The organism is Stutzerimonas sp. R40042 (genome assembly GCF_026642215.1).
GTDB classification, from domain to species: domain Bacteria; phylum Pseudomonadota; class Gammaproteobacteria; order Pseudomonadales; family Pseudomonadaceae; genus Stutzerimonas; species Stutzerimonas frequens.
In genome coordinates this window covers 1,927,421-1,983,975 of the sequence record NZ_CP113258.1, presented here as the reverse complement: position 1 = coordinate 1,983,975, position 56,555 = coordinate 1,927,421, and the positions used below count along the sequence as shown (strand labels likewise).

Sequence of the window (56,555 nt, the reverse complement as noted above, 5' to 3'; positions counted from 1 at the left end):
CGATGCAGTGGATGGCACTGAGCAACCCGGGCAGCTATCTGCTGGCACTGACCGGCAATCAGGGTGACGACCGCCGTACCGGTGCCGTACTGCGTTTGAAGGCGCGGCAGATGGCGGAGGATTACCAGGCAATCTTCGGCGGCCTTGCCCGGGAATTCGGCATCACCCTGGTGGCGGGCTCGATCGTGCTGCCAGAGCCCTATCTGGAAAATGATCGTCTGAGGATCGGCGATGGCCCGCTACGCCAGGTCAGTCTGACATTCGACGGCCGCGGCAAGCCCCTGGGAACGCTGCAGTACAAACATGCACTCAGTCGCTACGAACGCCGCTACAGCGTCGCCCCGATACCCGAACCCAGGCGCCCGATCGCCACGCCAGCAGGTCCGATGGCGGTAATGCTCGGGTGCGATGCCTACCTGCACCGCCCACCTGCCGAAGCGAGGCTGCTCGCGTTACCCGGCGCCCTGGCGGATCCGCACTCCGCTTGCCAGGGCGCGCTCGACAACGGCTTCGATGACCGGCCGCACATGGCCGTGCACACACTCGCCGTGCCCTGGAACCTGCTCGGCTCGCCGCGTCGCCCGGCGCCGCCGGGACATGGCGTGCCGGTGCAGGTCAAGAATCTCTGGCTCGACAGCGGCCGATGACAGTGCAGCGCATACGCCTGGGCGACCTGTCGGTCGGCTTCCTGCACAGCCTGAGCGAAGCATTGCAGCTGCATGGCCACGACCCGCGACCCCTGTTGCTCGCCTATGGGCTAGACGCCGAGCGCCTGGCCGAACCCCATGCACGGCTGTCGATTCCACGCTACATGCGCCTGGGTCATGCCGCCATCCAGTTGGCGGGCGACCCCGCGCTAGGTTTGGAGATGGGCCGTCTGCGCAAGCCCAGCCACCTCGGGCTTGCCGGCCTGACCGCCGCGCAAGCGCCAACCGTACGTGAAGCGGCACGCGCGCTGATCCGCTACGAACCGCTGTACGCATCCAACTATCGTGGCAGCTCGAGCTTCCACGAGGACGCCACCGGCGCCTGGCTGCGCTTCTATTCGATCAGCCCCTACAACGCCTACAACCGGTTCGTCGTCGATACCGTGCTCGCCAGCTGGGTCACCCAGCTGCAGCGGCTATGCGGCCAACCGCTGCTGCCGACGGCGATCCATATCGAATTCGATGCGCCGGATTACGCCTTCCGCTACGAAGCGCTATTCGGCCGCCCGGTGACATTCAGCGCCGAGGCTAATCAGCTGCAGCTGGATCAGCGCACGCTGGCCCTGCGCAACCCAGAACACTGTCCCGGCACCTGGCGGCATCTGCTGGAACTATGCGAGATCGAGCTGGAGCGGCGTACCCGCACCCGCAGCCTGCGCGAGCGCGTCACGCAAATTCTCGGGCCCATGCTCAAGGGGCAGGAGCCGGACCTGCAGCAGATCGCGGCACGCCTGCAGATGCCGGCCTGGACGCTGCGTCGCAAGCTGGCCGATGAAGGCAGCAGCTACCGCGCCATTCTCAACGACACCCGGCGCGACCTGGCGATGGCATACATACGCGATACCGAATCGGCCTTCGGCGAGATCGCCTGGCTGCTCGGCTTCTCGTCCGCGGAGGCGTTTCAACGCGCCTTCAAGCGCTGGAGCGGACAGACACCCGGTGACTATCGTCGCACCCAGCGTCGGGGCGGCTGACCGGCACGCACGCGTTTCGGGCGAGCCCTCAGAGCTCGACGGCATCCTCGGCAGAATCGGGATGGTCCTGTTCGGCCGCATGCCATTCCAGTAGCTCGTCCTGATAATCGTCCATCGGTAGACTCCTGATCGTCTGCATTGTCTGAGCGGTTGCCGGATGAACCATCAAGGTTCATGCCAGCCACGCTACAGCCAGCCGATGAAGTAGATATGACAGCGCTCTAAGCGCGTCCACTGCCCTCATGCCTCCAAGTCGCGCCCTATAGCGCGCCATGCGCGGTGGGAGCTGCCCAGCGTGGCGCAGCTCAGGGCGTCGCCAGCCCCGCTGCACTCATCGCCAGCCGCAGCAAACACGCGACCACCCCAAGCGCCAGCACACTGGCGCTCCAGATCACCACCAGCCAGGCCATGCGCTGCCACAGCGGCTTCTGCTCGCCGGCGCGCGGCGACTCCTCTGGGCGACGGGCCATCAGTGATACCCGTCCTCGGCGCTGACCTTGCCGCGAAACACGTAGTAGCTCCAGGCCGTGTACATCAGGATCAACGGCAGGATCAGCAGCGCGCCGACCAGCGTGAAGCCCTGGCTTTCGGCAGGCGCGGCGGCCTCCCAGATACTCACCGAAGGCGGGATGATGTTCGGCCACAGGCTGATGCCCAGCCCGCTGTACCCGAGGAAGATCAAGGCCAGCGTGAGCAGGAACGGCGTGTAGTTGGCATAGCGCTGGATCGAACGCAACAGCCCGAAAGCGCACAGCAGCACCAGAATCGGCACCGGCATGAAGATCAGCAGATTGGGCATGCTGAACCAGCGCTCGGCGATGTCGGGATGGGTCAGCGGCGTCCACAGGCTGACAATGCCGGTCACGGCCAGCACCGCCCAAACGAGTGGAATACCGATGTCATGCATGCGCCTCTGCAGATCACCGGCCGTGCGCATCATCAGCCAGGTGCAGCCAAGCAGCGCATAGGCGACGATCAGCGCCAGGCCGCAGAACAGCGAGAACGGCGTCAGCCAATCGAGCGCGCCACCGGCATAGGCGCGCCCCTCCACCGGCAGGCCGCTGATGAACGCACCCAGCACGACGCCCTGAAAGAAGGTCGCCGCCAGTGACCCACCGATGAACGCCCGGTCCCAGATGTGTTGGCGCTCGCGCGTGACCTTGAAGCGGAACTCGAAGGCCACGCCGCGGAAGATCAGCCCCATCAGCATGAAGATGATCGGCAGGTAGAGCGCTGACAGCACCACCGAATAGGCCAGTGGAAAGGCGGCGAACAGCCCTGCGCCGCCGAGTACCAGCCAGGTCTCGTTGCCGTCCCAGATCGGCGCAACGGTGTTCATCATCACGTCACGCTCGGAGCTGTCCCGCACGAACGGAAAGAGGATGCCGACGCCGAGATCGAAGCCGTCCATCACCACGTACATCATGATCCCGAAGATGATGATCACTGCCCAGATCAATGAAAGATCGATACCCATGGCTCAGTTCCTCTCGCCCAGTTGATCGCCCTGTTCGTGGTTTATCGCCTCGTCCGCGGCGGACAGCGGGCGCATCGGCGTGCGCGCCTCGCCCGGCCCGCCCGCTCCTTTCTCGCGCCCTTCGCTGATCACCGGGCCTTTTGTCACCAACCGCAGGACATACACCATGCCCACACCGAACACTGCGAAATAAACGACCACGAACATCGCCAGGGTAAGCCCCAGCTGCCCGGCGCCATGGTTGGATACGGCGTCCGCGGTGCGCATCACGCCGTAGATCACCCAGGGCTGGCGGCCGATCTCGGTGGTGTACCAGCCGGCGAGAATGGCGATCAGCCCGGACGGCCCCATCAACAGCGCCATCCGCAGGAACGCTCGCGAGCGGTAGAGCCGGTCACCGCGACGCAGCAACAGACTCCAGATGCCGGTGACGATCATCAGCAGCCCCAGCGCGACCATGATGCGGAACGTCCAGAACACGATGGTCGAGTTCGGCCGATCCTCGGGCGCGAAGTCCTTCAGCGCCGGGATCGGCTCGGTCAGGCTGTGATTGAGGATCAGGCTGGCGAGATAGGGAATTTCGATCTTGTAGCGGGTTTCTTCGGCTTCCATGTCCGGCCAGCCGAACAGCAGCAGCGGCGTCGGTCCGCCTTCGGAGTTGTCCCAATGCCCTTCCATCGCGGCGATCTTCGCCGGCTGGTATTCGAGGGTATTCAAGCCATGGAAGTCGCCGATCACCGCCTGCACCGGGGCCACCAGCAGCGCCATCCACATCGCCATCGAAAGCATCTTGCGGATCGCCGGGTTGTCATTGCCGCGCAGCAGGTGCCAGGCCGCCGAAGCGCCGACGATGAACGCCGTGGCGAGAAAGGCGGCGACGGCCATGTGCGCAAGACGATACGGGAACGACGGGTTGAAGATGATGGCCAGCCAGTCCACCGGCACCACCACGCCATCGATGATTTCGTGCCCCTGCGGGGTATGCATCCAGCTGTTGGAGGCAAGGATCCAGAAGGTCGAAATCAAAGTGCCGACCGCGACCATGACGGTGGAGAAGAAGTGCAGCAGCGGGCCGACACGGTTCCAGCCGAACAGCATCACGCCCAGGAAGCCTGCTTCGAGGAAGAACGCCGTCAGCACCTCATAGGTCAGCAGCGGCCCGGTCACGCTGCCGGCGAACTCCGAGTAAGCGCTCCAGTTTGTGCCGAACTGGTAGGCCATGACGATGCCGGAAACCACGCCCATGCCGAAGTTAACGGCGAAGATCTTCAGCCAGAAGTGGTAGAGGTCGCGGTAGACCTCCTGTTTGGTCTTCAGCCAGAGGCCCTCGAGCACCGCGAGATAGCTGGCAAGCCCGATGGTGATCGCGGGAAAGATGATGTGAAAGGTGATGGTGAAAGCGAACTGAACACGCGCCAGCTCGAGCGCTTCCAATCCGAACATGGGCAACTCCTCGTCAGATGACCGCCCGCGTCGTCTGTGACGGCGATTACGGGATCCAGCACAAGTGACAGCAGATCGCGCCAAGGGTGCAGCCTGATCGCCGCGGCATGTCGCTACGACCGCATGATCGACGGTCGAGCCGGGCGCACAGGCCGAAGCTATGCTGTGCGTAGCCGCGTCAGCCAGGAGTTCCGCCGGTGCAGATCCGCTCGTTCATTCCGCCCTACATCCTCGATCGCATCATCGAGCACGGTTCGCCCTATCTGCGCGGCTGTGCCCGCGAAACGCTCGGTCATGTGCTGAGCCTGCTGCCCAATCCCGGGCCGCCTCGTCCCACCGCCATCGCCGAGCTGGGCGAGCTACGCACGCCCGGCCATCCGCAACGCCGCATCCACGATGCCGAGCAGCAGATGCGGCTCCCCGGCACACTGCGGCGTCGTGAAGGCCAGCCGGCGACCGGCGACCCCGCCGTGGACGAGGCCTATGCGGCGCTTGGCCAGACCTATGCATTCTTCTGGCAGGTGTACCAGCGTGACTCGATCGATGACCTGGGCATGCCGCTGATCGGCAGCGTGCATTACGGCCAGGGCTATGAGAACGCCTTCTGGAACGGCGAGCAGATGGTCTTCGGCGATGGCGATGGCGAGCTGTTCCAGCGTTTCACCCGTTCGCTGGATGTGGTCGCTCACGAGCTGGCCCACGGTCTGATCGAGAGCGAAGCGGCGCTGTTCTACTTCAACCAGTCGGGGGCGCTCAACGAATCGGTGTCGGATGTGTTCGGCGTACTGACCAAACAGCATGCGCTCGGCCAGACGGCCGCCGAAGCCGACTGGCTGGTCGGCGCCGAACTCTTGACCGACAAGGTCAACGGCGTGGCGCTGCGCTCGATGGCCAATCCCGGCACGGCCTACGACGACCCGCTGCTCGGCCGCGATCCGCAACCGGCACATATGCGCGACTACGTTGAAACCCGCCAGGACAACGGTGGCGTGCATCTGAACTCGGGCATTCCCAACCGCGCCTTCTACCTGGCCGCCACTGCGCTTGGCGGATACGCCTGGGAACAGGCCGGACGCATCTGGTACGACACCATCTGCGACAAGCAATTGCCGAACGATGCCGACTTCGTGACGTTCGCCAATGCAACGCTGAGCCACGCCGCCCGCTCGTTCGGCCGGCAGTCCAGGCAGGTCGACGCGCTGCAGCAGGCCTGGTTCGAGGTCGGTGTGCTGCAACGGTGAGGAGACGAGATGAAGATGCCGCCGCTGGGACCCGATACCTCACTGCGCTTGAGCCGCGAAGGAGGCCTTGTCGCCGCCCCAGGACTTGCCCGGCCGCGCCGGATCGCCTTTACCGGCTGTGATCCCGCGCAGCGCCAGGCGCTCTGTGCGGTACTGGAGCGCTGCCTGCCGATAGCCAGCAAGACGGTTGGCGCTGGTGACCAGCGCTTCTTTCGGGTCGAACTGCACTACCGCCGCGAAGATGCCGACGCCGAGCTTGTTCTGCAGATCCCCGAGGATCGCGCGCCGCAGGAACTGGTGCAGCTATGGCGCGATGGTGCCATTCCCGGCGAGTCGGACTGACAGCCGCGCGCTCACAGCTCGATGGTTCCGCCGCCCTCGAGCAAGGCGGTCAGCTGCTCGGCCGGCAGCGGGCGCGACAGGAGGTAGCCCTGGAACTCGTCGCAGCCGTAACGACGCAGGTAGTCGAACTGCGGCAGGTTCTCCACACCCTCTGCCACCACCGTCTTGTGCAGGCTCTTGCCCAGCGAAATGGCAGCACGGGCGATCATTGCCACTTCCTCCTCCTGCTCAAGCCCGGTGACCAGCGAGCGATCGATCTTGATGATGTCCAGCGGAAAACGCCGCAGGTAGCTGAGCGACGAATAGCCGGTGCCGAAATCGTCCATGGCCAGACGAAAGCCGAGCGCCTTGAACTCGGCGAGTATCGAGACCGCGCGTGTGCCGTCGCCGAGAAAAACGGTCTCGGTGATCTCCAGCTCGACCTGGCTTGCCGGTAGCCCCGCGTCGTCGAGCACCGCGGCAACCCGCTCGACCACGTCGTCACCGAGAAACAGCAGCGGCGACAGGTTCACCGCAATCAGCAAGGGTACTGCGCGCCCCTCGTTCCAGGCCCGCGCGGCATTGAAGGCCTGGCGCAGTATGGCCAGGGTCAGCGGCATGATCAGCCCGCTCTCCTCGGCCACGGCGATGAAGCGATCAGGGCCGATCACGCCCAGCTCGTGATGGGTCCAGCGTGCCAGCGCCTCGACGCCAACGATGCGGCACGAGGCATCCACCTTCGGCTGGTAGTGCACGGAGAATTCGTCTCGCTCCAGTGCGATGCGCATCGCCGCTTCCAGATTCAAGCGCTCATCCGCGACCCGATTAAGGTCGTGAATGAAGAACTGGAACGTGTTACGGCCACGCTTCTTCGCCGCATACATGGCGATATCGGCGTGCTTGAGCAGCGTTTGCGCATCCTCGCCGTCATCCGGGAACATCGCCACGCCCAGGCTGGCACCGATCTGGAACTCGCGACCGGCAAGCGTGACCGGGCGACGAATCTCGTTCAGCACGCGTTCGAGCAGCGAAATCACCGTGCTGACGCGATAGTGGTCGCTGAGCACCAGGACGAACTCGTCACCGCCAACGCGCGCCACCGTATCGGAACTCCGCAGGCACCCGGACAGACGCCTGGCAATGCTCTTGAGCAACTCGTCCCCGGCGACGTGACCAAGACCGTCGTTGATGAACTTGAAATTGTCCAGGTCGATGAATACCAGCGTCAGGTAGTAGCCCAGTCGCGCCGCACGGGCCAGCCCCTGATCGATGCGGTCATTGAGCAGGATGCGGTTGGGCAGCCCCGTCAGCAGGTCATGGTTGGCCTGGCGCTCCAGCTGCTGCTGGTAATGCTTGCGCTCGGAAATGTCCTGCACCGTCCCTTCATAACAGATGAATTCGCCGTTGGCGCCGCGCACCACATGGGCGTTCTCGGATATCCAGATCCGCACGCCATCACGCCGATAGACCTCGGACTCGAAATTGAGCACCTCACCGTGCTGTTCCATCAGCTGGCAGAACACCTCGCGGCGCCCACCCTGGACATACAGGCGACGCTCGATGTCAGCCAGGTCGGCGACCAGCTCGGTGGCGCTTTCATAGCCGTAGATGCGCGCCAGCGCCGGATTGGCGGCCAGGTAACGGCCATCGCGCGTCGACTGGAAAATACCTTCGGAGGCGTTCTCGAAAATGCTTCGGTAGCGCAGCTCCGCCTGCTCCAGCGCCTCGAGCACCGCGCGCTGGGCACTGATGTCCTCGATGAACCCCTCAATGACGATTTCGCCCTGCTCGTTCGGCACGGCCACACCACGTTCGAGGACCCACTTCAGGTTGCCCGCGGCGGTGCGTATCCGGTACTGCGTCGAAAAACGCCCCTGGCGGATGATTGCCGCATCGACAGCCCGCCGCACCCGTGCGCGGTCGTCCGGGTGGGTGATCTGCTCCCAGCTGATGCAGGCGTCGTCGACCAAATCGGCTGCACGGTAGCCACACAGCCCCAACGCGCCCTGGCTGACGAAGATCATGGTCCAGGCCGCATCGTTGCGGCAGCGATAGGCCATGCCTTCGAGGTTGTTGACCAGCGTGTCGAGAACACGAGGGCGATCGAGCACCTCGCAACTGAGCAGGCTGCCTGGACGGTTGGTTGCGGCTGAAGATTCTTGGGTCATTGCGTGTCTTGACGAAGGTCCTGCCGCCAGGCCACAGCGCGCATGCGACAGGCTCGCAAAGCCGGTCGGCAGGAAAAGGCAGAAAGCCCACGCACAGCAAGAAACGCTCCACCACAGGGCACTTGGCCATCACTCGGAATCCGAGCCCGCCGTTTGCCTGGCCCTGTGCACCAGCAAGATGCATCACAGCAGGCAATCGCACCGATTTCAGGCACAAGGAAGACAGCCACGACCTGTGCCACTCGCCGCTTCGGAAACCCAAGTGGCTGCGGGCTGTGTCATGCCTAGGGCCACCAGACTGACGAGCAGTGACACCAGCCGCGGCTCAGATGTGATCGCAGGGCCGTTGCCGATATGCGGCGTGGGCGGTCAGCAGCTGCTGCCAGTCCTGTTCCACCATGACTGCGCAATGACGCCGGAGCTGGCGCAGGTCATGCCGGGCCGCGGCATGGCGGCGCAGCCGACGCCGGCTCTTTTCCAGATCGAGCAGGGCCACCTCCACCCGCGCCGCATCGCCTTCACCATGGACCTTCAGGAAGATGTGCTTGGGATAGCAGCACCCATGCTGCCAGTGCGCCTGATGGATGCGCGCGAGGGTCATCCCGACCGCCGCGAGCATGCGCGCCTGGACCGCCGGACCGAAGCGTTGTCCCAGATCCTGTAGATACCAGTCCTCCAGGCTGACGAAGCCCTGCAGTTCTGCCGTCACCAGCAGCGCCTGCCACTGGCCGGCCTGCTGTCGCGTGCCGCAGTAGACCAGCTCCGGTACCCGCACGCCGAGCCGGGTAAAGGCCAGCAGCGCCTGCAGTTCGCGCAGCACCGTGGGCCGGCCGAACGGATGCAGCAGCGAGCGATACAAGTGGCCGATCTGACGTTTGCAGTAGAGCAGCGGCTGCTCTGGATCGCGCCGCCGTATCCGTTGCACGCCGCTTTCGCCGTCGCGACGCTGGTTGGGTTCCTCGACCCATTCGCCCTGGGTGTTCCACCAGCGCTGGAAGGTACTGGTTCGCGCCTCGCGGGCCGGCAGTACGAGTGGTCGGCTCATGTTCAACCCCGCTTGCGCAGCACGTAGACGCGCCACATGGCATAGCCCGGGAGGAAGTCATTGCGGTCAAGGATGTCGAAACCGGCCGCGGCGAACTCCGCCTCGATCACCGAGCGCGCAACGACGAAGCGGTTCTGGTTGTCCTTGGCCGGCCGGCGGCGCTCCAGGCGCTTGCGCTTCCAGGCCTTGTAGTTGCCATCGACCCACAGTGAGACGATCAGCGTGTCTCGGGTGACCCGATGGAATTCGCGCAGCATCGCCAGCCGATGCGCCGGGTCAGCGATGTGGTGCAGCAGGCGCATGCAGAAGATGTTGTCCACCGCGTTGTCGCCCATGTCGATGGCGAAGGCCGAGGTCTGGAAGCTTTCGACCCGGTAAAGAAGCTCCTGCGGCTGCGCCGACTCGGCGATCGCCAGCATGTCGGCGGAGTTGTCGGCGGCGAAGATCATCCGGCTTGGATGCTCGGCCAGCAGCGGCCAGAAGCGCCCGGCACCGCAGGGCAGATCGAGCACCAGATCGGGGTCGCCGGCGATTCGCAGCGCACGGCGCGCCATCTGCTCGTCACGCCAGTGCGACAGCCGCCGGGCAAGACCATCCTGATGCTTGTGCAGGTATTCGTAGGCGTGCTGGCGGTCGTACTTGCGCGAGAACTCCAGTTCGATGGGGCTCGATGTGGTCATGGCGGGCATTCCGGTTGGAAACGGAACGCCAAACTAACCAGACAGACATCAAGGCTCCGTCAACGGGATGTGAAAAAAACGTCAAACCGCGCCGTCATGAAAGCGCACCTGAAAGCAGCTGCCCTGCGGTTGCCGCGGCACCACGCCAACCTGCCAGCCCTGGTGCGCGCAGATCCGCTTGACCAGCGACAGTCCCAGTCCCAGCCCTTCGCCGCGCCCCTCGGCGCCCCGCACGAACGGCTGGAACATGCGCTCCTGCTCCGCCAGCGGAATGCCCACGCCGCTGTCCTCGACGCGAAAGCCACCTTCGTCGAGGACCAGCCGCACCGTGCCGCGGTCGGTGTAATGCAGTGCGTTGCGCAGCAGGTTGGACATCACCGTGCCGAGCAGGGTGTGGTTGTAGACGCCGCGGTCCTCGCCCTCCTCCAACAGCTCGAAAGCCAGGCCCTTTTCCGCCAGCAACGGTGCCCAGCGCTCGCTCTGCTCGGTCGCCACGCTCCGCAAGCTGGCGTCACCGGCCAAGGACGTCTGTTGCGGACGCGCCCGTGCCAGCATCAGGAAGGTTTCCACCAGCTCGTGCATTTCCTGCGCGGCGCGCTGGATGCGCGCCAGCGGTCGCTGCGCGGCTGGCGACAGCTCGGCCTGCTGCTCGAGCAGCTCGCAGGCGCCGAGCACCACCATCAGCGGCGTGCGCAGTTCATGGCTGACATCGGCGGTGAACAGCCGCTCACGCTCCAGGGTCTGGCGCAGCTGGCCGAGGGTGCTGTCGAACGCCGCGGCCAGATGGCCGACCTCGTCATCGGGATACTGCAGGGCCAGCGGCGGCGCCAGCGGATGCAGCTGGTCGCGGTGGCGCACCTGGTTGGCCAGGCGACTGACCGGTGCCAATACCCGGTCGGCCATCAGCCGCCCCAGCGCCCAGGCACCCAGCACGCTGAGCAGAAAGCCGGCCAGCACGACGTTGAACAGCGCATCCTCACGGGCCTCGAACTCGTGCTGCTCCTGCACCAGCACGTAGCGCTCAGCGCCGACCTTGCGCACATAGACATAGTAGGCATCGTCCCCGCGAACCAGCTCGGTGAACCCCTCGCCGAGCCCGGCAAACGCCTTTGGCATCGGGTGCTCGGGCAGATGCGAGGCGAAGAAGTGGGTGCTGGTATCCAGCTGCGGTGTCCGCCCGTTTGGCAGGTCCTCGTTGAGCACGATGTCCAGGTCGCGACTCAGCTCCTCGGTGACCAGCTGCTCCTCGATGAAGTGCACCACACCGACGATGCCGAGGGCGAACGCCCCACTTACCACCAGCGTCATCAGCGTGAAGGCGATGACGATCCGCCGCGCCAGCGGCTGCTTAGCGAGCATCGCAGTCCTCCGCCAGGCGAAAGCCGAGGCCATGCACGGTATGCAGCAGCGGCTTGGCGAAGGGTTTGTCGAGCACCTGGCGCAGCTGGTGGATATGGCTGCGCAACGCATCGCTGTCCGGCACGTGATCACCCCAGACGGCTTCCTCCAGCGCTTCGCGGCGCACCACCGCCGGGCTGCGCTGCATGAGGATCGCCAGCAGCTTGTGGCCGATGGGGTTGAGGCGGATCGGCTGGCCGTCACGGCTGGCTTCCAGGGTATCCAGGTCGTAGCAGAGATCGGCCACCTGCAGCTGCCGCCGGCGCGGTCCCTGGCAGCGCCGCAGGATCGCCTCGATACGAGCGACCAGCTCGGACAGCGCGAAGGGTTTGATCAGATAGTCGTCGGCACCGGCCTGCAGCCCCTTGATACGGTCAGGCAGGGCATCGCGGGCGGTGAGCATGATGATCGGCGTATCGCGCCCGGCATCGTCACGCAGGCGCTTGCACACCTGCAGTCCGTCGATGCCCGGCAGCATCAGGTCCAGCACGATCAAGTCGTAGTCCTGCGTGGCGGCCAGGTGCAGGCCGCTGAGGCCGTCCTGCGCGCAGTCGACCACGTAGCCCTTGAGCTCCAGGTAATCGAGCACGTTGGCGAGGATGTCACGGTTGTCTTCGATGACCAGGATGCGCATCGCTGGGGTACTCGCTAGAAGTTTCGGAACGGCAGACGCTGCTTATTACGCCTGCGCGCGGCGCAGAACATAGCCGAGACGATGTGAAAAAAACGTCGCCTCGCCAGCCGCGCATTTAGCCCCGCGCGGCTTAAGACTGCCTTAAGTTTGCCCACCAACAATCGGCCCAGGCTTCTAACCGAGGTTCCCCGATGGAACTGCCCTGGGTTGATCACACTGACATACTGGCCCGCATCGGCCGCGAGCCATCGCTCTGCCTGCAACTGACGCAGGCCGGCGAGGACCCGCGACGGCTGGCCCTGGAAGACTTCATTCGCCAGCGTTTCGCCGAGCACTACGGGGCGCGGGTGCGCCACTTCATGCCCTGCCTGCTCGGCCTGCATGGCGACGGCGGCCAGGTGCAGGGCGCGGTCGGCCTGCGCAGCGCGCAACGCCGCCCGCTGTTTCTCGAACGCTATCTGGACGAACCGATCGAGCAGGCCGTTGCCCGCCGCAGCGGCCGCCCGGTGCCGCGCGAGGAGATTGTCGAGGTCGGCAACCTGGCGGCCTTTGGCAATGCCTCGGCGCGGCTCTTGATCGTCGCGCTGACCGATCTGCTGGTCGCTCAGGGCTTTCGTTGGGTGGTGTTCACCGGCACGCCGGCCTTGCTCAACAGCTTCCAGCGCCTGGCCCTGGAGCCGCTGCCACTGGGGCCGGCCGACGCGACGCGAATGGGCGACGAGCTGGCCGACTGGGGCAGCTACTACGCCAGCCGCCCGCAATTGATGGCCGGCGAGATCCTGCCAGGGCACCAGCGCCTGCTGCAGCTGGGCATCTACGCGCGGCTCGGCTACCAGCCGCTGTTCACCGGCGAGGTGCCCCATGCAGCCTGCAGCTGAACGTTTCTGGGCGACGCTTGAACGGCACAGCGGCATCGCCCTGGTCGAAGGCCCGCGCCAACTGAGCTACGCCGAATTGCGCCACGAGGTGGCCGCACGCGCCAGCCAGCTGCAACAACTCGGTGTGCAGCGCGTCGCCCTGGCGCTGGACAACGGCCTGGACTGGGCGCTGTGGGATCTGGCGCTGCTGCGCGCCGGACTGGTCTGCGTGCCGCTGCCGGGGTTCTTTTCCCCGGCGCAGCAGGAGCATGTGCTGAACCACGCCGGCATCGACTGCCTGATCGGCGCCAGCAGCCCGCTCAGCGAGCGCTGCGGCTTCCAGCCGGGTGACGCCGGCTTGCAACTGCGCCAGCCGGACACCGTCACGCCGGTGCCCGACGGCACGCTGAAGATCACCTACACCTCCGGCACCACCGGGCAGCCCAAGGGCGTCTGCCTGGATGCCGAGGCACAGCTGGCGGTGGCCGAAAGCCTGTGGCAGGCCAGCCTGCCGTGTGAAGTGCGGCAACACCTGTGCGTGCTGCCGCTGGCGACACTGCTGGAAAACATCGCCGGGCTCTACGCGCCGCTGCTGGCCGGTGCGCGGATCGAGCTGCACCCGCTGGCCGAAATCGGTTTCAGCGGCGCCGCAGGTTTCGATCTGCCGCGCTTTCTCGCGACGCTGAACGATAACCGGCCGCACAGCCTGATCCTGCTGCCGCAGCTGCTGCTGGCGCTGGTCAGCGCCGCCGAACAGGGCGTACCGCTGCCGACGTCGCTGCGCTTTATCGCCGTCGGTGGCGGTCGCGTGGCGCCGCAACTCCTGGAACGCGCCGGGCACCTCGGGCTGCCGGTGTACGAAGGCTACGGGCTGTCCGAATGCGCCTCGGTGGTCTGCCTGAACACGCCGGAGGCACGGCGCATCGGCACGGTCGGCCGGTCCTTGCCGCACGTCGAGCTGCGCCTGGCCGACGACGGCGAGGTACTGGTGCGCGGCCCGCACATGCTCGGCTACCTCGGCGAGCCGCCGCTCACCGGCGAGTGGCTGGCGACCGGTGACCTCGGCCATTTCGAGGACGGTTTCCTGACCCTGCACGGACGCAAGAAGCACCAGTTCGTCACCGCCTACGGGCGCAACGTCAACCCGGAATGGGTGGAGGCCGAACTGGTTCAGCAGGCGCCGATCGCCCAGGCCTGGCTGCATGGCGAGGCGCTGGCGCAGAACGTCGCGGTGCTGGTGCCACGCCGCCCCGACCTGAGGGACGCCGAGCTGCGAGCGGCAGTGGAGCGGGTCAATGCCGGCCTGCCTGACTACGCCCGCGTACACCGGTGGCTGCGTGCCGATGCGCCGTTCAGCGCCAGCAACGGCCTGGCCACCGCCAACGGCCGCCTGCGTCGCAATGCCCTCTTCAACCATTACCAATCGGCGATCAACGCCCTTCAGTCCTGACTTTCGAGGTTCACCATGAATTTCTTCGACCAGTTGCAACACCAGACCAGCGCCGAACGCGAATACCTGCTGGCCGCGCCGATCATCCATTCGGCGCTCGACGGCAGCGCCACCCTTGAGCAGTACATCGCTTTCCTCACCCAGGCCTACCACCACGTCAAGCACACCGTACCGCTGCTGATGGCCTGTGGCGCTCGCCTGCCGGAGCGACTGGAATGGCTGCGCGAAGCGATCGCCGAGTACATCGAGGAGGAAATCGGCCACCAGGAGTGGATCCTCAACGACATCCGCGCTTGCGGCGGCGATGCCGAGGCGGTGCGCCACGGTCAGCCGGCGCTGCCTACCGAGTTGATGGTCGCCTATGTCTACGACCGCATCGCCCGGCACAACCCGGCGAGTTTCTTCGGCATGGTCAACGTGCTGGAAGGCACCAGCATCGCCCTTGCCACCCAGGCCGCCGGCGTGCTGCAGGACAAACTCCAGCTGCCGGCCAAGGCGTTCAGCTACCTGACCTCCCACGGCAGCCTGGACATGGAGCACATCGAGTTCTTCAAGAAGCTGATGAACCGCCTCGACAACGAGGACGACAAGGCCGCGGTGGTGCACACCGCCCGCGTGGTCTATCGCCTCTACGGCGACATCTTCCGCAGCCTGACCGCAGCGGAGCACGACCATGCAACTGCGTGACGCGCGCATCCTGCTCACCGGCGCCAGCGGCGGTATCGGCCAGCTGCTGGTCGAACAGCTCTGTGCCCAGGGTGCGCAATTGCTGCTGGTGGGGCGCGGCAGCATTGCCCTGGAAACCCTGGCCCGCCGTTATCCCGCGCAGATCAGCCTGGTCACGGCCGACCTCAGCCAGCGCAACGGACGACAGCTGGTGCTGGACGCCGCGCGGCGCTTCGGCGGGCTCAATTGCCTGGTCAATGCCGCCGGGATCAACCAGTTCAGCCTGCTGGAGAGCCAGAGCGAGGACGCCATCGCCCGGCTGATCGAACTCAACGTCACCGCCACCCTACAGCTGACCCACCTGCTGCTGCCGCTGCTGCGCCAGCAACCACAGGCGCTGCTGGTCAACCTCGGTTCGACCTTTGGTTCGATCGGCTTTCCCGGCTTCGCCGCCTACTGCGCGAGCAAGTTCGCCCTGCGCGGTTTCTCCGAGGCGTTGCGCCGCGAGTTGGCCGACAGCCAGATCAAGGTGCTCTACATCGCTCCGCGCGCCACCCGCACGGCCATGAACAGCGCCCAGGTGGTGGCGATGAACGACGAGCTGAAGGTGGAAATGGACGACCCCCGCGAGGTCGCCGAGCAGATCCTGCGCGCCATCGTCAGCGAGCGCGAAGAGCTCTACCTCGGCTGGCCGGAAAAACTCTTCGTGCGCTTCAACGGCCTGCTGCCGCGACTGGTCGACCTGGCGCTGCGCAAGCAGCTGCCGGTGGTCAAGCGCTTCGCCCGCGCAGAACAACCACAGCCACCCGCATCACAACCCACCTCCACCGGAGAACACCCATGAAGCCTCTGCTCGGCCTCTGCGCCCTGATGCTGGCCCTCGCCAGCCAACTCTCCTTCGCCCTCAGTCCGGCCGGTGAATCGTCACTGCGCCAGATCCAGACGCACTGGGCGGAGATCAACTACCAGACGCCAGAGGCAAAGCGCGAAGCCGCCTTCGCCAAACTGGCCGACGAGGCGAAACAGGTCGTGGCCTCCGAGCCGAACGCCGCCGAGCTGCATGTCTGGCACGGCATCGTGCTCAGTACCTGGGCCGGCGCCAAGGGCGGTCTCGGCGCGCTGGCACTGGTCAAACAGGCCAAGGCCGAATTCGAAAAGGCCATCGAGCTCGACGCCACGGCGCTGGATGGTTCGGCCTATACCAGCCTGGCCAGCCTCTACTATCAGGTGCCCGGCTGGCCGATCGGCTTCGGCGACGAGGACAAGGCCGAGGCGCTGTTCCAGCAGGCACTGGCGCTGAACCCGAACGGTATCGACCCGAACTATTTCCACGGCGATTTCCTGCTGCGCCAGAAGCGCTACGGCGAAGCGCGCACGGCGCTGGAAAAAGCGCTCGCCGCGCCGGCCCGCCCCGGTCGTGAAGTCGCCGATGCCGGGCGCCGCGACGAAGCTCGTGCGCTGCTCGCGCAGGTCAAGGAAAAGCTGGAATAACCGGCTGCGGCGGCGTTGAATGCACAGCAATGCCGCGACCCCTTCAAGACGACAGGAACGACATGCGCATTCTGCTGGTGGAAGACGATCGCGCCCTTGGCGAGGGCATCCGCACCGCGCTCAGGCCCGAGGGCTACACGGTCGACTGGCTGCAGGACGGGGCCAGCGCGCTGCATGCACTGAGCCACGAGAGCTTTGAGCTGGCCATCCTCGATCTCGGTCTGCCGCGGCTGGACGGGCTTGAGCTACTCAAGCGCCTGCGCGCCGCCGGCAATCCGCTGCCGGTGCTGGTGCTCACCGCCCGCGATGCCACGGACGACCGCATCGCCGGGCTGGATGCCGGCGCCGATGATTACCTGGTCAAACCCTTCGATGTCGCCGAGCTCAAGGCACGCCTGCGCGCTCTGCTGCGGCGCAGCTTCAACCGGCCGGAGCCGGTGCTGGATTACCGCGGGATTCGCCTCGATCCGGTCAATCAGCAGGTCAGCTACCAGGGCACGCCGATCAACCTGCCGCGCAAGGAGTTCGTCCTGTTGCACGAGCTGATCGCCCAGCCCGGTCGCGTGCTGACCCGTGATCGCCTGCAGCAGGTGCTCTACGGCTGGGACGAGGAAGTCGAGAGCAACGCGCTGGAGGTGCACATCCATCACCTGCGCAAGAAGTTCTTTCCCGAGCTGATCCGCACCGTACGCGGCGTCGGCTATCTGGTGGACAAATGCTGAAGCGCTCGATCCGCCAGCGCACCCTGGCCCTGCTGCTCGGCACTCTGCTGATCTCGCTGAGCCTGATTTCCTGGCGCAGCTACCGCGACGCCCGTCATGAGATCGAGGAGCTGTTCGACGCCCAGCTGGCGCAGAGTGCGCGGCTGGTGCAGGGGCTGGTCGGCCGCGAGATGGACCCGCAGGCCCGCGGTGCGCTGCAGGCGGCACTCAATGCCGCGGTGAACGCACGCCGCGACCAGGGCGTACCCGGCCACGACTACGAGACCAAGCTGGGCTTTCAGGTGTATGCCACCGACGGCAGCACCCTGCTGCAGTCAGCCGGCGCTCCGGATGGCGCACTGCAGCAGCTGCTCGCCGGGCTTGGCGATGCGCCGAACTTCGCACGACTGCCCGCCGGCTACCACGACGTGCTGCTGGGCGGTCACGCCTGGCGCCTGTTCCTGCTGGAGGACCGCGAGGATGGGTTGTGGATTCTGCTCAGCGAACGCGGCGATGTGCGCGGCGAACTGGTCGGCAAGATCGCCCGCCGCAGCCTGCTGCCCGACCTGATTGGCCTGCCGCTGCTGGCGCTGCTGATCTGGCTGGCGGTGGGCTGGGGCCTGCGCCCACTGGCACGCATGGCGCAGCTGCTCAAGAGCCGCGACCCACACAACCTCGCGCCCTTGCTGCTCGCACCGCTGCCACAGGAACTGGAGCCGGTGGCCGCCTCATTGAACCGCCTGTTGCAGCAGGTCAACCAGTTGCTGGAACGCGAGAAACGCTTCATCGCCGATGCCGCCCATGAATTGCGCACGCCGCTGGCGGTGCTGCGCATCCATGCGCAGAACGCCCAACAGGCTGCCAGCGAGGGCGAACGCGAGCAGGCCCTCGAACAGCTGATCGCCGGCGTCGACCGCACCACCCGGGTGGTCACCCAACTGCTGACCCTGGCGCGCCTGGAGCCGAGCGCCCAGCGCCTGAGCCTGGCAGACATCGATCTGCTGCCGCTGTGTCGTGAAACCTTGGCCGAGCTGACGCCTTTAGCGCTGGCACGCGGCCAGGAGCTGACGCTGGAGGCCGACGAGCAGGCCGACTCCCACCTCAGCGGCGATGCGGCGAGCCTGGCCACGCTGCTGCAGAACCTGGTCGGCAACGCCCTGCAGTACACACCGGAAGGCGGCCAGATCCAGGTAGGTCTCCAGACCAACGCGACCACTGTCACGCTGCGGGTGGATGACACCGGCCCGGGCGTGCCAGCGACACAACGGGACAAGCTGTTCGAGCGCTTCTACCGCCAGAGCGACGGCGAGGGCGCAGGGCTGGGTCTGGCCATCGTCGCGCGTATCGCCGAGCTGCATGGTGCCAGCATCGAACTGGCCGACTCGCCCCTGGGCGGCCTGCAGGTCAGCGTGCACCTGCCCCGCCAGCCGCAGCCAGTGGCGGAATAGGTGCCGCGCGTCGGCGCCGGAGTCGCGTAGCCCGCAGCAGGCACCGTCCGTAGGGTGGAGGGCCGAAGCGATCCACCGCCCCTGCCCGCAGCTCCGCAGATACCGCGACAGCCTGCCGCAGCTGGCGCGGCCGCTCGCTAAGGTTCGCTTAAGCCAGGCGTCCTAGACTGCCGACATATCCCCACACGGAGTGCGTGAAAATGGCTGCTTCCACCCCACTGGCGCGCTACGGCCGACTGAGCATCGCCCTGCACTGGCTAATGCTGCTGTTGATTGCCGCGGTCTACGCCACCATCGAACTCAAGGGCAACTTCGCCAAGGGCAGCGAACCCCGCGAACTGCTCAAGCACTGGCACTTCATGCTCGGCATGACGGTATTCGTGCTGGTCTGGCTGCGGCTGATTGCCCGCTGGCTGCATCCGGCACCCAGGGCGCTTGCCGGCGCAGCTTGGGAACACGCCCTGGCCAAACTGATGCACTCGGGGCTGTACGCGCTGATGATCGGCCTGCCGCTGCTGGGCTGGCTGACACTGAGCGCGGCGGGCAAGCCGATTCCCTTCTTCGGCCTCGAGCTGCCTGCACTGATCGGTGCGGACAAGAAGCTGGCCGGCGATTTCAAGGAACTGCATGAAACGTTGGCGGTAGCCGGCTATTGGCTGATCGGGCTGCATGCCGCGGCCGCGCTGTTCCATCAGTACGTACGCCGCGACGGTACGTTACAGCGGATGCTGCCGTCTTCGCCGCGATCCTGACCTGCCCATCAGAACGCCCAGAAACTGTAGCTGCCTGGGCGTTCTCATCCGGCCCACAAATCATCGAGCAAACAGGAAATTCCCATCGCGCACCGGCGTGACCGGCGTAAGACACGCAGTCCTCGTTTGCGACTAGACAGCAGCACCAGAGCGGGTGAGCAGATCGGACAGCGACAGGGTAAACATCAACACCAGCCAGAAGCCTGCCCCTAGCGCGAAGAAGCGCACCAACGGCGAGTGTGTGCCGAGTTGAGCGAGGCCGAAAAGCACGAGCGCGGCCTGTCCGGCAGCACAAGCCAGCGCGACATATGCCCATTGTGGATACCGGATGGCTATCGTCGCGCCAATGGCCAGCAGCACCAGCAAACCGGCATAGATCAGCACTAGCTTGCCTGTTCTCATATCGCCCTCCCGACCAGATAGAGCGAGGGGTAGAGAAAGATCCAGACCATGTCTACCAGATGCCAGTACAGACCGACCATTTCCAGCGTGATGGCCCGCTGTGGCAGCTTCATGTGAGTGAAATGAATGCGCAACACCATCCCCAGCACGATCAGCACGGCAACGCTCACGTGCACTGCATGCAAGGCCGTGCTGAAGAAGTAGATGTTCATGAACAGCCGCGCAGCCTCTGACCTGAGTGGCGATGCCTCACCCGCCCCTGGCAGCAGCCCTTCGCGATATTCCCAGCCGTACTCGAATGCCTTAACCCCCAGAAAAGACAGACCGAAGAACGCCGTCAACAACAGCAACTGCTGTACCCGGCGGTAATGGCCCAACCGCGAAGCCTGCACCATCAGGCTCATGCACAGACTGCCGGTCAGCAGCAGCACACTGTTGAAACCGGCCAGAACGGCATGCAGGTGCTGCACCGCCTCGCCAACCGCGGCGGGATGTTGCAGCCGGTAATAGGTGATGACCAGGAACAACACGCCAAACATCATGATTTCGGTGGCGAGGAACAACCACATGCCGAGGAAGCTCGCCTCCCGCTGCTGGGCAGCGGTCTGGTAGGGCTCGGCCAGGTACTGCTCACGCACGTCCATGAGTCGCCTCGGGCGGATAGTCGTAGGCTTCGAAATCGACGATCGGCGTCTGCAGGAAATTGTGCTTCGGCGGCGGCGAGGAAGTGCGCCATTCCAGCCCGGCGGCTTCCCAGGGATCATCCGACGCCTTTGGCCCATAGCGTAGCGACCAAAGCAGATAGAAGAACGGCATGACGTAGCCAACCGCCAGTAGCGCCGCCCCCGTCGAGGACAGCACATGGAGGAACTGGAAGTCCTCGGGATAGCCGTGATAGCGCCGCGGCATGCCGAGATAGCCGAGCAGGAACTGCGGGAAGAAGGTCAGGTTGAAGCCGCAGAAGATCATCACCGCGGCGATCTTGCCCCACAGCTGCGAGTACATCCGCCCGGTCATCTTCGGCCACCAGAAGTGCAGCCCGCCGAAGAAGCCGGCGACCGCCGCGCCGACCATGATGTAGTGGAAATGGGCGACCACGAAGTAGGTGTCGTGCACATGCACGTCCGCTGCCAGCAGTGCGAGAAACAGGCCGGTGATGCCGCCGATGACGAACAGGCCGATGAAGGTCAGCGCATAGAGGAAATGCGCATCGATGGTCAGGTTGCTCTTGTAGAGCGTGGCAGTCCAGTTGTAGACCTTTATCGCCGAGGGGATCGCGACCAGGAAGCTGAGCAGCGAGAACACCATGCTGGCGTACATCGACTGCCCGGCGACGAACATGTGGTGGCCCCAGACCATGAAGCCGATCACCGCGATCGCCAGGCTCGAATAGGCAACGAAGCTGTAGCCGAAGATGCGCTTGTGCGCCGCCGCGGTGATCAGCTCGCTCATCACGCCCATCGCCGGCAGGATCATGATGTACACCGCCGGGTGGCTGTAGAACCAGAACAGGTGCTGAAACAGCAGCGGATCGCCGCCCAGGCGAGGGTCGAACACTCCGATGCCGAACAGGTGTTCACCCGCCACCAGCAGCAGCGTGATCGCCAGCACCGGCGTAGCCAGTACCAGAATCACCGACGTGGCGTACAGCGACCAGCAGAACAGTGGCAGGCGGAACCAGGTCATCCCCGGCGCGCGCAGGGTGTGGATGGTAACGATGATGTTCAAGCCGGTGAGGATCGACGAGAAGCCGACGATGAACACACCGAGGATCACCGCCACCACATGACCGTTGCTGAACATCGTCGACAGCGGGGTGTAGAAGGTCCAACCGGTATCGACGCCGCCAGCCAGCAGCGCGTACAGGGTGAATATCCCGCCGCCGACCAGCAGGTACCAGCTGAACAGGTTGAGCTTGGGAAAAGCCATGTCCTTCGCGCCGATCATGATCGGGATGAGGAAATTGCCGAACACCGCCGGGATCGACGGGATCAGGAAGAACCAGACCATCACCACGCCATGCAGGGTGAAGGCGCGGTTGTAACCATCGGGGCTGAGCAGGTCGCCCTCGGGTGTGACCAGCTCGATACGCACCAGGCTGGCGGCGAGACTGCCGAGAAAGAAGAACGCGGTGACGCCGATCAGGTAGAGAATCGCGATGCGTTTGTGGTCGGTGGTCAGCAGCCAGGTACGCAACCCGTGCTCGTCGGCGAGGTAACTGGGCGCGCGGTCGGCGGCGGGGTTCTTCTGGCTCAAGGCTGCATCTCCTCTGAAGTCGAACTGCGCGGGCTGTCAGCATGCGGTTCGCCCTGCCCGCCTTCACCGACCTGCCCGAGCGACCGGATGTATGCGGTCAGGCGCAGTACACCCTCCTCGTCGATCACGTTGGCAAAGCTCGGCATGATCGGCTCGTAACCGGCAACGATGTGCTTGTGCGGCAACAGGATGCTGTCGCGGATGTAGGCCTGATCGGCGAGTACCGAGCTGCCGTCGTCCAGCGCTACCCGGCGGCCGTAGAGTCCCTGCAGATTCGGCGTCTTGGCCACCGAGGCCGGACCGTGGCAGCCGCTGCAGCCGAACTGGCGGAACAATACTGCGCCCTGCTCGGCCAACGACTCGCTGGCACCGGCCTGCGACAGCCAGCGCTCGTACTCCTGCGGCGGCTGCACGATCAGCGTGGCGAGCATCTTCGAATGGTCGGTACCACAGTACTCGGCGCAGAACGCCTCATAGCGGCCAGCCTCGGTAGCGTTGAACCACAGCTGCGTGTAGCGCCCGGGCAGCAGGTCCTGCTTGATGCGCAGGGCCGGGAAATACAGGCTGTGGATGGCGTCCTGGGAGATCATGTTCAGCCGCACGGGGCGCCCCACCGGCACATGCAGCGTATTGATCTCGCGCTGCCCGCCGGGGTGCTGGAACTTCCACATCCACTGCTTGGCGACTACCTGGATCTCGATCGCATCGGCCGGTGGCGTGCGTACCTCGTAGTACAGCTTGGCCGAGACCAGGTAGATGATCATCGAACCGATGAAGGGCAGCACGATCCAAGTCATCTCCACCTTCATGCTGCCGCGCGGGCGGTGGTCGCGCGGCACCCTGGTGCCTTTGCGATAGCGGATGGCGAACAGGATGGTGAGCACGAACACCGGCACCACGAAGATCGTCATCATTCCGGTGAACGACCAGACCAGCGCATCGATGCTTTGCGCATGCTCCGAGGCCGTCTGCGGCCACAAGCGCACGAACTCATTCATCGCCGGCCTCCCGCTTGCGCCGTTCGCGCCATAGCGACAACCCGATGAAACCGAGCAACAGCGCCGCCGTGCCGGTACCGGCAACCTGCAGCGCCCCGATTACCCAGTTGTCATAGCCACCGGTGCGCGGGTTGTAGTGGTAGCAGAGCAGCAGGAGCTGATCGCTGAAATCACCCACCTGCCCTTCCCCTGCCTCGGTCAGCGCCAGGCGCAGGTCGTTGGGTTGATAGCCGAGCCCGTAGAGCCACTGCACCAGGACGCCGGCCGGGCTCAGCGCGGCCACCGCCGAGGCATGGGCGTACTCGTCAATCTGCGCGTCCCAGCGGTAACGAAAACCCAGCGCCTCGCTGACGCGGCCGCTCGATGTCTCCGGCCCGGTCAGCAGATGGACCGCATCCGACCTGGCAAGCCGCGGCCAGCGCCTGGCCAGCCTGTCACGCTCAGCGCGGGCGTCAGCCGGCGTCTCGCGCGGGTCGAAGCTGTAGACGATCAGCACATAATCCCTGCCAAGCTCGAAGGGTACCGCGCTGAGCAGATTGAACAGGCTAGCCAGCTGCGTGCCACAGACGTTCGGACAGTTGTAATAGACCGGCACCAGCACCGCCGGCCGACCGTCGAGCAAATCGCCGAGGGTCACCGGGGTGCCGCTGTCGTCGGTAAAACGCATGTCCAGCGGCACTTGCGCGCCGGGGCGAGCATCGATGCCGGCGGCGGCGAAGGGATCGAAGGGCTCGTCGGCGTGAGCGATCAGACCCAGCATCAGCAGCCAGGCGGCGAGCAGCAGGCGGATCGTCATGGCTCGGCCCTCCGCTTGGCCTGTTGCAGACGAACGCCTTCGTCGCCGCGAGCCTCCACCGGCGCCGGCCAGCCGCGCTCGAGTAGCAGCGCACGCGCGCGTTCCAGCGGAATGCGCGCAATGCCGGCCTCGCGGTCGGCCCAGGCGTAGTGGCGCAGGCGCTCCTCCGCCTCGCCAATGACCCGCTTGGCGTTGCGGTGCGCGTCGCTTTCCAGGCGCGGCCGAGGCGGGATGATCGTGTCGCGCTCCAGCGCCGTCACCCGTACCTCGGGTTCTGAGTTGTAGTAGCCAATCAGCATGCCGACACCCAGCAGCCCGGCCACCAGTGTCGCCAGCAGACCAAAACCGATCACCAGCAGCACCTTGACGTTGGCATCCTGATGCTCGAAACCGTCTTCGCGCGAACGTGGATCGACCGGCACGCTCATGCGGACCTCCTCGGCAGGACCTGGAGGGCCATCGCCCCTGCGCCCGCTGCCACCGCGGCGGCCATGGCCAGCCCAACCCAGAGCGCGTTCAGCCCGGCCAGACTGGCCAGGCTGAGCCAGGCACCTTCGGCCAGCCCCAGCAGCAGCGTGGCGGCAGCGAGCACGGTCAGCGGTCGGTGCCGTCCGGAAAATGGCCACCAGGTCGCGAAGAAGACCAGGCTCTGCAGCGACACCAGCCAGGTCAACAGCGGCCATTCGCGCCCGCGCGCCTCGTACCAGTGCACCTCCTCCGGCAGGTTGCCGTACCAGACGATCAGGTACTGCATGAAATGCAGGTAGATCCACGCCAGCGTCGCGGCGCAAAGCAGCCCGCGCAGCACGCCCGGGCGCGACGCGCCAGCCATCAGGCACAGCAGGATGCAGGCGGCGATGCCCGACAGCAGCAGCCGACCGAGCCAGAGCAGGCCGAAGATGCTCGAGGCGAAGTGCGGCGCCATCGATTGCGCCCAATCCATCGCGGCCAAGGACACACTCAACACCACCGCGATCAGCCCCAGCCCGGCGCCGGCGGGGTTACGCAAGGTGGTCGGCAACAGCCAGCGCGCCAGCGCCCACCAGAGCGCAACGTACAGCAGGCCACGCACGACGAAACTCGGCCACCACAACCAGAGCGCGCGAAAGCCGTTGCTGTACTGGTGCATCCATTCGTAAATCAACCCGGCGCCGAGCAGGCCGGGCAGCACCATCAGCACTAGCGCCGGCATGGCCCGGCTCGCCACCAGTGCCCAGGGCCAGAGCTGGTCGCGCGCGCTGCCGCTGACAGGCGCCAGCGCCAGGCCTAGCGCCAACCCGCCGAGCGGAAGGCCGGCAAGCCCGAGCACACTGGCGACGCAGGCCGCCAGGGTGTCGCGCGGAGCCCACAGTAGCCCGACGCCAACGCCCAGCACGCCCAGGGCGAACGCGGACCAGGCCAGCGAGCGCGGATCTCGACCGCTCATGGCTGCGTCTCCAGCGCCTGGCGGTCGGCCAGGGGCAACGCCGCGGCTACAGCGTGCCGGGCCAGCTGCAGGCTGCGGATATGCGCGACGATCGCCCAGCGATCGGCCGGTGCGACCCGCGCGGCATAGCTGTACATCACGCCGTAGCCGTGCTCGATCACCTCGAGGAAATGCCGATCCGGCGCCTGCCGCAAGCGCGCCTCGGCAAAATCCGGCGGCTGCGGGAAGCCGCGGTTGACCACGGTGCCGAGGCCATCGCCGGCCAGCCCATGGCAGGGCATGCAGTTGACGCGGTAGCGCTCCTCGCCACGTGCCAGCAGCGCAGCCGTCAGCGGCGGGCGCCTGGCCAGCACCGCCTCCCGGGCCAGCTCGCCGCGGGCGACCGTGCCCGGCGGCGGCGCCTGGTTGACCTTGCCGTCCGGGAAGAACTGGCTCGCCTCCTGCGCATCGGCGCGCGGCTGCCGGGCCATCTGGTCGCAACCGGCGAGCGCGAGGATTGAAGCGGTCAGACACAGGCCGACCCAGTAGCGGACATCGTGGCGCCAGCGGTACGTGATCATGCAGGCACCTCGCTCACCGACACCGCGCGCTCAGCGAGCCACAGGGCAGTCCCGACCGGGTCGAACAGCGGATCGTCGGCGCGGATGCAGAGCAGGAAGCGATCGTCCGTGGCGCGCTGAAACGCCTCCATCTCGAATAACGGATGGTGCAGCAGGGGCAACCGGCAGAGCACCAGCAACCCCAGCAGCGCACCGATTGCCCCGCCGGTGATCGTTAGCAGGAAGGTGATCACCGCGAAGCCCTGCAGCGCGATCAACGGCCGGCCGCCGATATCGAGCGGGTAGCTCCAGTTGGCGTAGAGCTGCATGGCCAGTCCCAGCCCGCCGCCAACCAGCGCGCCGAGGATGCCGGCCCAGTAGGCGCGGTTGTTGCGCTGGCCGAGTATCGGCTCGAGCTCGGGTAGCTGGAACGGGCTGTACGCCTCCAGCCGGGTATAGCCGGCTTCGCGGGCCGCGCGGGCGGCCTCCAGCAGCCGCTCGGGATAGGCGTAGTCGGCGAGCAGGCCGTAGCAGCGCTCAGTCATCGCCGTCTCCCCGATAGCGGTGCAGCGCCTCCTTCACCTCGAACGTCGAGATCATGGGCAACAGGCGGATGAACAGGCAGAACGGCACCAGGAACAGGCCGAAGGTACCGATGAACAGCGACCAGTCCCAGAACGTCGGGCTATAGCTCTGCCAGGACGAGGTCAGGTAGTCGCGGGTCGCCGGCACGACGATCAGCATCCAGCGCTCGCACCACATGCCAATGAGCACGCCGACGGCGATCGCCAGCAAGGCCTTGCCATTGCGCCGCACCTGCGGCCACCAGAGCGCCTGCAGGCAGATCAGGTTGAAGAAGATCGCCGTCCACCAGCTCCAGGCCATCGGCCCGCTGAGCCGCTCCATCGTCACGGTGATCTCATGCTCCTTCCCCGAATAGAAGGCGATGAAGGTGTCGGCGAAATAGCCGTAGGCGGTCATCCAGCCACTGGTCAGCAACAGCACACCGAGCACGTCGAGGTGCTTGCGCGTGATCAGCAGGTGCCAGCCGAAGAAGCGTCGCAGGCCCAGCGCGATCACGATCACCAGGGCGAAGCCGGAGAAGATCGCACCGGCGACGAAATACGGCGGGAACACCGTCGAGTGCCACCCGGTTTCCGGCGCCAGATCGAGCAGGAAGGAGTAGCCGCTGGACACTGCGAACACCAGCGGAATCGCCAGGAGCGCGACGAAACGGTAGGCCCGGCGCCAGTGTGCCCAGTGCGATGAGGCGCCACGCCAGCCGAACGCCAGCAGGCCGTAGAACACCTTGTAGCGGCGCTTGCGGGCGTGGTCGCGGGCCGAAGCGAAATCCGGAATGGCACCGATGTAGATGAATATCAGCGAGACGAATAGGTAACCGAGCACGGCGAAGAAGTCCCAGGCCGTCGGGCTCTTGAACTGTGGCCACAGCTCCATGGTGTTCGGGTAGGGAGCGCTCCAGTAGAACAGCCACGGCCGGCCTAGGTGCAGGATCGGGTAGATGCCGGCGCAGACCACCGCCATGATCGTCATCAGCTCGGCCAGGCGGTTGAGCGAATTGCGCCACGGGCGGTTGAGCAGCAGCAGCATCGCCGAAATGAAGGTGCCGGCATGACCAATCCCCAGCCACCACATGTAGTTGAGGATGGGAAAGCCCCAATTGACCGGGATGTTGTTGCCGAACACGCCGACGCCACGCCAGAGCACCACCACTGCCGAGGCGACGAACAACCCCAGCAGCAGGCAGCTGACGATGAACAGCGCCCACCAGGCGCGGCGATAGCGGGCGAAATCCACCGGAATGGTCAGCACACGGTCAGACACCTCGCCGAGCGGCAGCTGACGCGGCAGGAAGTGCGGCGTGTCGGCACCCGGGTAGCGCGGGTCGAGCTCGGCGTGGCTCATGAGTTGTCCTCCACGACCTTCGGCAGCTCGACCAGCCCCAGGTAGGTGGTCTTCGGTCGCGTGCCGACCTCTTCCAGCAAGGCGTAGTGACGCTGGGTGTCGCGGCCCTCGCGCACCCGCGCGACGGGGTCCGACAGGTCGCCGAAGACGATCGCCTGAGTCGGGCAGGCCTGCTGGCAGGCGGTCTGTACCTCACCGTCAGCCACAGGCCGGTCTTCGATGCGCGCGGCGATCCCGGCCTCGCTGATGCGCTGCACGCAGTAAGTGCACTTCTCCATGACACCGCGCGAGCGCACGGTGACGTTGGGGTTGCGCTGATGCTGGATCGACGGCTCGTCGTCGCCGGTCCAGTCGAACCAGTTGAAGCGGCGCACCTTGTACGGGCAGTAGCTCGAACAGGTGCGAGTGCCGATGCAGCGGTTGTAGATCTGCTCGTTCAGCCCGTCCGGGCCGTGCACGGTGGCGTTGACCGGGCAGCCGACCTCGCAGGGCGCTTGCTCGCAGTGCATGCAGGGCACCGGCTGGAAGGCCGAGGACTCCGGCTCGGCCGGGTCGCCCTGGTAGTAGTGGTCGACCCGCAGCCAGTGCATGTTGCGGCCGATGGCGACCTGCTCCTTGCCCACCACCGGGACGTTGTTCTCGGCCTGGCAGGCAACCACGCAGGCGTTGCAACCGATGCACTGGTCCAGATCGATGGTCATGCCCCACACCGGTTCGCTCGGCGGCGTCGGCGGGTAGAGCATCTTGCGCGGCTCGGCCGAGTACGTCGGTTTTGCCGCAACCTTGCGGTAGGCCGCCTCGCGTGGCTCGCTCTTGATGATTTGCTTGCCGTGCGGAATGTGCTGCGGCTGGGTGGTCGCCAGCGGCAGGTACTCACCGGTACTCTCCAGCGTTGCGCCGCGGCGCAGCCAGGGTTCGTCAGCCGTGCGCAGCGGCGCGATGTCGTAACCCTGGTCATCGCCTACCCGCCCGGCACGGGAGCGGCCGTAGCCGGCGTACAGACTCAGCGTGCGCTCGGCGTGGCCGGGCATGATCCACACAGGGCCGACAATCACCTGCTGGCCCAGCGTGACCCGTATCACGTCGCCGTTGGAAAGCCGCTGCTCCTCGGCGAGCTTTGGCGCAACACCGATGACGTTGTCCCAGGTCAGCTTGGTGATCGGCTTGGGCAGCTCCTGCAGCCAGCCGAGGTTGGCCAGCCGACCGTCCCACACGCAGGGGTCCGGCAGGAAGCGCAGGGACAGGCCTTCGGCCGCGGCGGGCGGCGCGCCCCAAGCCAGCGGTCGTGCATCGACCTTCACCGGCGGCAGTTCCGAGTCGGGCAGAAAGCCGCGTTCCAGGGCTTGGCGCCAGGCGCTTTCGTCGAGCGATTGCCAGGTCTTGCGCAGCTCGGCACGGCCGCTCGGGTCGAGATCGCCCTGCAGCAGCGCGAGGATCTCCGACAGCGTGCGGCTGCTGTAGAAGGTGCGCACCAGCGGCTGGCCGAGGCAGACGCTGCCATCCGCGGCGCGGCCGTCGTGCCAGCCGTCGAGGTCGTGGGTCAACGGCAGGTGCCAGTGGCTGAAGGCAGCGGTCTCGTCGTAATAGAGCCCGGCATGGATGCGCAACGGGACACGGTCGAGCGCCTCGGCGAACGCGAGATCGGCCGGCGCCGTGTTCACCGGGTTGCAGTCGAGCATCAGCAGCGTCTCGACCTGGCCGGCATGCATCGCCTCGACCAGCGCCGGCAGCTCGGCCAGACGTTGCCCGCCGGCCTCCAGCCAGAGCACCGGCTCACTGTAATCGAGCGTATGGCCTACATTGCCGAGCCGCGCGTTGAGCCGGTGCACGGCGGCCTGCACGTTCAGCGGGGTCCGCTCGCCAGCGGTGATCAAGCAACGGCCGCGCCGCGCCTCAAGCCCGCGGGCGACGGCCTCGATCCAGCGCTGACGTTCGGCCGGCAATGGCTCGGCGGGACCGCGCCCCTCGCCGAGCGCGGCCGCCAGTGCCTGCAGGTAACGCGGCAGCTCGTCGGGTTCGATGCGCTTGCGCTCGCTGGCCCTGGCGCCGGTCAGCGTCGGCACCGATTCGACGATCAGCAGCCGCGCCTCGCCCTCTCCCTTCGCTGCGGCGCGCTTGCGTTCACCCCAGCGCACGGCGTGCGGCAGCTCGCGCGGCCCCGTGCCGAGCCAGTCGTGCTCGAAGCTCAGCACCCACTCGGCCGCATCGAAGCGGTAATGGGTTTCCAGCGCTCGGCCGAAGGCACGCTCGGCGGCACGGTAGCCGTCGCCTTCAAAGGGCTCGAAGCGATACAGACGGGCCTCGGGCCAGCGCTGCAACAGGTCGCCGAGCTGGCGTTGCAAGGTCGGTGAACTGCTGGCGCCGAGCAGCAGGTGCAGGCCACGGCCGCGCTGCTGATCGAGGCGCTCGGCGACGCCGCTGGCCTCGTGCTGAAAGCTGTCCCAAGTGGTGTCGACACCCTTGAAGCGTGGCACCTGCGAGCGGTCCGGGTCATACAGCTGAAGAATCATCGCCTGGATGATGGCGGTACTGGCGCCGCCGCTGACCGGGTGCTGCGGGTTGCCTTCGAGCTTGGTCGGACGGCCGACGTGGGTACGCCCGAGCACCGGCTGTGCGTAGCCGGCGAAGGCTACCGAACTGGCATACCACTGCGCCTCGCCGGGGATGAGTTTTTCCGGTTGGCGGACATAGGGCACACCCTTCTCCGGCTTGCCACAGCCGGCCAGGCCGGCCATTGCCAGCGAGGCGCCCATCACCTGGAGGAAGCGGCGACGGTCCATCTGCGGCGCAACCGAGGGAAACTCGGTCTCGACGAATTCGGCGAACGACGGCTCGTCGGCCAACTGTTCGAGGCTGCGCCAGTAGCGCGGGCCGCGCTCGTTTTCCAGACGCGCACGGATGGCCGTCCAATCGAGTGGTGTGCGGTGCTGCGGATTGACGTCGTCTCGAATGTCCATGGCTTACCGGTGGCAGGTGTAGCAGTGGGTCAGGTCGCCTTCGGCGATGCGTTGCTTGCGCATCAGCGCCTCACCGAGGGCGCGCCGGTCACCGGCGTAGTGCCAGCTCATGTCGGTCACTGCGGCGCGCGGTCGTAGCCGCGGCGCCGGGTCCTGATGACAGTCCAAGCACCAGCTCATGCTGAACGGCTCGGCCTTGCGCATCAGCGGCATGCTGTCGACCTGCCCATGGCATTCGGCGCAGCCGACGCCGGCGTTCACGTGCACACCGTGGTGGAAGAACACGTAGTCCGGCAGCTCGTTGACCCGGTTCCAGTGCAGCGGCTCGCCCTGCGCGAGGCTCTGGCGCACCGGCGCGAGCATCTCGGCGCCGGTCCACAACTGCGAATGACAGCTCATGCAGGTGTGCGTCGGTGGCAGGCCGGCCACGGCGCTCGTCTCGACATTGTCGTGGCAGTAGCGGCAATCGATCTGTAGCGCGCCGGCGTGGTGTTCGTGGCTGAAGGGCACAGGCTGATCCACCGTCAGCCCCACGCCGGTGACATAGGACGAACGCGACAGTATGACGAACGCGACGAAACCCCCTACCTGCCCCAGGAACAGCAGGAGCAGGACCAGGCGCAGCCACATGTCGGCAGAACGCGGGAAGAGCTGGGCCATCAGACGAACGGGATCCGGGTCGTTTGGTTTTTGTATCCGTCTGTTTCTGGCCCGTGCGCACGGCATGAGTTCAACGCCACGGCCAAATCCATACAATCGGCGGGGAACGTTTCCGGAGGCCGGTCAGTCAGCTATGGACAACAGCTAGCCTCGACCGCCGCACCCACGGCGGAACGAGCGCCGACAGGACCCGCCGGACCGTGCCGGCACCAGGCCAGGGAACGCCGGCCCGCCCCACCACCGCGACAAGACGGAGGCCTGATGAGCGACTGCACGATCCATTACGACGGCAAAGCCCTGGTCGGTAAGGCCGAGACCCCGCTGATCGACTTTCTCGCCAAGCATGGCATCGACCTGCCGCACGTCTGCTACCACCGGGCGCTCGGCTCACCGCAGACCTGCGACGTGTGCTGGGTCCAGGTCGACGGCGAACTGGTGCGCGGCTGCACGCTCAAGGCACGCGACGGCCTGCAGGTGACCAGCGAGATCGCCGAGGCGAAGGCCGCACGCGAGGAAGGCATGGACCGGCTAGTGGCCAAGCACGAGCTGTACTGCACGCTGTGCGAGCACAACACGGGCGACTGCACGCTGCACAACACCTACGCGCAGATCAATCCTCCGATCCAGCGCTACGAATTCAAGCGCAAGCCGTACGAGAAGGACCACTCCAACCCCTTCTACACCTACGATCCGGACCAATGCATCCTCTGCGGGCGCTGCGTCGAGGCCTGCCAGAACGTCGAGGTCAACGAGACCTTGTCGATCGATTTCACCATGGAGCACCCGCGGGTGCTGTGGGACGGCGGCAAGCCGATCGACCAGTCGAGCTGCGTCAGCTGCGGCCACTGCGTCACCGTATGCCCGTGCAACGCGCTGCTGGAAAAGACCATGCAGCCGGACGCCGGCCCCTTCACCGCGCTGCCGCAGGACGTCAAGCGGCCGATGATCAACATGGTCAAGACGCTCGAGGAGACCATCGGCGCGCGGCCGATCACCGCCCTCTCGAAGATGGACATGCACTGGCGCCAGCCGGAAATCAAGCGCACCAAGACGGTGTGCACCTACTGTGGCGTGGGCTGCTCGTTCGAGATGTGGACACGCGACCGGCACATCCTCAAGGTGCAGCCGGTGGTCGACGCCCCGGCCAACGGCATTTCTACCTGCATCAAGGGCAAGTTCGCCTGGGACTTCGTCAACGACCCGAAACGCCTGACCACGCCGCTGATCCGCGAGAACGGCCAGTTCCGCGAAGCGAGCTGGGATGAGGCGCTGGACCTGGTCGCCCATCGCCTGCTGCAGATCCGCGACACCCACGGGCCGGACGCCATCGGCTTCATCGGCTCGAGCAAGGCGAGCAACGAAGAGGCCTATCTGACACAGAAGATCGCCCGCGCGATTATCGGCACCCACAGCGTCGACAACTCGTCGCGCTACTGCCAGAACCCGGCGACCAAGGGCCTGTTCCGCACCGTCGGCTACGGCGGTGACTCGGGCACCATCGCTGACATGGAAAAGGCCGACCTGATCGTCATCGTCGGCAGCAATCTGTCCGAGAACCACCCGGTAATCGCCTCCAAACTGAAGGCGCAGAAGAAGCATCGTGGCCAGAAGCTAGTGGTGTTCGACCCACGCCGCCACGAGATGGCCGAGCGTGCCGACCTGCACCTGCGGCCCAACTCGAGTACCGACCTGGTCTGGGCCTCGGCGCTGTCGCGCTACATGTTCGACCACGGCTATGCAGACGAGGAATTTCTCCGCGCGCGGGTCAATCAGGTCGAGGAATACCGTAAGTCGCTCGAGCCCTTCACCATGGACTTCGCTGCCGAGGTCACCGGCATCGCCAAGGACAAGTTGATCGAGGCCGCCGAGCTGATCGGCCAGGCCGAATCGGTCTGCCTGCTCTGGGCTATGGGCATCACCCAGCACAGTCACGGCTCGGACACCAGCACGGCACTGTCGAACCTGCTCCTGGTCACCGGCAACTACGGCCGCCCCGGCACCGGCGGCTACCCGATGCGCGGCCACAACAACGTGCAGGGTGCCAGCGACTTCGGCTGCCTGAAGAACATGTACCCCGGCTACGAGAAGGTCACCGAGGAGAAAAACCGCGACAAGTGGGCCGCGGCCTGGGGCGTGCCAAAGGATCGCCTGCCGCTGGAGAAAGGCAACGACAACTTCACCATGGTGCAGAAGGCCGACGAAGGCGAGGTGAAGGCGATGTACATCATCGGCGAGGAAACCGCCTTCTCCGACGCCGACAGCAAGAACGTCCACAGCGGCTTCGAACACCTCGAATTCATGGTGGTGCAGGACATCTTCATGAGCCGCACCGCCGAGTTCGCCGACGTGGTGCTGCCGGCCTGCCCCTCGGTGGAGAAGGACGGCACCTTCACCAACACCGAGCGGCGCATCCAGCGCTTCTACCAGGTGCTGCCGCCGCTGGGCAACAGCCGGCCGGACTGGCAGATTTTCACTGACCTGGCCAAGCGCATGGGTCATGACTGGGGCTACACCCATCCGAGCCAGATCATGGACGAGGCGGCCGGCATCGCCACAATGTTCCAGGGCATCAGCTACGAGCGGCTCGAAGGCTGGCAATCGCTGTTCTGGCCCATGCAGAGCGACGGCAGCACCACACCGCTGCTCTACACCGAGCGCTTCCACACCGACGACGGCAAGGCCGTGCTGTTCCCGCTGGAATGGAAGCAGCCGGCCGAAGCCGCCGACGACGAGTACGACATCATGCTCGACAACGGCCGCATGCTCGAGCAGTTCCAGGCCACCAATCAGACCGGGCGCGGCCCACGCATCTGGTCGCAAGCGCCGAACTGGTTCGTCGAGGTCAGCCCGGAACTGGCCGCCGAGCGCGGCATCGAGGACGGCACCTGGCTGAAGATCAGCTCCCGCCGCGGCTCGGTGGAGGTGCGTGCCACCGTGACCGAGCGAGTCGCCGGCAAGACGCTGTTCATGCCCATCCACCAAGGCAAGCCTGGCCTCAACCTGCTGACCGGCGAGCACCACGATCCCGACGTGAACACGCCGGCCTACAAGGAAACCGCGGTGAAGCTGGAAGTGCTGGCCGAAAAAGGCGAACCGCCATTGCCGTCCAACAGCTTCCGCCACGCCAAGCGCACCCCCAACGAAGGTGTGCCCGTCGAGGTGAAGTGGTACCGCGACGACTACGTCGCCCCGCCCGCCCAAGCCCCGCATCCGGAGAGATTCTGATGGCCCAGCGAATCAACTACGACGTCAAGCCGACGCCGATCGGCCCCAGCGCGCGCGAGGAACTCGATACCCTGCTCGAAACCCTGCACCAACGTGGCGTGCTGCGCTTTGCCAACGACCTGGCGGGCTCGCATGACCGCGTGCTCAAGGTACTGGTCGATGGGATGAGTAAGGAAGGCTCGCTCAATGCCGTGCAGAACCTGTCGATCCTCGGCATGGCGCTGTCGCGCATCGAGCCCGCGCAATTCTGCAAAGTGGTGTTTGCCTTCCAAGAGGCCTTCCATGCCGTCGGGCATTACAAACCCGACGGCAAGCACGACGAGGCGCCAGGCGTTACCGGCGCCTACAAGATGCTCCACGACGATGAACTGTGGGCGGCGCTGACGCCCATCATCGAGGGGCTCAAGAGCTTCGCGGGCGGTCTGGACAAGGACGCGGAAAAACCGATCACCAGGTTCAGTGGCAAGCAGACCGAGCAATGAGGCGAAGTGGCTATGGCCGTTACCGGTCGTTACCGCTCGAACACAAGCGAGCAGCCGGTGCTTGGTGAACTCCGGCTGCTCGTTGCAAGTATGGCTGGCATTGGTACCGATCGCGGGCTCGCATCGGTCAGGGGCTGGTACAGCGATACCAGCCACGGTAACCGACGTGCAGGCCCTGCTCCAGCTCGAACAGCATGTCGGCCTCACGCTGTTCGGCCGGCCTTGAATCGCCCCCTTCGCCCGCTGGCTCGATCCTGACCGACATACCGTCACCACTCAGTGTGAAACCACCGACTTCAGCCTCATGCCCCGCAAGCTTTACCAATCGGCCATGGATCTTCACTACCCCCTGGCCGGCGTTATCGCCAGTCACCTGAAAAACCGCCACGGGCTTGCTTTCCGCTGTGTAGGCGAAAGCACACCGCGGGCCTACACCCAGCACTTTCTCGATTTCGGCAGCGTCCAGCGTCTGCGGATCGATGGTTGGGATGTCGGGCGTGCCCACCGCTTCACGCGCACCGACCATCTTCGGTGACGGGTCGCTCATCAGCGGCTTTTCAACACCCTCTCCAGGCGCGGGATCGCCACAGGCGGCCAGCGACAGAACCGCGAGAGGCGCAAGCAATTTACAAGCGAGCGAACCCTGGCCGCTCCGGTGCAGATGAAGACGCATCAGTCGACCCTCTCAAGTTCGTTGATCAGATACTTCATTTCCGATATTTCACGACGCTGAGCCGCAATGATCTCATCGGCCAGTTTGCGAACCCGCGGGTCGGTAATTTGCGCGCGCTCGCTGGTCATGATCGCAATCGAGTGATGGGGGATCATGGCTTTCATATATTCGGCATCACCAACGGTAGCCTGGCTACGGACCAACCAGAGCGTCAGGGCAAATACAACGACGCTGCCGATATATATAGCGATATTGATCCGCTTTTTCTGATACATGCTCAGCATGAAACTCAGCATGATGACGGCCATGACAGCACCCATCAACAGCGCCATCCAGGCGCGGGTCTCGCTCCAAAATACATGTTCGAATGCGTAAGTATTCAAATACATCAAGCCGAACATGACGACTGTAGAAGTTGCGATCATGGCGGCGAAGCGCCAATAAGACATCTGCATCATCGTTTTCCTTTCAGTTCCCGTGCGTACCTGATTGCTGACCTAGCGCGGCATATTCGCTGGCAGACATGCCAGGCAGCTGTTTCACGAAAGCGGCGATATTCCAGAGCTCTCCATCGTCATGCGTTTCGCCGAAAGCCGGCATCGCCGACATACGCACGCCATGCTTGATCAGCCAGAACACCTCGTTCGGCTGCCAATGTGCTGCCTCCTCGACGAGATGCGGTGGTTGCGGTAAAAGGCCTCGAGCCCACTCGGCGCGTTCCACGCCTGGGCCTGCATGGCAGTGCTGGCACATCGCCTTGTAATGCTCTGCACCGGCCGCGATCTGCTGCTCGGAGAGTTCCGGCACGTCCAGGCCCTCCGCTCTGGCTGCCACTGAGTTCTCCATGGTGGTGGTCAATACCCAGCGAACAAAGGGTGAGTGATCTTGAGAAGCGGCAACGTTGTATGCACCGGTATATGCAACTAGCAATACCAGCGACAAAACAAGCAAAGCGGCCAATACAAGCCCAACCACTAAGCCTTTTAGCAAGGAACTCTGAGTTTTTTGCATAAGTGATTATGCCTCTAGGTTAATCAGCGGCGCCTGAGGCATAGACAAAACAACACGGCGCATAGTTGCCAACAAATAGTTACCTTACAAAAAAGTAATCTAGGCAGGCGAGGCAAAACGCTATTGGTCAGCTCTAACCGATCTTCTAGTTAGTCGACTATCTATATTCTTGAATTATGTGCAGACTGATCGCTGCAGGGGCTGTATTGTCTGATCGAGCGAGAGCCGGTGGCGCCTTTGGCCGTACGCTATAACCGGTGAGACCGCGATCTTTCAGAGCCAAGACGGACGGACTGGATCATGCGCGTGCTATTGACGAGAGACGCACCATTCATCGAACTGGAGCACTGCTCAAACCGACTTTGTGGGGCACAGGCTGTCCGCAGACAGCGGCAGCGGCATCGATAGAGCGCTCGGTAGCTGAGTTGGATCTTGTTGGTTGCCGCGGCCAGCCACTTCGAGCGCAACGATGGTTGTACGCTGGCCCTGCTGGCCATACGCCGCCGACGCGAGCACTGACGATAAAAGATCTGCCGCAAGAATTACGCAAGGGCCAAACAGCGGACACAAAAAAAGCTGCCCTAGGGCAGCTTTTCTTGTCTCATCACGTCCATAGGAAGTGAACTGAGTAATATGGCGCAGCGGACGGGACTCGAACCCGCGACCCCCGGCGTGACAGGCCGGTATTCTAACCGACTGAACTACCGCTGCGCGTCGGCCGGACTTTCGTCCGAAATCTCACAAAGGTTGGTGGCTGATGACGGGATCGAACCGCCGACCCCCTGCGTGTGATGCAGGTGCTCTCCCAGCTGAGCTAATCAGCCGATCGCCTTGCGAGGCGCGCAATTTACTCACCCCCCTAAGCTAAGTCAACAGCAGCATTGAATTTTTTTTACCCAAGCGTGGTCAACTGAGACTGCCGCATCGCTTTGTAACTTTGTTCGGGCACCATCCGCTCACCCGGATTGTCTGAAATTTCGGCTGCGGTATCGTCAAAAGTGATCTAGAAATGCTGTAACGCCTGACAACAGCCCCGCGCCCAGGGAACCTACAACAAGAGCGCCACGGAGTATTTCGCTTGCCATTGCCGGGAAAACTGCGCAATTACCGTCAACACGTCCCACTGCTTGCCAGCATCGTGCTCCTTTGTATCTACGCCGTTTACTTGGCCACCCGGCTCGAGCAGTGGCTGGATCTGAGCCGTGCGCCAGCGCCGGCAGATATCTATGAGCAGAACGTCGGCGGCGCGAGCGGACCAGACATGCAGCGGCTGGAGATCCTGTTCGGCTCGGCCGCGCCCTCCGACGCCTATGCGCCCTCGGCAGCCGCCAGCGGTTTCACCCTACGTGGCAGCTTCGTGCACATCGAGCCAGAGCGATCGAGCGCCATCGTCCAGGTCGATGGGCAGCCACCGAAGCTGTACTGGCAGGGACAGGACCTGCAGGATGGCGTGAGCCTGCATAAGGTCTATCCCAACCATGTGGAATTGCTGCGCAACGGCACCGTAGAGGTGCTGCATTTTCCCGAAACTCGATCGCCAGCCTACGTTCCGAATGAGCCGACCTATCCGGAAGAAACAGCCAATGGCGAACTCGCGACGGACGAGTCGCAGCTGATGCAGCAACAGATGGACGCCCTGCGCCAGCAGCTGGAAGAAGCCGTCATCCAGCCTGACGCCGCACCCTCCAACGACCAGCCCATGGAAGACGATTGACCGATGCCGAAGCCTTTCTCGCGCTCACTGCTTGCCCTGCTAGCCACCGGCCTGCTGGCCGCCCCGCTGCCCTTGATCGCAGCCGAACCGGGTATCGAACCGAGTCCGAATCAGCAAGACGGCTGGACCATCAACCTCAAGGACGCCGACATCCGCGCGTTCATTGATCAGATCAGCCAGCTCAGCGGCCAGACGTTCATCGTCGATCCGCGGGTGAAGGGCCAGGTCAGCGTGGTATCCAATGCGACCCTGTCGCTGAGCGAGGTCTATCAGCTGTTCCTTTCGGTAATGGCGACGCATGGATTCAGCGTACTGACTCAAGGTGATGTCGCGCGGGTCATACCGAACGCCGAAGCCAAGGCGGAAGCCGGAGGTGGGCCGACCGGCGGCGACCAGTTGGAGACCCGGGTAATCCAGGTGCAACACACCTCCGCCGCCGAGCTGATACCCCTGATCCGCCCACTGGTTCCGCAGTACGGCCATCTCGCAGCCGTTTCATCGGCCAACGCGCTGATCATCAGCGACCGCAGCGCCAATATCGCGCGCATACAGGATCTGGTGGACCAGCTCGACCAGGCCGAAAGCAACGACTACAGCGTGCTCAACCTGCGCCATGGCTGGGCGGTCGATATTGCCGAGGTCCTACGTAACGCGATGATCCGCGGCGAAGCCAAAAGTGCACCGGGCGTGCAGATCATTGCCGATTCGCGCACCAATCGACTGATCTTCATCGGCCCACGCGAGGCACGGGGCAAACTCGCCGCACTGGCTCAGTCACTCGACACGCCAGCCACCCGTTCGGCCAATACTCGCGTCATCCGCTTGCGCCACAACGATGCGAAATCCCTTGCCGAAACACTTGGCGACATCTCCGAAGGCCTGCAGAACCCGGACACTGGCGAGGCTGGCAGCGGTACTGGGCGGTCGCAGAACATCCTGATTCGTGCCGATGAAAGCCTGAATGCGCTGGTGCTGCTGGCCGATCCCGAGCTGATCGGTACGCTGGAAAGCATCGTCAGGCAGCTGGACGTTCCGCGCGCGCAAGTCATGGTCGAGGCGGCCATCGTCGAAGTCTCGGGCGACATCACCGATGCGCTCGGCGTGCAGTGGGCCATCGACGCCCGCGGCAGTACTGGCGGCGCCGGCGGCGTAAGCTTCGGCAACACCGGCATTTCGGTCGGAAGCGTACTGAATGCGATCAATGAGAACGAAATCCCCAGCGAGCTGCCAGACGGCGCGATCATTGGCGTCGGTACGCGCAGTTTTGGTGCCCTGATCACCGCACTGTCCTCCAACAGCAAGAGCAATCTGCTGTCGACACCCAGCCTGCTGACCCTCGACAACCAGGAAGCGGAGATCCTGGTCGGCCAGAATGTGCCATTCCAGACCGGCTCCTACACCACCGACTCGGCGGGAGCGAACAACCCGTTCACCACCATCGAGCGCCAGGACATCGGTGTGACGCTCAAGGTCACACCGCACATCAACGAGGGGGCCACCCTGCGCCTGCAGATCGAGCAGGAAATATCGTCTATCGCCCCAAGTGCCAGTTTGACGGCACAGGCCGTCGACCTGGTGACCAACAAGCGCTCGATCAAGAGCACCATCCTCGCCGAGGATGGCCAGGTTATCGTCCTCGGGGGCCTGATCCAGGACGACGTGACGCGGACCAACGCCAAGGTACCGCTGCTCGGCGATATCCCCCTGCTCGGCGCGTTATTCCGTTCCACACAGGAGACTCACGTCAAACGCAACCTGATGGTCTTCCTGCGGCCGACGGTGATACGCGATCGCGCCGGGCTCGCCGCGCTGTCCGGGAAGAAGTACAGCGATATCCGGGTGATCGAGACCGATTCGGCCAGTCCGACCATCCTTCCGGCCAATCCTACGCAGCTGTTCGATGGCCGAGGCGAGCCCGCACCGGCCATCGATCTACGTCAGTAACCGACGGCGCCTGGCGGCGTTGCGTGTTCAGCAGGGGATGAGGCAACCAACCCCACAGCGGCAGTCGAACGGTGCCGCTATGGGATGGTGCGGTGGCTCAGAGTGCGGCCAACCCGCGGGCCAGGTCGGCCTTGAGATCGTCCACGTCTTCCAGACCCACCGCAACGCGTATCAGGCTGTCGCTGATGCCCGCGGTCGCGCGATCCTCGGCCGACAGCCGACCATGGGTGGTCGAGCCGGGATGGGTGATGGTGGTCTTGCTGTCGCCCAGGTTGGCAGTGATCGAGATCAGCCGGGTGGCATCGATGAAACGCCAGGCGCCCGCCTTGCCTCCGGTCACTTCGAAACTCAGCACCGCGCCGAAGCCCTTCTGCTGACGCTTGGCCAGCTCATGCTGGGGATGGCTTGGTAACCCAGCGTAGTACACGCGCTCCACACCCGGCTGCTGCTCCAGCCACTCGGCAAGCGTCTGAGCACTGGCGCAATGGGCCTGCATGCGCAGGCGCAATGTTTCCAGGCCCTTGAGAAACACCCAGGCATTGAACGGACTGAGCGTCGGCCCGGCCGTGCGCAGAAAGCCGACCACTTCCTTCATCTGCTCGCTGCGCCCGGCTACCACGCCGCCCAGGCAGCGACCCTGCCCGTCGATGTACTTGGTCGCCGAATGAATGACGATATCCGCGCCCAGCGCCAACGGCTGCTGCAGCACCGGCGTGCAGAAGCAATTGTCCACTGCCAACATGGCGCCCTTGTCATGGCAGAGTTGCGCCAACGCAGCGATATCCACCAGCTCCGCCAACGGGTTGGACGGCGATTCGACGAACACCAGCCTGGTGTTCTCCTTGAAGGCCGATTCCCATGCAGCGAAATCGGTGAGCGGCACGTAATCGACCTGCACACCGAAGCGCTTGAAGTACTTCTCGAACAGCGAGACGGTGGCGCCGAACACGCTGCGCGAAACCAGTACATGGTCACCAGCCGAACATAGGCTCATCACGGTGGCGAGGATCGCTGCCATTCCGGAAGCGGTGGCGACGGCCTGCTCGGCACCCTCCAGCGCGGCGATACGCTCCTCGAATGCCCGCACGGTCGGATTGGTGTAGCGCGAGTAGACGTTGCCCGGCACATCGCCGGCGAAGCGAGCAGCCGCGTCGGCGGCGCTGCGGAACACGTAACTGGAGGTGAAGAACAACGGCTCACCATGCTCGGCCTCCGGCGTGCGGCGCTGGCCGGCGCGCACTGCGAGAGTATCGAGTCCGACCCCTTCGAGATCGCTATCGAGCCGTCCGGCTTCCCATTCAATGGTCATAGTCTTGCCTCAGCCGGCGCAGCTTTGCCGCGTCCGGCATGGATCAGTTGTTGTACAGATCGATGATCGCGCTGACCGCATTGGTCTTGGCCTTGCTCAGATCGTTGCGTGCCTGCTCGATCTTCTGCAGGTAGACCTCGTCGATATCGCCAGTGATGTAGTTGCCGTCGAACACCGCGCAATCGAAGTTCTCGATCTTGACCTTGCCGCCGCCTACCGCATCGATCAGGTCCTCCAGATCCTGGTAGACCAGCCAGTCGGCACCGATCAGTTCGGCCACTTCCTCGGTGGTGCGGTTGTGCGCGATCAGCTCGTGGGCACTGGGCATGTCGATGCCGTATACGTTGGGGTAGCGCACCGCCGGCGCCGCCGAGCAGAAGTAGACATTCTTCGCCCCGGCTTCGCGGGCCATCTGGATGATCTGCTTGCAGGTGGTCCCACGCACGATGGAATCGTCCACCAGCATGACGTTCTTGCCGCGGAACTCCAGATCGATGGCATTGAGCTTCTGGCGCACCGACTTCTTGCGTGCAGCCTGGCCGGGCATGATGAAAGTACGGCCGATGTAGCGGTTCTTGACGAATCCTTCGCGGAACTTCACGCCGAGCCGGTTGGCCAGCTCCAGCGCCGCGGTGCGGCTGGTATCCGGGATCGGTATGACCACGTCGATATCGTGGTCCGGACGCTCGCGCAGAATCTTGTCGGCCAGCTTCTCGCCCATGCGCAGACGCGCCTTGTACACCGAAACGCCGTCCATCAGGGAGTCGGAGCGCGCCAGATAGACGTACTCGAAGATGCATGGCGCGAGCTTCGGCGCGTCCGCGCACTGGCGGGTGAACAGCTTGCCGTCAGTGGTGATGTACACCGCCTCACCCGGCGCCAGGTCGCGAATCAGGGTGAAGCCGAGCACATCGAGTGACACGCTTTCCGAAGCGATCATGTACTCGACGCCTTCGTCGGTGTGGCGCTGGCCGAAGACGATCGGGCGAATTGCATTCGGGTCGCGGAACCCGACGATGCCATAACCGGTCACCATCGCCACCACGGCGTAACCACCGCGGCAACGCTCGTGGACCTTGCTGACGGCGGCGAAGACGTCTTCTTCGGTCGGCTGCAGCTTGCCGCGCACGGCCAGTTCGTGGGCGAACACGTTGAGCAGCACCTCGGAATCTGAGCTAGTGTTCACGTGGCGCAGATCCGACTCGTAGATCTCCTTGGTCAGCTGGTCGACATTGGTCAGGTTGCCGTTGTGCGCCAGGGTGATGCCGTACGGCGAGTTCACATAGAACGGCTGGGCTTCGGCCGAACTGGAGCTGCCGGCTGTGGGGTAACGGATATGGCCGATGCCCATGTTGCCAACCAGGCGCTGCATGTGGCGCTGCTGGAATACGTCGCGCACCAGGCCGTTGTCCTTGCGCAGAAACAGGCGACCGTCGTGGCTGGTCACGATACCGGCTGCATCCTGGCCGCGGTGCTGCAGTACGGTAAGCGCGTCATATAGCGCCTGATTGACGTTCGACTTACCGACGATGCCGACAATGCCACACATGCAAGGAACCCCTCAGTTATTACAAGCTGGCCGAATGCGCAGGCAGACCGAGCATCCGGGAAAAATACTCAACCGGCCGGGTTGAGCGAACCGGCGACCCACTGGCCGCTGAACCCGAGAATCAGGTTCTTCGACCAATCGGCGATCAGTAGAAAATGCGGCAGCAATGCCGATTCGCGCCACCAGGCATCCTGCTGGACCGGTGCCAGGCTGAGCAGCCCTGCAAGCACCACCACCAACAGACCACCTCGCGCAGCGCCAAACACCATTCCGAGAAAACGATCGGTCCCTGACAGCCCCGTCACCCTGATCAGCTCGCCGATCAGGAAATTCACCAGCGCGCCCACCAGCAGGGTCGCCACGAACAACAGGGCACACGCTGCGATAACCTGCACCGAGGGCGTGCTGATGTACTCGGCCAGATGGTGAGACAAGGCACCGCCGAACATCCAGGCGATCACGCCGGCAACGATCCAGGTGACCAGCGATAGCGCTTCCTTGACGAAACCACGCTTGAGACTGATCAGACTGGAAACAGCGATGACGGCAATGATGGTCCAATCGACCCAGGTGAATGCCACGATGTCTTCTACAAAGGGGGAAAGGCCGCGCATTTTAGCAGAGCGTAGGCGCCACGGGTACGCACTGGTTGCGTCAACGCTGGTGAGCTGATCGCGACACCGATCAAACGGCGACAGCCGGCCCTACAGGTCAACCCTCTTCGGGCTTGAAGCGCACCACGAAACCATCGAGTTTCTGCTGACGCTGCAGCACATCGCGAAGGCGGTTCGCTTCGCTGCGCTCAACCAGCGGCCCGACGAAGACGCGATTCATCCCGTCAGCGGTGCGGATATAGGCGTTGTAGCCTTGCGAACGCAACGTCTGCTGCAGGCTTTCCGCACTCGCGCGATTGGATAGGCTTGCCAGCTGAATCGACCAGCTGACCGGCAGGTTATTGTTGTCCAGCCGCGGCTCCGGCTTCTGCGACTCCGCTGGTGCCGATGACGCAGGAGCCGGAGCAGGATCAGCCGGAGCAAGCGGCTCGACCGGAGCTGGCACCGGGTCTTCAGCCGTGGCGGCAGTCGCGTCGCCCTCTTCCTCGATGATTTCAAAGCCCTCGGGGGCCGATTTCGCCTCAGGCACCTCGACCGGCTGCATTTGGATATCGGCAACAACCGGTGCGGCGGGAATGCTGGGCGCATCGACCGTGACATGGCGAAGGTCGTCCTGCCGATTGAACAGCATCGGCACGAAAATGACCGCTATGGCGATCAGCACCAACGCGCCGACCATGCGTTGCAGCAATCCCTTATCCAGCAATGCCATGCCCACTTTCCCCTGCCTGTTGTTCCAGCCATTCGAGCGCCGCAGCGACACAGAAGAACGATCCGAAGACCAGCACTTCATCGCCAGAATCAGCCTTACTGCACTGCGCGACGAGAGCCTGTTCGATGCTCTCATACTGACTGACCGAAGCACCACGCTCAACCAGTGCCGCAGCCAGCTGTGCCGCTGACCGCGAACGGGTGGTAGGCAGCGGCGCGACCGCCCATTGTGCGATCTGCGGGCTCAGGGCATCGAGCACGCCAGCCAGATCCTTGTCTGCAAGGAGGCCGAACACAGCCAACCGCTGCCCCGTGATCAGTCGCTGTCCGAGCCGCTGAGCAAGAAAGCCGGCAGCGTGAGGGTTGTGTCCTACGTCCAGCAATAGCGAGATGCGCTGGCCGTTCTGCATGACGTACCGCCGGTCCAAGCGCCCGGTCACGTGCGTCCGTTGCAGCGCACCGGCAATGCGCTCGGCATCCCAGGACAGCCCCAGCAAGGCAAAGGCCTGTAGCGCAAGCGCCGCGTTCTCCATGGGCAACGACAGCTGTGGCAACCCGTGCAACTCTAGCGGCTTGCCCGCTGCATCGACGCCGCGCCAATGCCAGGTCCGAGCATCGATCGCCAGATCGAAATCACGCCCACGCAAGAACAACGGTGCCATCAGCGCTTTGGCGCGCTCAAGCAATGGTGCTGGAACCTCAAGATCGCCACACAGCGCTGGTCTACCTTCGCGCAGAATCCCGGCTTTCTCGTACGCCACGCTTTCACGGCTATCACCCAGCCAGTCGGCATGATCGAGACCAATATTGGTAATCACCGCCAGGTCGGCATCGATGATGTTGACCGCGTCCAGCCGGCCACCAAGGCCGACTTCCAATACCACCGCGTCCAGCCCTAGCCCTGCCCGCTCGAAGAGCCAGAATGCCGCCAGCGTCCCGACTTCGAAGTAGGTCAGCGATATGTCGCCACGGGCGCCATCCACAGCGGCAAAGGCTTCGCAGAGCTGCTCATCGCTCGCATTCACGCCCCCGAGCTGTACGCGCTCGTTGTAGCGCAGCAGATGCGGTGAGCTGTAAACGCCGACTTCGAGACCCTCGCTGCGAAGCAGCGACGCGAGGAAGGCACAAGTGGAGCCCTTGCCATTGGTGCCGGTAACGGTAATTACCAGCGGAGCCGGCCGCATCAGACCAAGCCGCGCTGCCACCGCACGAACCCTGTCCAGGCCCATGTCGATGGCAGTCGGATGCAGTTGCTCAAGATAGGCGAGCCAGTCGGCCAGGCTCCGGGTGGTCATGCAGTAGCCGCTACCTGGGCAGGTTCGCTCGGTGACGGCAGTTTTTGCATCTGCGCCAACAGGCGCGACAGACGAGCACGCAACTCGGAACGCGGAATGATCAGATCGATAGCGCCGTGATCCAGCAGGAACTCGCTACGCTGGAAGCCTTCCGGCAGCTTTTCGCGCACGGTCTGTTCGATTACCCGCGGGCCAGCGAAGCCGATCAGGGCCTTCGGCTCTGCGACGATCACATCACCCAGCATGGCCAGACTGGCGGAAACGCCGCCGTAGACCGGATCAGTCAGGACGGAGATGAAAGGCAGGCCTTCCTCGCGCATGCGAGCCAGGACTGCAGAGGTCTTGGCCATCTGCATCAGCGAGATCAGAGCCTCCTGCATCCGTGCGCCGCCGGACGCGGAGAAGCAGATCAGCGGGCAGCGCTTTTCCAGTGCCACGTTGGCGGCACGAACGAAACGCTCGCCGACGATCGCACCCATCGAGCCACCCATGAAAGAGAACTCGAAGGCACAGGCAACCACAGGGACATTGACCACCTTGCCGCTCATGGCGATCAGGGCGTCCTTTTCACCGGTCTGCTTCTGAGCGGCAGTCAGGCGATCCTTGTACTTCTTGCTGTCACGAAACTTGAGACGGTCGACCGGTTCGAGATCGGCGGCAATCTCTTCGCGCCCCTCGGTATCGAGGAAGATGTCCAGACGAGTACGGGCATCGATGCGCATGTGATGCTGGCACTTGGGGCATACATCAAGCGTCTTTTCCAGTTCGGGACGATACAGAACCGCCTCGCAGGATGGGCATTTGTGCCAGAGGCCTTCGGGCACCGAACTCTTCTGCGACTCCGAGCGCATGATCGAAGGGATCAGCTTGTCTACCAGCCAGTTGCTCATGCTCTTGTTCTCCAAAGCTTCATTCCTGCCGCGCACCCGCGCCGCAGGTAGATTCATCGTTGCGACCGGAGCATGCAAACGCTCGCCAGACGCGTAAGCGATGCGCATGAGCGCAACCGCCATATTCGATCTCTTCCTGCCGGAAGAGACCACCACCAATCGGTGCGCTGGGCTCACCAGCGACTCGTTACTGGACGGTCACGACCATCCAGGCGTCACATAGTCGACCGCACACGGTCGATAAAGGCTGCAACCTTGGCCGCATCCTTGATGCCCTTGCCCTGCTCCACACCGCCACTGACGTCCACCGCATATGGCCGGACCTGGGCTATTGCCTGCTGGACATTCTCTACGGTCAGCCCTCCAGCAAGAATCAACGGCTTGGGCAATGAAGGGGGGATAAGTGACCAGTCGAAGCGCTCGCCCGTTCCGCCCGGCACGCCAGCCACGAAGGTATCCAGAAGGATGCCACTAGCATTGCCGTAGCGAGCAATCTGAGCAGCGACATCCTCGCCGTTACCGACTCGCAGCGCCTTGAACCACGGGCGGTGAAAGCCTTCGCATGCGTCCGGTGATTCGTCCCCATGGAACTGCAGCATATCCAGTGGAACCGCATCGAGCGTCTCGTTGATCTCACACCGGCTGGCATTGACGAACAACCCGACCGTCGTAACGAAAGGAGGCAAGGCTGCGATGATCTCGCGCGCCCGTTGCAGGCTGACCGCCCGGGGACTCTTGGGATAAAAGACCAGGCCGATGGCATCAGCGCCCGCCGCCGCAGCGGCCAAGGCGTCCTCGATACGGGTGATGCCACATATCTTGCTGCGAACGATCGGCAACGGAACTCTACCTGTCACGGAAAAACAGGATGGTAACAAAAGCCATGTCAGCTGCAAGCGAATCGCCGCGGGCATTCATCAGCAGCGAACGTCCGGCAGGCCGGAAAGAAAATGCGGTCCGAGATAGCGCTTCGGTAGCTCGAACTCTTCCGGGTAGTCCACTTCGACCAGATAGAGACCATATGGATGTGCCGTTACCCCACCGGTGCGGCGAACTCGCGACTCAAGCACTTGCGACGCCCACTCCACCGGACGCTCACCGGCACCGATGGTCATGAGCACACCGGCAAAATTGCGCACCATGTGATGGAGAAAGGCATTGGCCCTGACATCGATGACGATCAGCCGGCCGTATTCGAGCAGCTCCAGATGATGAATTGTCTTGATCGGCGACTTGGCCTGGCACTGCCTCGCGCGGAATGCACTGAAGTCGTGCGTACCCACCAGGGCAACGGCAGCTGCACGCATCCGCTCGATGTCCAGCGGACGGTGATTCCAGGTAACTTCTTCTGCTAGATGCGCAGGACGGATCTGATCGTTGTAGATCACGTAGCGGTATCGGCGCGCCATGGCACTGAAGCGCGCATCGAAATGCAGCGGCATCTCCTTTGCCCAGGTAACGCTTATGTCCGGAGGCAGGTTCATGTTCGCGCCCATGACCCATGCATGCATGCTGCGCGAAACGGGCGTATCGAAATGCACTACCTGACCGCTGGCGTGGACCAGCGCATCCGTGCGCCCCGCGCAGCTGAGCGTGACACGGTGGCCACCCGCGACCTTGGTCAGCGCTGTCTCAAGTGACTCTTGAATGGACGGCACACCGGCGCGCTGGCGCTGGAAGCCACGGTATCGGGCCCCCTTGTACTCAACGCCGAGAGCGATTCTGGAAACGCCGACGGCAGCCATTTCGGCTGCCGCTTCGGGTACTGCTTGGTTCATAGGATCAGGCGAGTTTGGCGAGCATGTCGCGCGCCTCCTGCTGCTGAACATCGCTACCCTCGGACATCACCTCATCGAGGATATCGCGGGCACCTTCGGCATCCCCCATGTCAATGTAGGCCCTGGCAAGATCCAGCTTGGTGGTGGTCTCGTCTGTATCGGAGAAGAAGTCGAAATCCTCGTCCAGCTCCGCGGTGGGGTGGACATCGCCCTGCTCGGCTACCGGTACCGGCGTCGGCTCGTCTAGATCCTTCGATAGGTCCTCGATGTCAGCCTCAACTTCATCCAGCTGCGCTGCAAAGTTGTCCGATCGAGCGCCTTGCTCCTGCTCTGGCTCCTCCAGGGAAATGTCGAAGCCTTCTGGCAGCGTCTCGGTCTCGGCAGCAGCTTGTTCAGTCAGCTCGAAATCAAGCTCATCGCTATCGAATTCAATCGGCGCACCGGCGGGTGTTTCGTCTTCGAGACTCAGCGAAAAATCATCTTCTTCAACCGAGTTGTCCGCAGCGCTTTCAGTGCCGAAGGAGAAGTCGGTCAGTTCCTCCTGCTCGGTCTTCGAAGGCTGCTCGTCCTCTTCCAGCCCCAGGCTGAAGTCGTTGATCGCAGGCTGCTCCGTGGACTTAACCTCCAACTCTTCGTCCAACATCAGATCGTCAAAATTCAACGAATCATCCGCAGGCAAGGAGGCCGGACGCTCGTCATTCAGATCGATATCCAGATCATCCAGGCTAAGATCGAACTCATCATTCAGGTTCTTGCTGGCAGCGGGAACTGCCGGCTCATCAAGCTGGAAATCGTCCAGATCGAGGCTGTTCATGTCCACCTGCGCTGCAGCCATGCCCGCTGCAGCACCGCCCACAGCTGCGGCCATCGACGGATACTTGTGCTTCAGCTGCTCGACTTCCGCAGTGGCGCCACCGATCTCACGCAACTCGGCCTCTTCACGGGCGAAACCCTCGCGATTCCCCAGCTCCGCATAGACCTCCATGAGTTTCAGGCGCAGATCGCTGCGATGAGGCTCATCGTTGAGTGCATTCTGCAGAAGCTCTGCAGCCTGGTTGAAGCGACCATAGGCGATGTAGATGTCCGCCTCCGCTAGCGCATCACCAGTTGCGGGGGTTAGTTCGTTGCCAGCAGGCGCCGGCGTGTTGACGGGTTGAAAGACCGTTTCCTGGGGGCGCTCCTGACCAACGTCGACGAACCCAGGCGTGCCAAGCTGCAGATCATCCACCGCGCTCTCCGCCAGAAGACTTTCCTGCAACTCGGCTTCCCGCATCGCATTTCGACGCGAAAGAGCCATCAGGCCGACCAGCAGCAACAGCAGCGCGCTTCCGCCCAACACACCGAGCAGCAGAGTGTTTGACATCAGATCATCGATCAGGCCCCGCTGCTCCGGCTCGACTGCAGGTGCAGCGGGTTTGGCAGGCTTCGGGGCAGGCTTGGCGGCCTGGGGCTGAGCTGGAGATGGAGCCACAGCCGGAGTCGACTCTCCTACGCTTGCACCAGCATCGGCCTGAGCATCATCTTGCGGGGCGTTTGCAGCGTTCTGCTCAACGGGTGCTGTGTCGCCATCGACCGCTGCCGACGGGGTCGCAGCGTCTGTCGGAGCCGCCTCGCTCGTCTCAGCGGCCTGCCCCTCTGCGCCCAACTGCGCCTGGAGCTTGGCCAACTGGTCATCCTTCAGCTGCATCAGACGCTGCAACTTCTCCAACTGCCCCTGCAGATCGTTCAGGCGATCTTTCAGCTCATCGTTTTCACGGCGACTGGAATCCAGGCTTTCCTGAGTTACCGCGAGCTTGTCGCGCAACGCTTTGCCACCATCGCCAGCCCCGGTATCGGACCCTTCGGTTGACTTGCCGGCATCGGCTGCGACGAGGCGCAGGCTATCTCCAGAATCGCTACGCGACGGCGTTGCGCCGGCCTCGGTACGACGCGTTGCATCCAGCTGGCGCGCAGCTGCCACTGCGCCGCTTCGACCCTGACGCCAAGCGGCGTTCTGCTCGGCAACCTGGCTGATCGCCTCCGCCTGCGAGCGGCTGGATATCTGTCCCGCGTCAGGAAGGCGCAGCACCTGCCCGCTTTTCATTCGATTGATGTTGCCATCGATAAAGGCATTCGGGTTCAGGTCCTGAATGGCCAGCATCGTCTGATGGACCGTGCCCTCACCCCGGTTACGCTCGGCGATATCCCAGAGCGTATCGCGGGCAGAGGTGCGATATTCATCACCCGATTGCGCAGCATTCGCGACGGATACCGGCGCGGAAGGCGCAGCCGCCGGACGAATCGGGGCCGCTCGCAGCGGCTCGGCAGCCCGGGCCGGGGCGGAGGAAATGGGCAGCTGGGGAGCCGCGGCTGCGGCCGTTTCCGGCGAGTAGAGTGGCGGATCGAGAAGCAGGGTGTACTCGCGAAGCAAGCGCCCGTTTGGCCACAGCACTTCTACGAGAAAATTAAGGTAAGGCTCACGCACCGGCTTGCTGGAGGAAACCTGAATGACGCTCTTTCCGTTTGGCCTCAGTACCGGAGTGAATTTCAGGTCCGTCAGAAAGTACTGACGATCAATACCCGCTCGATTGAAATCCTCCAGAGACGCAAGCACTGGTATGACTTCGCCGGGAGCCAGGTTCTTGGCATCGAGCAGTTCGATCTCTGCGATCAGCGGTTGATTCAATGACGACTGAAGCGTGACCTCTCCCAGCCCAAGCGCATGGGCCATTTCTGTAGTCAGCGCGGTAGCAGCCGCGATTGCCAGCACCAGATTGCGAACCCGAACCATTATTTAATCCCTTGTTTATCTTTTTCTCGTACTACGAGAGGGTCTTATGTCACTGCCCGCGCCACCTGGCGGTGGCTCCCCATCAGCGATAAGCCGTTCAGCGCACCGGCTAGAATTAATCTTTGAATTACCAGTAAGTATCTTTTACAGATAGTCTTTTATCAACAACTCACCAGACTGCACAGCATTCAGCGCTGCGCCTTTTCGCACGTTATCAGACACAATCCACAAATTGACTTCCCGTGGATCACAGATGCCTCGACGAACTCTTCCGACATAGATCACATCCTGCCCGACCGCGTCGCCAACCGCTGTCGGATAATCGCCCGACTCCACCAGCTCAACCCCCTGCGCCGCTTCAAGGGCTGCGGACAGCGCCTGCATATCGGCCTCGACCCGCCCCTGCAACGAGACGACGAGGCTCTCTCCGAAGAACACCGGAGCCTGAACGAACGTAACAGAGACAGCGAGTTCCGGCATATCCAAGAGCTGACGAAGCTCCTCAACCAGGCGCCGCTCCTGCAATCCATATCCTTGCGCGTCGACCGCCTCGGCTTGTGCGAGCATATTGAAAGCCACCTGCCGACCGAATACCCGCGGCTCCAAAGGTCGTGCATTGAGCAATTCGGAGGTCTGTCGGGCAAGCTCCCTCACGCCTGCCGAGCCATGGCTGGACACGGGTAGACAGGCTGTAACAGTCACGCGATGCAACTCCAGCTGTTGCTGGATCGGTTTCAATGCGATGGCCAGGGCGACCGATTCAGGCAGTGGACTTGCAACGGCGCACTGTTCCGGCAACGCGTCGAGCAGCACGCCGTTGACGTCTGGCACCACGCATAGCTGCTGCTCGACGGGAATCGAGGCTGACAGATCGACGACTCGGCAGCCAGCCGCTAACGCCTTGACGCGGCACTCGCTCAGCAATGCAGAGGCACCAACCAAAAACACCAATTGCGCTCGAGTGAATTCGAAGCGATCCACCTCGCCTACACACAGATTTCGGCCTTTGAATGGCACCGTATGCCCGACACTCTCGGTGCCATCTAACAAATGCAGCTCGGCAACCGGAAATGCCCTTTCCTCGAGCACCTCGACCAGCGCTTCGCCTATCAAGCTAACCGCACCTACGACCGCAACACCGACACCTGTGGGCATCGTCACCTCCACGCATTAAGGACCGGCACTGTAGCGAAATGGCAGACCACTGCAAGCGACACTGCCGAGCGGCACATCGCACAAACGAAAACGCCGCGAGCAAGTCGCGGCGTCTGGCACGTCATCGAGCGCCTATCAGCGCTCCAGAAGGATGCGCAGCATGCGCCGCAGAGGCTCGGCAGCCCCCCACAGCAGCTGATCACCGACAGTGAACGCACCCAGGTAATGCGAGCCCATGTTCAGCTTGCGCAGACGTCCGACCGGTACGCTCAGCGTCCCGGTCACAGCCGCCGGGCTCAGCTCCTGCATGCTGGCATCGCGGTGATTCGGCACCAGCTTGACCCAGGGATTGTGCTGGCTGATCAGCCCTTCGATATCGGAGATCGGCACATCCTTGTTCAGCTTGATGGTCAGCGCCTGGCTATGGCAACGCATGGCACCGACGCGTACACAGATGCCGTCAACCGGGATCGGGCTCTTGAAGCGACCGAGGATCTTGTTGGTCTCGGCCTGCGCCTTCCATTCTTCACGGCTCTGCCCGTTCGGCAGTTCCTTGTCGATGTACGGGATCAGGCTGCCGGCCAACGGCACGCCGAAATTGTCGACCGGGAAAGCTTCGCTACGCTGGGTTTCGGCCACCTTGCGATCAATATCCAGAATGGCGCTGGCGGGATTGAGCAGATCATCGGCCACAGCCGCATTGATGGCACCCATCTGCTTGATCAGCTCGCGCATGTTCTGCGCGCCGGCGCCGGATGCGGCCTGATAGGTCATGGCACTCATCCACTCGACCAGCCCTGCCTCGAACAGACCGCCAAGGCCCATCAGCGCCAGGCTGACGGTGCAGTTGCCGCCGATGTAGTTCTTAGTGCCGGCATCCAGTTGCTGGTCGATAACGCGACGGTTCACGGGGTCGAGCACGATCACCGCATCATCCTGCATGCGCAGCGACGAGGCGGCATCGATCCAATAGCCCTGCCAGCCGGCTTCACGCAGCTTCGGGAAGACTTCATTAGTGTAGTCGCCGCCCTGACAGGTCAGGATCACATCGAGGCCTTTCAGCTCGTCGATGCTGTAGGCGTCCTTCAGCGCAGCGGTTTCCTTGCCAATATCGGGCCCTTGGCCGCCGACATTGGAAGTGGTGAAGAACACGGGCTCGATCAGGTCGAAGTCCCGCTCTTCCAGCATCCGCTGCATGAGCACGGAACCGACCATACCGCGCCAACCGATCAGACCTACACGTTTCATCGCAACTACACCTATAGAAAAAGTGGCCCGCACCATTCAGCGCGGGCCAAAAGATTACAACTTCGCGAGGGCCGCGACTACTGCATCGCCCATCGCCTGAGTACCAACTTTGCTACAACCTTCGGACCAGATGTCGCCGGTGCGCAGGCCCTGGTCGAGCACATCGCTGACCGCTTGCTCGATGGCATCGGCTGCAGCTACCTGATTGAAGCTGTAACGCAGCATCATCGAAACCGAGAGAATGGTTGCCAGCGGGTTGGCGATACCTTTGCCAGCGATGTCCGGTGCCGAGCCGTGGCACGGCTCGTACATGCCCTTGTTGCCGGCGTCCAGCGAAGCCGACGGCAGCATTCCGATCGATCCGGTGAGCATGGAGGCCTCGTCCGACAGAATGTCGCCGAACATGTTGTCGGTGACGATCACGTCGAACTGCTTCGGCGCGCGCACCAGCTGCATGGCAGCGTTATCGACATACATATGGCTGAGTTCGACTTCCGGGTAGTCCTTGGCGACTTCCTCGACCACCGCCCGCCACAGCTGGCTGGACGCCAGAACGTTGGCCTTGTCCACCGAGCAGAGCTTCTTGTTGCGCACCATGGCCATGTCGAAACCGACCTTGGCGATGCGGCGGATCTCGCTCTCGCTGTACGGCAGCGTGTCGTACGCCATGCGCTCGCCGTTCTCCAGCACCTTACTCTCGCGCGGTTGGCCGAAGTAGATGCCACCGGTCAGCTCGCGCACGATCAGGATATCCAGACCGGCAACGATTTCCGGCTTGAGCGACGAGGCATCGGCCAATTGCGGATAGAGCAGCGCAGGGCGCAGGTTGCCGAACAGCCCCAGCTGGGAGCGGATCTTCAGCAGGCCGCGCTCGGGACGGATGGCCGGATCGATGGTGTCCCACTTAGGCCCGCCGACGGCGCCCAGCAGGATCGCGTCAGCGGCACGAGCACGCTCCAGGGTCTCATCGGCCAGCGGCACACCGTACTTGTCGACAGCCGCACCACCGAGCTCGTCGTAGCTCAGCTCGAAGCCCAGCTGAAACTTGTCATTGGCCAGCTGCAGCACCTTGACCGCCTCGGCCATGATTTCCGGGCCAATACCATCGCCAGGGAGAACCAGAATCTGTTTGGACATTTTTCGTTCCTGTGAATTGATACGCCGCAGGGTGGGGATGCAGCCCACTCCTATATATAGGTTCAGCTCGCGCGTTACTTGATCGCGCCGAACAACCAGGGCTGGCTCTGCTGGTGACGAGCTTCGAAGGCCTTAATGGCTTCGGCGTCCTGCAGGGTCAGTCCGATGTCGTCCAAGCCGTTGAGCAGGCAGTGCTTGCGGAACGCATCGACCTCGAAGTCGTACTGCTTGCCGTCCGGGCGGGTCACGGTCTGCGCTGCCAGATCGACGGTCAGTTGGTAGCCTTCGGTCGTCTCGGCCTGCTGAAACAGCTCGTCCACCTCCTCTTCCTTCAGCACGATCGGCAGCAGGCCGTTCTTGAAGCTGTTGTTGTAGAAGATGTCAGCGAAGCTCGGTGCAATGATGGTACGGAAGCCGTATTCGTCCAGTGCCCACGGTGCATGCTCGCGGGACGAACCACAGCCGAAGTTCTCGCGAGCCAGCAGCACGCTGGCTCCTTGATAGCGCGGGAAGTTCAGCACGAAGTCCTTGTTCACAGGACGCTGCGAACAATCCTGGTTCGGCTGACCGACGTCCAGATAGCGCCACTCATCGAACAGGTTGGGGCCGAAGCCGGTGCGCTTGATCGACTTGAGAAACTGCTTGGGAATGATCTGGTCGGTGTCGACGTTGGCACGATCGAGTGGGCAGACCAGGCCGGTGTGTTGGGTAAAGGCTTTCATATCTCGTCTCCTCAGGCCTGGATCAATTCGCGTACGTCGATGAAGTGGCCGGTAACCGCTGCAGCAGCGGCCATCGCCGGGCTGACCAGGTGGGTACGCCCGCCCGCCCCCTGGCGGCCTTCGAAGTTGCGGTTGGAGGTCGAGGCGCAATGCTCGCCGCTGCCCAGCTTGTCCGGGTTCATCGCCAGGCACATGGAGCAGCCCGGCTCACGCCATTCGAAGCCGGCCTCGATGAAGATCTTGTCCAGTCCTTCTGCCTCGGCCTGCTGCTTGACCAGGCCGGAACCCGGCACCACCAGCGCTTGCTTGACGTTCGCGGCAACCTTGCGCCCCTTGGCGACCTCGGCGGCAGCGCGCAGATCTTCAATCCGCGAGTTGGTGCAGGAACCGATAAACACGCGATCCAGCTTGATTTCGGTGATCGGCTGGTTGGCGTTCAGGCCCATGTACTTCAACGCACGCACGATGGAATCACGCTTGACCGGATCGGCTTCGACGGCCGGGTCCGGCACGCTCTGGTCGACAGCCAGCACCATTTCCGGCGAGGTGCCCCAGCTGACCTGCGGCTTGATGTCCTCGGCCTTCAGCTCGACGATGGTGTCGAAAACCGCATCTTCATCGGAGACCAGACCTTTCCAGAGTTCGACCGCCTTGTCCCAGTCACCGCCCTTCGGTGCGTATGGGCGCCCTTCGACATAGGCGATGGTCTTCTCGTCCACCGCGACCATACCTACGCGGGCACCGGCTTCGATAGACATGTTGCAGATGGTCATGCGCCCTTCCATGGACAGATCGCGAATCGCGCTGCCGGCGAATTCCAGGGCATGGCCATTACCACCAGCGGTGCCGATCTTGCCGATCACCGCCAGCACGATGTCCTTGGCGGTGACGCCGAACGGCAGCTTGCCTTCGACG

General features: G+C 64.0%; 53 protein-coding genes and 2 tRNA genes (2 of these 55 running past the window's edge). 16 read left to right on the top strand and 39 right to left on the bottom strand.

Annotated features, from left to right (window positions below):
* On the top strand, window positions 1-647 hold the 3' portion of the coding sequence (locus tag OUY36_RS09520; RefSeq protein ID WP_267937789.1) for a carbon-nitrogen hydrolase. The gene continues 367 nt to the left of window position 1, outside the view; only the last 647 of its 1,014 coding nucleotides appear in the window; the start codon falls outside the window, past its left edge; its stop codon occupies window positions 645-647.
* Window positions 644-1,681 carry an AraC family transcriptional regulator gene (locus OUY36_RS09515; protein WP_267937787.1) on the top strand — a complete coding sequence of 346 codons (1,038 nt, stop codon included), beginning with the start codon at window positions 644-646 and terminating at the stop codon, window positions 1,679-1,681. Before OUY36_RS09520 ends, OUY36_RS09515 begins: the two co-directional genes overlap by 4 nt.
* Before the next feature lie 305 nt (window positions 1,682-1,986).
* On the opposite strand, the gene OUY36_RS09510 is transcribed toward OUY36_RS09515, so the two are convergent.
* The 3 genes from OUY36_RS09510 to OUY36_RS09500 are packed head-to-tail and all read right to left on the bottom strand — an operon-like array spanning window position 1,987 to window position 4,601.
* On the bottom strand, window positions 1,987-2,151 hold the full coding sequence (locus OUY36_RS09510; RefSeq protein ID WP_267937784.1) for a DUF2474 domain-containing protein: 165 nt from the start codon (window positions 2,149-2,151) through the stop codon (window positions 1,987-1,989).
* Window positions 2,151-3,158, bottom strand: a complete 1,008-nt coding sequence (gene cydB / locus OUY36_RS09505) for a cytochrome d ubiquinol oxidase subunit II (protein WP_102841329.1) — start codon at window positions 3,156-3,158, stop codon at window positions 2,151-2,153. Before cydB ends, OUY36_RS09510 begins: the two co-directional genes overlap by 1 nt.
* Before the next feature lie 3 nt (window positions 3,159-3,161).
* Complete coding sequence (locus OUY36_RS09500; RefSeq protein WP_267937781.1) at window positions 3,162-4,601, bottom strand: cytochrome ubiquinol oxidase subunit I; 1,440 nt, start codon at window positions 4,599-4,601, stop codon at window positions 3,162-3,164.
* A 197-nt stretch (window positions 4,602-4,798) separates the two neighbouring features.
* Between OUY36_RS09500 and OUY36_RS09495 the strand changes: the two genes are divergently transcribed.
* A complete protein-coding gene (locus OUY36_RS09495; protein ID WP_267937779.1) occupies window positions 4,799-5,842 on the top strand; it encodes a M4 family metallopeptidase in 1,044 nt (347 codons plus the stop codon).
* 9 nt (window positions 5,843-5,851) lie between these two features.
* A complete protein-coding gene (locus OUY36_RS09490) occupies window positions 5,852-6,184 on the top strand; it encodes a protealysin inhibitor emfourin (protein WP_267932673.1) in 333 nt (110 codons plus the stop codon).
* Window positions 6,185-6,195: 11 nt separating this feature from the next.
* Here OUY36_RS09490 and OUY36_RS09485 read toward each other — a convergent pair whose 3' ends face one another.
* From OUY36_RS09485 to OUY36_RS09465, 5 genes are all read right to left on the bottom strand, one after another.
* A complete protein-coding gene (locus OUY36_RS09485) occupies window positions 6,196-8,331 on the bottom strand; it encodes a putative bifunctional diguanylate cyclase/phosphodiesterase (RefSeq protein ID WP_267937777.1) in 2,136 nt (711 codons plus the stop codon).
* Between the two features lie 325 nt (window positions 8,332-8,656).
* Window positions 8,657-9,376, bottom strand: coding sequence for a lipopolysaccharide kinase InaA family protein (locus tag OUY36_RS09480; protein ID WP_267937775.1), 720 nt, complete (start codon window positions 9,374-9,376; stop codon window positions 8,657-8,659).
* Between the two features lie 2 nt (window positions 9,377-9,378).
* Window positions 9,379-10,056: a class I SAM-dependent methyltransferase gene (locus OUY36_RS09475; protein WP_267937773.1), complete on the bottom strand. Its 678-nt coding sequence runs from the start codon at window positions 10,054-10,056 to the stop codon at window positions 9,379-9,381.
* An 81-nt stretch (window positions 10,057-10,137) separates the two neighbouring features.
* Window positions 10,138-11,415, bottom strand: coding sequence for a sensor histidine kinase (locus OUY36_RS09470; RefSeq protein WP_267937771.1), 1,278 nt, complete (start codon window positions 11,413-11,415; stop codon window positions 10,138-10,140).
* Entirely contained in the window at window positions 11,405-12,088 is a 684-nt protein-coding gene (locus tag OUY36_RS09465) for a response regulator transcription factor (RefSeq protein WP_102841337.1), read from the bottom strand. The genes OUY36_RS09470 and OUY36_RS09465 overlap by 11 nt, the downstream gene beginning before the upstream one ends.
* A 191-nt stretch (window positions 12,089-12,279) precedes the next feature.
* Here OUY36_RS09465 and OUY36_RS09460 point away from each other — a divergent pair, with 191 nt between their 5' ends.
* The 8 genes from OUY36_RS09460 (at window position 12,280) to OUY36_RS09425 (ending at window position 19,453) form a co-directional block, all read left to right on the top strand.
* The gene (locus OUY36_RS09460) at window positions 12,280-12,966 is read left to right on the top strand and encodes a thermostable hemolysin (protein WP_200629948.1); all 687 of its coding nucleotides are present in this window, start codon (window positions 12,280-12,282) and stop codon (window positions 12,964-12,966) included.
* Window positions 12,950-14,395 (top strand): AMP-binding protein, encoded by a 1,446-nt coding sequence (locus OUY36_RS09455; protein WP_267937768.1) that lies wholly within the window; start codon window positions 12,950-12,952, stop codon window positions 14,393-14,395. Before OUY36_RS09460 ends, OUY36_RS09455 begins: the two co-directional genes overlap by 17 nt.
* A gap of 15 nt (window positions 14,396-14,410) precedes the next feature.
* Entirely contained in the window at window positions 14,411-15,082 is a 672-nt protein-coding gene (locus OUY36_RS09450) for a TenA family transcriptional regulator (RefSeq protein WP_102841340.1), read from the top strand.
* Window positions 15,069-15,905, top strand: coding sequence for an SDR family oxidoreductase (locus OUY36_RS09445; protein ID WP_267937766.1), 837 nt, complete (start codon window positions 15,069-15,071; stop codon window positions 15,903-15,905). The genes OUY36_RS09450 and OUY36_RS09445 overlap by 14 nt, the downstream gene beginning before the upstream one ends.
* Window positions 15,902-16,552, top strand: a complete 651-nt coding sequence (locus tag OUY36_RS09440; RefSeq protein WP_267937763.1) for a tetratricopeptide repeat protein — start codon at window positions 15,902-15,904, stop codon at window positions 16,550-16,552. The genes OUY36_RS09445 and OUY36_RS09440 overlap by 4 nt, the downstream gene beginning before the upstream one ends.
* Window positions 16,553-16,614: 62 nt before the next feature.
* Window positions 16,615-17,274 carry a response regulator gene (locus OUY36_RS09435; RefSeq protein ID WP_063543475.1) on the top strand — a complete coding sequence of 220 codons (660 nt, stop codon included), beginning with the start codon at window positions 16,615-16,617 and terminating at the stop codon, window positions 17,272-17,274.
* Entirely contained in the window at window positions 17,268-18,701 is a 1,434-nt protein-coding gene (locus OUY36_RS09430) for a sensor histidine kinase (RefSeq protein WP_267937760.1), read from the top strand. Before OUY36_RS09435 ends, OUY36_RS09430 begins: the two co-directional genes overlap by 7 nt.
* 200 nt (window positions 18,702-18,901) lie before the next feature.
* On the top strand, window positions 18,902-19,453 hold the full coding sequence (locus OUY36_RS09425) for a cytochrome b (RefSeq protein WP_152481183.1): 552 nt from the start codon (window positions 18,902-18,904) through the stop codon (window positions 19,451-19,453).
* 132 nt (window positions 19,454-19,585) lie between these two features.
* Here the strand turns inward: OUY36_RS09425 and OUY36_RS09420 are convergent, their stop codons facing one another.
* From OUY36_RS09420 to OUY36_RS09365, 12 genes are read right to left on the bottom strand one after another with little or no spacing between them, the layout of a single operon-like run.
* The gene (locus OUY36_RS09420) at window positions 19,586-19,855 is read right to left on the bottom strand and encodes a hypothetical protein (protein WP_110777372.1); all 270 of its coding nucleotides are present in this window, start codon (window positions 19,853-19,855) and stop codon (window positions 19,586-19,588) included.
* Window positions 19,852-20,499: a cytochrome c oxidase subunit 3 gene (locus OUY36_RS09415; RefSeq protein ID WP_267937755.1), complete on the bottom strand. Its 648-nt coding sequence runs from the start codon at window positions 20,497-20,499 to the stop codon at window positions 19,852-19,854. Before OUY36_RS09415 ends, OUY36_RS09420 begins: the two co-directional genes overlap by 4 nt.
* The gene (locus OUY36_RS09410; RefSeq protein ID WP_110777374.1) at window positions 20,486-22,111 is read right to left on the bottom strand and encodes a cytochrome c oxidase subunit I; all 1,626 of its coding nucleotides are present in this window, start codon (window positions 22,109-22,111) and stop codon (window positions 20,486-20,488) included. The genes OUY36_RS09415 and OUY36_RS09410 overlap by 14 nt, the downstream gene beginning before the upstream one ends.
* Window positions 22,108-23,109, bottom strand: a complete 1,002-nt coding sequence (gene coxB / locus OUY36_RS09405; protein ID WP_267937753.1) for a cytochrome c oxidase subunit II — start codon at window positions 23,107-23,109, stop codon at window positions 22,108-22,110. The genes OUY36_RS09410 and coxB overlap by 4 nt, the downstream gene beginning before the upstream one ends.
* Window positions 23,102-23,905, bottom strand: coding sequence for an SCO family protein (locus OUY36_RS09400; RefSeq protein WP_267937751.1), 804 nt, complete (start codon window positions 23,903-23,905; stop codon window positions 23,102-23,104). Before OUY36_RS09400 ends, coxB begins: the two co-directional genes overlap by 8 nt.
* Window positions 23,902-24,333 (bottom strand): hypothetical protein, encoded by a 432-nt coding sequence (locus OUY36_RS09395; protein ID WP_267937748.1) that lies wholly within the window; start codon window positions 24,331-24,333, stop codon window positions 23,902-23,904. Before OUY36_RS09395 ends, OUY36_RS09400 begins: the two co-directional genes overlap by 4 nt.
* Window positions 24,330-25,331: a hypothetical protein gene (locus tag OUY36_RS09390; protein ID WP_267937745.1), complete on the bottom strand. Its 1,002-nt coding sequence runs from the start codon at window positions 25,329-25,331 to the stop codon at window positions 24,330-24,332. Before OUY36_RS09390 ends, OUY36_RS09395 begins: the two co-directional genes overlap by 4 nt.
* A complete protein-coding gene (locus OUY36_RS09385) occupies window positions 25,328-25,891 on the bottom strand; it encodes a c-type cytochrome (RefSeq protein ID WP_208218153.1) in 564 nt (187 codons plus the stop codon). Before OUY36_RS09385 ends, OUY36_RS09390 begins: the two co-directional genes overlap by 4 nt.
* Window positions 25,888-26,415 (bottom strand): DUF3341 domain-containing protein, encoded by a 528-nt coding sequence (locus OUY36_RS09380; RefSeq protein WP_152481177.1) that lies wholly within the window; start codon window positions 26,413-26,415, stop codon window positions 25,888-25,890. The genes OUY36_RS09385 and OUY36_RS09380 overlap by 4 nt, the downstream gene beginning before the upstream one ends.
* A complete protein-coding gene (gene nrfD / locus OUY36_RS09375; RefSeq protein ID WP_267937740.1) occupies window positions 26,408-27,796 on the bottom strand; it encodes an NrfD/PsrC family molybdoenzyme membrane anchor subunit in 1,389 nt (462 codons plus the stop codon). The genes OUY36_RS09380 and nrfD overlap by 8 nt, the downstream gene beginning before the upstream one ends.
* Window positions 27,793-30,753 (bottom strand): TAT-variant-translocated molybdopterin oxidoreductase, encoded by a 2,961-nt coding sequence (locus OUY36_RS09370; protein WP_267937737.1) that lies wholly within the window; start codon window positions 30,751-30,753, stop codon window positions 27,793-27,795. The genes nrfD and OUY36_RS09370 overlap by 4 nt, the downstream gene beginning before the upstream one ends.
* A 3-nt stretch (window positions 30,754-30,756) precedes the next feature.
* Window positions 30,757-31,413, bottom strand: a complete 657-nt coding sequence (locus OUY36_RS09365; protein ID WP_267937735.1) for a cytochrome c3 family protein — start codon at window positions 31,411-31,413, stop codon at window positions 30,757-30,759.
* Window positions 31,414-31,674: 261 nt separating this feature from the next.
* Here OUY36_RS09365 and fdhF point away from each other — a divergent pair, with 261 nt between their 5' ends.
* Window positions 31,675-34,638: a formate dehydrogenase subunit alpha gene (gene fdhF, locus OUY36_RS09360; protein WP_267937733.1), complete on the top strand. Its 2,964-nt coding sequence runs from the start codon at window positions 31,675-31,677 to the stop codon at window positions 34,636-34,638.
* The gene (locus OUY36_RS09355) at window positions 34,638-35,120 is read left to right on the top strand and encodes a DUF1641 domain-containing protein (protein ID WP_267937731.1); all 483 of its coding nucleotides are present in this window, start codon (window positions 34,638-34,640) and stop codon (window positions 35,118-35,120) included. The genes fdhF and OUY36_RS09355 overlap by 1 nt, the downstream gene beginning before the upstream one ends.
* 127 nt (window positions 35,121-35,247) lie before the next feature.
* On the opposite strand, the gene OUY36_RS09350 is transcribed toward OUY36_RS09355, so the two are convergent.
* The 5 genes from OUY36_RS09350 to OUY36_RS09330 form a co-directional block, all read right to left on the bottom strand.
* Complete coding sequence (locus tag OUY36_RS09350; protein ID WP_155736442.1) at window positions 35,248-35,793, bottom strand: hypothetical protein; 546 nt, start codon at window positions 35,791-35,793, stop codon at window positions 35,248-35,250.
* On the bottom strand, window positions 35,793-36,248 hold the full coding sequence (locus OUY36_RS09345; RefSeq protein ID WP_110777390.1) for a DUF305 domain-containing protein: 456 nt from the start codon (window positions 36,246-36,248) through the stop codon (window positions 35,793-35,795). Before OUY36_RS09345 ends, OUY36_RS09350 begins: the two co-directional genes overlap by 1 nt.
* A gap of 13 nt (window positions 36,249-36,261) precedes the next feature.
* On the bottom strand, window positions 36,262-36,804 hold the full coding sequence (locus tag OUY36_RS09340; RefSeq protein ID WP_267937728.1) for a c-type cytochrome: 543 nt from the start codon (window positions 36,802-36,804) through the stop codon (window positions 36,262-36,264).
* Window positions 36,805-37,438: 634 nt separating this feature from the next.
* Window positions 37,439-37,515, bottom strand: a tRNA-Asp gene (locus tag OUY36_RS09335).
* Between the two features lie 37 nt (window positions 37,516-37,552).
* Window positions 37,553-37,628, bottom strand: a tRNA-Val gene (locus tag OUY36_RS09330).
* A gap of 254 nt (window positions 37,629-37,882) precedes the next feature.
* Here OUY36_RS09330 and OUY36_RS09325 point away from each other — a divergent pair.
* Both OUY36_RS09325 and gspD read left to right on the top strand, forming a co-directional pair.
* Window positions 37,883-38,518 carry a type II secretion system protein N gene (locus OUY36_RS09325; RefSeq protein ID WP_267937727.1) on the top strand — a complete coding sequence of 212 codons (636 nt, stop codon included), beginning with the start codon at window positions 37,883-37,885 and terminating at the stop codon, window positions 38,516-38,518.
* 3 nt (window positions 38,519-38,521) lie between these two features.
* On the top strand, window positions 38,522-40,462 hold the full coding sequence (gene gspD / locus OUY36_RS09320) for a type II secretion system secretin GspD (RefSeq protein WP_102841361.1): 1,941 nt from the start codon (window positions 38,522-38,524) through the stop codon (window positions 40,460-40,462).
* A 97-nt stretch (window positions 40,463-40,559) separates the two neighbouring features.
* On the opposite strand, the gene OUY36_RS09315 is transcribed toward gspD, so the two are convergent.
* The 14 genes from OUY36_RS09315 to leuC all read right to left on the bottom strand — a co-directional run.
* Entirely contained in the window at window positions 40,560-41,771 is a 1,212-nt protein-coding gene (locus OUY36_RS09315; protein ID WP_267937726.1) for an O-succinylhomoserine sulfhydrylase, read from the bottom strand.
* 43 nt (window positions 41,772-41,814) lie between these two features.
* Window positions 41,815-43,320, bottom strand: a complete 1,506-nt coding sequence (gene purF / locus OUY36_RS09310) for an amidophosphoribosyltransferase (RefSeq protein ID WP_063543519.1) — start codon at window positions 43,318-43,320, stop codon at window positions 41,815-41,817.
* A 68-nt stretch (window positions 43,321-43,388) separates the two neighbouring features.
* Entirely contained in the window at window positions 43,389-43,934 is a 546-nt protein-coding gene (locus OUY36_RS09305) for a CvpA family protein (protein ID WP_267937724.1), read from the bottom strand.
* A 97-nt stretch (window positions 43,935-44,031) separates the two neighbouring features.
* Window positions 44,032-44,646, bottom strand: a complete 615-nt coding sequence (locus tag OUY36_RS09300) for an SPOR domain-containing protein (RefSeq protein WP_267937723.1) — start codon at window positions 44,644-44,646, stop codon at window positions 44,032-44,034.
* Window positions 44,630-45,940 carry a bifunctional tetrahydrofolate synthase/dihydrofolate synthase gene (folC, locus tag OUY36_RS09295; RefSeq protein WP_267937722.1) on the bottom strand — a complete coding sequence of 437 codons (1,311 nt, stop codon included), beginning with the start codon at window positions 45,938-45,940 and terminating at the stop codon, window positions 44,630-44,632. Before folC ends, OUY36_RS09300 begins: the two co-directional genes overlap by 17 nt.
* Entirely contained in the window at window positions 45,937-46,830 is an 894-nt protein-coding gene (gene accD / locus OUY36_RS09290; protein WP_267937720.1) for an acetyl-CoA carboxylase, carboxyltransferase subunit beta, read from the bottom strand. Before accD ends, folC begins: the two co-directional genes overlap by 4 nt.
* A gap of 215 nt (window positions 46,831-47,045) precedes the next feature.
* A complete protein-coding gene (locus tag OUY36_RS09285) occupies window positions 47,046-47,669 on the bottom strand; it encodes a phosphoribosylanthranilate isomerase (RefSeq protein ID WP_267937719.1) in 624 nt (207 codons plus the stop codon).
* A gap of 78 nt (window positions 47,670-47,747) precedes the next feature.
* Window positions 47,748-48,608: a tRNA pseudouridine(38-40) synthase TruA gene (truA, locus tag OUY36_RS09280; RefSeq protein WP_102841367.1), complete on the bottom strand. Its 861-nt coding sequence runs from the start codon at window positions 48,606-48,608 to the stop codon at window positions 47,748-47,750.
* A gap of 4 nt (window positions 48,609-48,612) precedes the next feature.
* Entirely contained in the window at window positions 48,613-51,378 is a 2,766-nt protein-coding gene (locus OUY36_RS09275; RefSeq protein WP_267937718.1) for a FimV/HubP family polar landmark protein, read from the bottom strand.
* Window positions 51,379-51,522: 144 nt separating this feature from the next.
* Complete coding sequence (locus OUY36_RS09270; RefSeq protein WP_267937717.1) at window positions 51,523-52,533, bottom strand: aspartate-semialdehyde dehydrogenase; 1,011 nt, start codon at window positions 52,531-52,533, stop codon at window positions 51,523-51,525.
* 135 nt (window positions 52,534-52,668) lie between these two features.
* Window positions 52,669-53,781 carry an aspartate-semialdehyde dehydrogenase gene (asd, locus tag OUY36_RS09265; RefSeq protein WP_044315764.1) on the bottom strand — a complete coding sequence of 371 codons (1,113 nt, stop codon included), beginning with the start codon at window positions 53,779-53,781 and terminating at the stop codon, window positions 52,669-52,671.
* Between the two features lie 54 nt (window positions 53,782-53,835).
* Entirely contained in the window at window positions 53,836-54,918 is a 1,083-nt protein-coding gene (leuB, locus tag OUY36_RS09260) for a 3-isopropylmalate dehydrogenase (protein ID WP_044315763.1), read from the bottom strand.
* A 74-nt stretch (window positions 54,919-54,992) separates the two neighbouring features.
* Window positions 54,993-55,640 carry a 3-isopropylmalate dehydratase small subunit gene (gene leuD / locus OUY36_RS09255; protein ID WP_253749588.1) on the bottom strand — a complete coding sequence of 216 codons (648 nt, stop codon included), beginning with the start codon at window positions 55,638-55,640 and terminating at the stop codon, window positions 54,993-54,995.
* Between the two features lie 11 nt (window positions 55,641-55,651).
* Window positions 55,652-56,555, bottom strand: the 3' portion of a protein-coding gene (gene leuC / locus OUY36_RS09250) for a 3-isopropylmalate dehydratase large subunit (protein WP_267937716.1). The gene runs 524 nt beyond the window's last position; the window shows 904 of its 1,428 coding nt (coding positions 525-1,428); the start codon falls outside the window, past its right edge; its stop codon occupies window positions 55,652-55,654.

What these genes read in the sequence shown, in the direction of transcription:
- OUY36_RS09515 (WP_267937787.1), top strand. Translation starts at nt 644, where the DNA reads ATGACAGTGCAGCGCATACGCCTGGGCGACCTGTCGGTCGGCTTCCTG.
- OUY36_RS09510 (WP_267937784.1), bottom strand. Translation starts at nt 2,151, where the DNA reads ATGGCCCGTCGCCCAGAGGAGTCGCCGCGCGCCGGCGAGCAGAAGCCG.
- cydB (WP_102841329.1), bottom strand. Translation starts at nt 3,158, where the DNA reads ATGGGTATCGATCTTTCATTGATCTGGGCAGTGATCATCATCTTCGGG.
- OUY36_RS09500 (WP_267937781.1), bottom strand. Translation starts at nt 4,601, where the DNA reads ATGTTCGGATTGGAAGCGCTCGAGCTGGCGCGTGTTCAGTTCGCTTTC.
- OUY36_RS09490 (WP_267932673.1), top strand. Translation starts at nt 5,852, where the DNA reads ATGAAGATGCCGCCGCTGGGACCCGATACCTCACTGCGCTTGAGCCGC.
- OUY36_RS09485 (WP_267937777.1), bottom strand. Translation starts at nt 8,331, where the DNA reads ATGACCCAAGAATCTTCAGCCGCAACCAACCGTCCAGGCAGCCTGCTC.
- OUY36_RS09480 (WP_267937775.1), bottom strand. Translation starts at nt 9,376, where the DNA reads ATGAGCCGACCACTCGTACTGCCGGCCCGCGAGGCGCGAACCAGTACC.
- OUY36_RS09475 (WP_267937773.1), bottom strand. Translation starts at nt 10,056, where the DNA reads ATGACCACATCGAGCCCCATCGAACTGGAGTTCTCGCGCAAGTACGAC.
- OUY36_RS09470 (WP_267937771.1), bottom strand. Translation starts at nt 11,415, where the DNA reads ATGCTCGCTAAGCAGCCGCTGGCGCGGCGGATCGTCATCGCCTTCACG.
- OUY36_RS09465 (WP_102841337.1), bottom strand. Translation starts at nt 12,088, where the DNA reads ATGCGCATCCTGGTCATCGAAGACAACCGTGACATCCTCGCCAACGTG.
- OUY36_RS09460 (WP_200629948.1), top strand. Translation starts at nt 12,280, where the DNA reads ATGGAACTGCCCTGGGTTGATCACACTGACATACTGGCCCGCATCGGC.
- OUY36_RS09455 (WP_267937768.1), top strand. Translation starts at nt 12,950, where the DNA reads ATGCAGCCTGCAGCTGAACGTTTCTGGGCGACGCTTGAACGGCACAGC.
- OUY36_RS09450 (WP_102841340.1), top strand. Translation starts at nt 14,411, where the DNA reads ATGAATTTCTTCGACCAGTTGCAACACCAGACCAGCGCCGAACGCGAA.
- OUY36_RS09445 (WP_267937766.1), top strand. Translation starts at nt 15,069, where the DNA reads ATGCAACTGCGTGACGCGCGCATCCTGCTCACCGGCGCCAGCGGCGGT.
- OUY36_RS09440 (WP_267937763.1), top strand. Translation starts at nt 15,902, where the DNA reads ATGAAGCCTCTGCTCGGCCTCTGCGCCCTGATGCTGGCCCTCGCCAGC.
- OUY36_RS09435 (WP_063543475.1), top strand. Translation starts at nt 16,615, where the DNA reads ATGCGCATTCTGCTGGTGGAAGACGATCGCGCCCTTGGCGAGGGCATC.
- OUY36_RS09430 (WP_267937760.1), top strand. Translation starts at nt 17,268, where the DNA reads ATGCTGAAGCGCTCGATCCGCCAGCGCACCCTGGCCCTGCTGCTCGGC.
- OUY36_RS09425 (WP_152481183.1), top strand. Translation starts at nt 18,902, where the DNA reads ATGGCTGCTTCCACCCCACTGGCGCGCTACGGCCGACTGAGCATCGCC.
- OUY36_RS09420 (WP_110777372.1), bottom strand. Translation starts at nt 19,855, where the DNA reads ATGAGAACAGGCAAGCTAGTGCTGATCTATGCCGGTTTGCTGGTGCTG.
- OUY36_RS09415 (WP_267937755.1), bottom strand. Translation starts at nt 20,499, where the DNA reads ATGGACGTGCGTGAGCAGTACCTGGCCGAGCCCTACCAGACCGCTGCC.
- coxB (WP_267937753.1), bottom strand. Translation starts at nt 23,109, where the DNA reads ATGAATGAGTTCGTGCGCTTGTGGCCGCAGACGGCCTCGGAGCATGCG.
- OUY36_RS09400 (WP_267937751.1), bottom strand. Translation starts at nt 23,905, where the DNA reads ATGACGATCCGCCTGCTGCTCGCCGCCTGGCTGCTGATGCTGGGTCTG.
- OUY36_RS09395 (WP_267937748.1), bottom strand. Translation starts at nt 24,333, where the DNA reads ATGAGCGTGCCGGTCGATCCACGTTCGCGCGAAGACGGTTTCGAGCAT.
- OUY36_RS09390 (WP_267937745.1), bottom strand. Translation starts at nt 25,331, where the DNA reads ATGAGCGGTCGAGATCCGCGCTCGCTGGCCTGGTCCGCGTTCGCCCTG.
- OUY36_RS09385 (WP_208218153.1), bottom strand. Translation starts at nt 25,891, where the DNA reads ATGATCACGTACCGCTGGCGCCACGATGTCCGCTACTGGGTCGGCCTG.
- OUY36_RS09380 (WP_152481177.1), bottom strand. Translation starts at nt 26,415, where the DNA reads ATGACTGAGCGCTGCTACGGCCTGCTCGCCGACTACGCCTATCCCGAG.
- nrfD (WP_267937740.1), bottom strand. Translation starts at nt 27,796, where the DNA reads ATGAGCCACGCCGAGCTCGACCCGCGCTACCCGGGTGCCGACACGCCG.
- OUY36_RS09370 (WP_267937737.1), bottom strand. Translation starts at nt 30,753, where the DNA reads ATGGACATTCGAGACGACGTCAATCCGCAGCACCGCACACCACTCGAT.
- OUY36_RS09365 (WP_267937735.1), bottom strand. Translation starts at nt 31,413, where the DNA reads ATGGCCCAGCTCTTCCCGCGTTCTGCCGACATGTGGCTGCGCCTGGTC.
- fdhF (WP_267937733.1), top strand. Translation starts at nt 31,675, where the DNA reads ATGAGCGACTGCACGATCCATTACGACGGCAAAGCCCTGGTCGGTAAG.
- OUY36_RS09355 (WP_267937731.1), top strand. Translation starts at nt 34,638, where the DNA reads ATGGCCCAGCGAATCAACTACGACGTCAAGCCGACGCCGATCGGCCCC.
- OUY36_RS09350 (WP_155736442.1), bottom strand. Translation starts at nt 35,793, where the DNA reads ATGCGTCTTCATCTGCACCGGAGCGGCCAGGGTTCGCTCGCTTGTAAA.
- OUY36_RS09345 (WP_110777390.1), bottom strand. Translation starts at nt 36,248, where the DNA reads ATGCAGATGTCTTATTGGCGCTTCGCCGCCATGATCGCAACTTCTACA.
- OUY36_RS09340 (WP_267937728.1), bottom strand. Translation starts at nt 36,804, where the DNA reads ATGCAAAAAACTCAGAGTTCCTTGCTAAAAGGCTTAGTGGTTGGGCTT.
- gspD (WP_102841361.1), top strand. Translation starts at nt 38,522, where the DNA reads ATGCCGAAGCCTTTCTCGCGCTCACTGCTTGCCCTGCTAGCCACCGGC.
- OUY36_RS09315 (WP_267937726.1), bottom strand. Translation starts at nt 41,771, where the DNA reads ATGACCATTGAATGGGAAGCCGGACGGCTCGATAGCGATCTCGAAGGG.
- purF (WP_063543519.1), bottom strand. Translation starts at nt 43,320, where the DNA reads ATGTGTGGCATTGTCGGCATCGTCGGTAAGTCGAACGTCAATCAGGCG.
- OUY36_RS09305 (WP_267937724.1), bottom strand. Translation starts at nt 43,934, where the DNA reads ATGCGCGGCCTTTCCCCCTTTGTAGAAGACATCGTGGCATTCACCTGG.
- OUY36_RS09300 (WP_267937723.1), bottom strand. Translation starts at nt 44,646, where the DNA reads ATGGCATTGCTGGATAAGGGATTGCTGCAACGCATGGTCGGCGCGTTG.
- folC (WP_267937722.1), bottom strand. Translation starts at nt 45,940, where the DNA reads ATGACCACCCGGAGCCTGGCCGACTGGCTCGCCTATCTTGAGCAACTG.
- accD (WP_267937720.1), bottom strand. Translation starts at nt 46,830, where the DNA reads ATGAGCAACTGGCTGGTAGACAAGCTGATCCCTTCGATCATGCGCTCG.
- truA (WP_102841367.1), bottom strand. Translation starts at nt 48,608, where the DNA reads ATGAACCAAGCAGTACCCGAAGCGGCAGCCGAAATGGCTGCCGTCGGC.
- OUY36_RS09275 (WP_267937718.1), bottom strand. Translation starts at nt 51,378, where the DNA reads ATGGTTCGGGTTCGCAATCTGGTGCTGGCAATCGCGGCTGCTACCGCG.
- OUY36_RS09270 (WP_267937717.1), bottom strand. Translation starts at nt 52,533, where the DNA reads ATGCCCACAGGTGTCGGTGTTGCGGTCGTAGGTGCGGTTAGCTTGATA.
- asd (WP_044315764.1), bottom strand. Translation starts at nt 53,781, where the DNA reads ATGAAACGTGTAGGTCTGATCGGTTGGCGCGGTATGGTCGGTTCCGTG.
- leuB (WP_044315763.1), bottom strand. Translation starts at nt 54,918, where the DNA reads ATGTCCAAACAGATTCTGGTTCTCCCTGGCGATGGTATTGGCCCGGAA.
- leuD (WP_253749588.1), bottom strand. Translation starts at nt 55,640, where the DNA reads ATGAAAGCCTTTACCCAACACACCGGCCTGGTCTGCCCACTCGATCGT.